Source organism: Sorangium sp. So ce1504 (assembly GCF_051521635.1).
Classification (GTDB): domain Bacteria; phylum Myxococcota_A; class Polyangia; order Polyangiales; family Polyangiaceae; genus Sorangium; species Sorangium cellulosum_B.
In genome coordinates this window covers 3,810,344-3,868,014 of sequence record NZ_CP150365.1, presented here as the reverse complement: position 1 = coordinate 3,868,014, position 57,671 = coordinate 3,810,344, and the positions used below count along the sequence as shown (strand labels likewise).

The following is a 57,671-nucleotide window of genomic DNA, read 5'->3' as shown; positions in this document are numbered from 1 at the left end:
GTCATGTTCGCTCCCAACGTGGTCGGCACCGCGAACGCCACCAGCGCGGGCTGGGGCAACGCCGGAGGGGGGGTCACGCAGTCGACCATGCCCTGGGTGCTCGCGGCGGTGCTGAGCCTGGGTGTCAGCTCATCGCTCGGCTGGCGCCTCGCGATGGTTGTGCCGGGCGCGCTCATGCTCGTCGTCGCGGTCCTCTACTGGAAGTACACCCAGGACTGCCCGCAAGGGAACTACAAGGACCTTCGCGCGGCGGGCGTCGAGATCGAGGGCGGGAAAAAGGGCGGATGGGCGATCTTCAAGGCGGCGATGGGCAACTACCGGTCCTGGATGTTGTTCATCACGTACGGGGCCTGCTTCGGGATCGAGCTCTTCGTGCACAACGTGGCCGCCAGCTACTTCGTGGACCGCTTCAAGCTGGATCTCCAGACCGCAGGCATGGCCGCGGGTAGCTTCGGGCTCCTGGCGCTGTTCGCCCGCGCCGTGGGCGGCATACTCTCCGATCGGCTGGCACACCGGAAGGGCCTGGACGCCCGCACGACCCTCCTGTTCGCGCTGATGGTCGGCGAGGGGCTCGGCCTGCTCTGGTTCTCCCGCATGCAGACGGCGGGGATGGCGGTGCTCGCGATGATCGTCTTCGGGCTCTTCACGCACATGGCTTGCGGCGCCACCTACGCGCTCGTGCCCTTCATCGATCGCAAGGCGCTCGGCGGCGTCGCAGGTATCGTGGGCGCGGGCGGCAACGTCGGCGCGGTCGCGGCGGGTTTCCTGCTCAAGGCGGTCGGCGACACCCAGGATTGCTTTGCGGTGCTGGGCTTCGCCGCGCTCGTCTCGTCGGTGTGCGCGATCCTTGTGCGCTTCACGGCCGCCCACAAGGCCAGCGAACAGGCCCTCTACGACAAGGCCCTCGCCGAGCGCCTCGCCCAGAGCGGCGCCCCGGCCACGGTCGGCCTCGCGCGCGCGAGCTGAGCACTCTCGAGGCGACCGCCGCGAACCATCGAGGGTCTCGCGGCGTCGCCCGTCGGCGGGAGCGCAGGGCGCCTCGTAATCGGCCTCCGCAACCCCCAGTCGAGCGCCCAGACGATCCTCGTCACGCGGCTCAACCCCGACGCGGCCCCGGAGAAACTACCACTGATCCATCTGAAAGTGATCGCGCACGATCCACTGAGGCGTTCCGCAGTCGTGAACACTGCCCAGCGTGAACCGCTGACCAAAGCCGCGCAGCGCCGCCATCTGCTCGGGCGTCGCGGAGGTGATGTTCGCCAGCAGCCGCAAGCTCGGCAGCCCATCGCCGCGCAGAAGCGACAGCGCCGCGTCCGCGCCGAGCGGCGTGAAGAATGACATGAGCAGCTCGAGCGACCGATCTCGAGCGTGACTCAACGCGTACGCGGCCGCGTCATCGAAGTCACTCTCCTCCACGTTCAGCCGCTGCAGCGAGGCCCAGCTCGCGCTCTCCGCCAGGTCACGCCAGAACGCCGGGCCCGCCGGAGTTCCCCACAAGCTCAGCGAGCGCAGCCGTGCCGCCAGCGGCAGACCCGACAGACGCGGCATCATGCTGGCATCCACCTCGCCGCAGCCGAGCGCCAACCGCTCCAACCGGGGCCAGCATGCGCCCTCGAACAGCGTGCGCAGCGATCCACTCAACAGCCGCTCGTTGAAGCCGAGCGACAGGTGCCGCAATTGCGGCCAGGCAGCCGCGCCGTGCAAACCCTCCAGCCCGGCGTCCCCGATCCGCAGATTCCACAGCCCCAGTTGCTCGAGCTCCTCCTTCGGCAGCACGCGAGCAAACTCCGCCATCACGGCGTCCCCCTCGAAGCTCGCGCCGCTCGCTTCCAGCACGAGCTGCCGCAGCATCGTCGCCGCGGGGGCTCGCGCCAGCGTCAACGCATCCCCTGCGTCGAGCAAGGCATCGGACAGCAGCAGCCGTCGCGGCTTCAACGACTCGAGCGCAGCCAGGCACTCCTCGAGCTCGGCGCGCGGCAATTGCTCGAGCTCCAGCGAGCTCGCGTCCAGCAGCCGTACTCGAGTCAGACGCCACAGGCACGCCGCATGATGTTTCCTCACCCGACGCACCTTGAACAACCCCCACGCGAACTCGCCGTCGACCCCATCCTTGTCGCCCAGCCCCCACGCCCCGCGCAGCTCGTCCCGCGCCCTCCGCCGCGCTTGCCACGCTCCCGCCTCGTCGGCTCTCACGCGCCGCTCCCATTCGATCAGCTCAGCCAGCGGATCACCCGCCGCCGTCAACGTCTCAGCGTACGCGAGCCAGGCCTGCGCATCGGACGGATCACGCCGCAGCGCGGCCTCGAGCTCTCTATCGTTCATCGTTCGCCCTCAGCGTCGCTGTGCCTACAATGCCACCTTCACGCAGTCGACGCCAAACCCAGGCGCCCTCGCAACCGGGGGCGCGAGCGCGGGCCGCAGGTCAGCGCGAGAGCGGGCTCGCCGAGCTGCGCAGCTCGCGGCGCCCCGCCGACAGGGCCTCCATCAGCGCGGTGTCCTCGGCTGGCTTGACGAGGTGCCTGTCGAAGCCCGCCTCTCGCGATCTCCTCCGGTCCTCGTCCTGACCGTAGCCGCTCAGGGCGACGAGGCGCGTCGACGCGAGCGACGGCTCGGCGCGGATGGCGCGGGCCACGTCGTACCCATCCATCCCGCCCGGCAACCCGAGGTCGCACAGGACCACATCCGGAGGGCGCGTCCGGGCCGCCGTCAGGCCGGTCGGGCCGTCGAACGCCGTCTCCACGTCGTAGCCGCTCAGGGTCAAGAGCATCTGGAGGCTCTCGGCCGCGTCGTGGTTGTCCTCGATCACGAGGACGCGAACCCCCTGGCGAGTGGCCTCCTCCCTGTCGGAGGCGGGCGACACGTCCCGGGCGACCGGCGCCGCGAGCGGCAGCCGCAGCGTGAACACCGAGCCGCGGCCGGGCCCCTCGCTGTGAGCCGCCACCGTCCCGCCGTGGAGCTCGACGAGCCCCTTCACCAGCGCAAGGCCGAGCCCGAGCCCCCCCTTGCTCCGGGCCAGCCCCTGCTCCGCCTGGCTGAACGGATCGAAGATGCGCGATAGCAGCGCCGGCTCCATCCCGACGCCGTTGTCCTCGACCGTGATGACGGCCTGTCCAGACACGCCCCCGTCGCGCCCGGGCGCCCGAGGACGAGGGCCCGCCTCGACGCGCACGCCCACGCGCCCGCCCTCGCGCGCGCCCGCGTCGGTGAACTTGCCGGCGTTCTGCAGCAGATTGCCCAGCATCTGCGCCAGCCGGGTGTCGTCGCCCTCGACCCAGAGCGGCTCGTCCGGCGCGCTCACACGGAGCGCCACGCCGTCGGCCTCGAGGTTCGCCCGGTAATCCTCGGCGGTCTGGCGGACGATGCTGACGAGATCGCAGCGCGCCTTGCGGAGCTGGATCCGGCCGCGGGCGATGCGAGAGATGTCGAGCAGGTCGTCGATCAACCGGACCATGTGCGTGACCTGGCGATCGATCACGTCCCGGGCTCGCCGCTGCACGGGATCCGCGGCTCCGACCCTCCGGAGCATCGCGACGGCCGTGCGGACGGGCGCGAGGGGGTTGCGCAGCTCGTGGGCGAGCATGGCCAGGAACTCGTCTTTCCGTCGGTCCGCGTCCCGCAGCGCCTGCTCTGCCAGCTTGAGATCGTGGATGTTGATCGCGATCCCGAACCAGCGGACGATCCGGCCCGAGGCGCCGCGGATGGGCCGCCCGCGCACCTTGAACCACTGGTATCCGCCGTCGCGCCACCGGATACGGTACTCCAGGTCATACGGGGCGAGCCCCCCAACCGCGGCGCGCCAGGCGGCGAAGACCCGCTCCCGATCGTCCGGGTGGAGGACCTCGAGCCACCGGTCGCCGAACTGCCGCTCGGCGGGCACGCCGGTGAACTCGACCCATTGCTCGCTGAGGAACTCGCAGTAGCCGTCGGGCCGGGTCGCCCACACCATGCCCGGGATCGATTCGAGGGTCTGACGGTGAAAGAGCTCGCTCTCGCGCAGCGCCGCCTCGGCCCGGTGGCGCTCGGTCAGATCCAGCATCGAGCCGATCATGCGGGTGGGCACGCCGCTCGCGCTCCGGCCGATGTAGCCGCGGTCGAGGAAGGGCGCGTACGAGCCGTCGCCCTTGCGAAAGCGGTACTCGTCGGTCCAGCTCTCCCCGTTGCCGTCGATCGCCGCGCGGACCCCCTCGGCCACCCGCGCCTTGTCCTCGGGGTGGATGCGGTCGTACCAGCCCTCGGGGCCGTCGCCGAGCTCCTCCGGCGTGCAGCCGAAGTGCTGGACGACCGCTCCGTTCCAGTGGACCCGGTTCGTCTCCAGATCCCAGTCCCAGATCACGTCGTTCGTGGCGCGGTTGACGAGGCGATACTGCTCCTCGCTCCGCCGGACGGCCGCCTCGGCCTCCAGCCGGGCGGCTTCTGCGCTGGCCGCGCGATCGCGGGCCTCGCTCTCCCGCAGCGCCACCTCGGCCTGCCCGGCCGCGGCGGCGCCCTCGGCGCGCCGGCAGCCAGCCCCGTCCACCCGTGTGCTCCGCATCGTCGTCGTCGCCCGGAGGTTTGCGTAGTGGCGCGCTCGGCATTTGGCCACCCGCCGGCGCGCTCGTCGCGCCAAGAAACGATGCCGGAGACCGTGGCGATGCGGGCCCCGCGCGGGCCCCGTCAGCCGACGCGAGTTCGCCTGCGCGGTTGCGGCCGCGACCTCTGGTAACAATGCATAGCGCGTGGCCGCGCTGGGGAAATCCGCGGAAGAAGGCGCCGCCGACGCGCTCAAGCGACAGCTGGCCGAGCTCGGCGGCGCCGAGGCGTTGCTGCAGGCGATCCTGGACAGCGCATCCGATTGCATCCTGGTGCTCTCCCCGGAGGGCACGATCCTGCTCTCCGGCCGCGCGCTGCCGAGGGCGAGCTCGACGAGCCTCCTGCGGACGAGCGTCTACGAGCACATCGCGCCGGAGACGCGAGAGGCGGCCCGCTCCTGCGTCGAGCGCGTGGTGCGGTCGGAGGCGTCCGACAGCTGCGAGTGCACGATCCGCGGCGAGCACGGCCAGGTAGCGCTCTACGAGGTGAGGGTCAGCCCCATCCTGCGCGGCGGCCGCGTCGCCACCCTGCTCATGATCTGCGCCGACGTCACGGAGCGGAGGGCGACGGAAGCGGCGCTCCGGAGGAGCGAGGAGCGCTATCGTTCGGTGATCGCCGCCCTCGACGAGGGGATCGTCCTCCAGGACGCGAGCGGCTCGATCGAGGCGTGCAACGCGAGCGCCGAGCGCATCCTCGGGCTCACGTCCGCGGAGATGGCGGGCCGGGAGAGCCGCGATCCCCGCTGGAGGGCCGTCCACGAGGACGGCGCTCCGTTCAACGGCGACCTGCACCCGGCCATCGTGACGCTCCGCACGGGGGCGCCGCAGAAGAACGTGATCATGGGGGTCCACCGGCCGGAGGGCGAGATGGCGTGGATCTCCATCAACTCGCAGCCGTTGCTCCGCCCGAGCGAGTCCATCCCGTACGCGGTGGTCACGTCGTTCCACGACATCACGGAGCGCAAGCGCTCCGAGGAGGAGCTGAGGAGGAGCGAGGAGCGCTTTCGCGCCACATTCAACCAGGCCGCGGTCGGCATCGGCCAGGCGTCGGTCGAGGGCCGGTGGCTCCGGCTGAACGAGAAATTCTGCGATCTCGTGGGCTACTCCCATGCAGAGATGACCGATCTCACGTTCCAGCAGATCACCTATCCGCCGGATCTGCCCACCGATATCGAGAACGTGCGCCGCATCTTGTCGGGGGAGGTCCAGACGGTCTCGCGGGAGAAGCGTTATGTCCGGAAGGGCGGCGAGCCGGTCTGGGCGAAGGTCACGGTCTCCCTGGTCCGCCACGCCTCCGGGGCGCCCGCCTACTTCATCGTCATCGCGGAGGACATCACGGACCGGAAGCACGTCGAGGAGACGCGCCAGGAGTTCTTGACCATCGCGTCGCACGAGCTGAAGACGCCCCTCACCCCGGTGATGCTCCGGGTGCAGGCGCTCCTTCGCATGTACCGGAGGGCCGGCGGGCCGCCGCCGGCCGCCGAGGAGGTGATCCCGAAGCTCGAGGCCGTGGAGGCGCTGCTCGGCAGGCTGCACCGGCTCGTCGAGGAGCTCCTCGACATCTCGCAGATCACGGCGGCGCCGATGACGGTGGCGCCAGAGGAGGTCGACCTCAGCGCGCTCCTCCGAGACCTCCTGGACGGACACGCGGCGCTGCTCCGGCGCGCGGCGTGCCCGGTCACCGTCGACGCGCCGAGCGCCCTCCGCGGCCACTGGGACCCGGTGCGGCTCGAGCAGATCATCACCAACCTGCTCTCCAACGCGTCCAAGTACGGCGGCGGCAAGCCCGTCGACGTGGCGCTCGAGGCGTCCGGCGACATGGCGCGCCTCACCGTCCGCGACCGCGGGATCGGCATCGCGGCGGCCGATCACGAGCGGATCTTCCGCTGCTTTCAGCGGGCGACGACGTCCCGCCATTACAGCGGGTTCGGGCTCGGGCTGTGGATCGTGCGCGAGGCGGCGGAGGCGATGGGCGGGGCGGTCCGCGTGGAGAGCCGCCTGGGCGAGGGCGCGAGGTTCACGGTCGAGCTGCCGCGCGCGCGGCGGCACGCGAGCGACTGATCAGCTCGCGTCCGGGGGCATGATCCCGCGCACGAGCCTCTGCGCGCTCGCCATGCTGGAGACCAGGCTGTGATGCTGGACGGCCTTCTCGACGGCCGCGATGAGCCCCGACACGTCGCCATTCTTGTCGAAATAGCCGAACGCCTTGTGGGTCGAGAGCAGGTCTTGCTTCTCCAGGATGTCCTGGAACGCGGTGTAGAAGATGATCGGCACCTTCGGGAACAGCGCCTTGATCTTCAGGTAGGCAGTGAGCCCGTCGATGCCCGGCATGCGGATATCCAGGATGACCAGGCTGACCATCTCCGTCATGGCGGCGATGCCCTCCTGCGCGCTCGCGTACAGGCGCACGTCGTAATCACGCCGCAGCGTGAACTCGAGCGCAGACCGCATCCGCGGGTCGTCGTCGATCACGACCACGATCGCCCGCTCTTTGTCGGGCTCCTCCGGCGCCTCGCCCGAAGCTTCGCGGAAGCGCCTGGTGAATTTCGCCGATGTCATCTTGGCGCCTCCTTTCAATTCCCGGAGAGGTTGAGATCGATCCGGCCGGCGGGCGCGCCGGCCGGTTGCGGCTGTTGGTGGAGCGCCGCGCGCGGAAGCCGGACGACGAACGTCGTTCCGCGCTCCGCGGCGCTCTCGACGTCGATCGTCCCGCGGTACATCGCGACGAGGCGGGAGACGAAGCTGAGCCCCAGGCCCACGCCGGTCGTCGGCTTCGTCGAGAAGAACGGCTGGAAGATCTTCGAGAGGTCGTCGGACGAGATCCCGTCGGCGTTATCGCTGATGGTGAGGACCTGGAGCTCCCCCTCGTCGACCGTCTCGACCCGCATCCGCCGGCCGCGGCCGTCGCCGACCAGGAGCAGCGCGTCGCGCGCGTTCAGGACGATGTTGCTCACGATGGAGTCGAAGTGCGACTCGTACCCGACGACCGCCGAGCCGCCCCGGAGATCGAGCTCGACCGACACGCCCTGACGCGCGAACTCGTCGCGGTGCCGCGCCGCGACGGACTCGATGACGCGGCGGAGGCTCACGACCTCGTTGCCGGCGAGCGCGACGCCGAGCTTCGAGTACTCCAGGATCCTGTTCGTGACGCTCAGCGCGCGCTCCGTGCAGTCGCCCACCATCCGGAGCACGCTGTCGAGCGTCTCCTCGGCCTCCTCGATGTCGCCCAGATGGGCGATGGCCGCCTTGATCTTGCCCTCCGGGATATCGCCCTTGAGCAAGTCGAACAGCTCGCCGAGCCGGGCCGCGTTCTTCGCGCACAGCGTCTCGCCGCCCTGGGTCACCGACTCGAGCACCATGGCGGCCCCCGAGAGGGCGTTGCGCATCTCGTGCGCGAAGCCGCCCGCCATCTGGTTCTCGACCGCCTCCCGCTCCAGGCGGACGATCGTCGCGTGGGCCTGCTCGAGCTCCGCCGTGCGCTCGCGGACCTTCTGCTCCACGCCCGTGTAGAGCTTCGCGTTCTCGATGGAGATCGCCATCTGCGAGGACAGCATCGAGAGGAGCTCCAGCCGCTCCTGGGTGAACGTCCCCGCCGCCGTGTTGTTCTCGAGGTAGATGGCCCCGTAAAGGCCGTTATGGTGGGTGATGGGCGTGCACAGGACCGACCTCGGGCAGCGCTGAGCGACGTAGTCGTCGCGCTGGAACTGCCGATCTGTCGATGCGTCGGAGAGGACGACGCACTGTCCCGTGCGCGCGACGTACTGCACGATCGCGGCCCAGAGGAGCGGGCGTTCGTGCGCCGCGGCCTGGTCGAGCGGCAGCCCCGGGAAGCGCGGTTCGTCGCGGCCGTCCGTCCAGTCGACCTCGGCCTCGATCCGCAGGCCGTCGCTGTCCCGGAGGACGAGGCAGCCGCGCTGGGCGCCGGCGTTCTCCATGGCGACCGACATGAGCTTGGCGAGGAGCCTGTCGAGCACGATCTCCCCGGAGATCGCCTGCGCCGCCTTCAGGACCGTCCTGAGGTCGAGGCGTGATGCGCCGAGCGAGGTCGTCGTGACGAACGTCCGTGAGGGCGCGATCTCCGAGGATCGCGGAGGGTGCGCCTCGCGCGCGGCGAGCTGTGGATACCGCTCCTCCAGGTCCTGCGCCTTGCGGACGGCGCCCCAGAGGTCGTAGTGGTAACTCGCGTCCGCGAGGTACACGCGCGCGAGCTTCTCTTTCCCCTGCGCGAGCCAGAACCGCCCCGCCAGCTCGCAGGCCACCGCGGCCTCGTTCACATAGTCGTGCTCCGAGGCGGACGCGATGGCGCGGTCGTACAGGTCCAGCGCCTCGGCCGCGCGGCCGTCGATCCGCGCGAGCTCGGCCTCCACGAGCAGGTACCGGTGCAGGAAGTTGCTGGCGCACGTCCCGGACAGCGCCTTGAGCTTCGCCTGGTTCTCCGACAGCTTCGCGCGGTAGCGCGCCTTGTCCTCCGGCGAGGCCGCCGGGTAGAGCGCGGTCATGGCGAGGGAGTAATAGAAGGTGTGCAGCGGCGTGAACACCTTGCCCGTGCTCGCGCCGAGGGTCGGCTCCGTCTCGGCGGCGTGCTTGTAGGCGAGCTCGTATTCGCCGAACACGAAATAGAGCATGGCCTGCGCCGTATGGATATAATTGACGGTGTTGAAGTTCTTCGTCGCGTAGAGGCCGGGGAGCGCCTGCTCGGCGTCGAAGAACTCTCCCTTGATCTTCGCCGCGTGCTCGGACCTGCCGGTGAGGTTCCGGATGGCCTGCCGCCACACGCTGAGCTGGTTGATGACCTGCTCCTGCTTGAACCTGAACACCTCCTCGATGTGCCTGTCGAACATCGCCTCGAGGTCGAGGAGGTTCTGCCCGGAGACGGCGCCGCAGACGAAGGCGTTGATCAGGCAGTACGCGGCGCTCTCGGCGTCGCCGTTCTCGGCGTAGCTCAGGTACCCTTCGAGGAGCGGCGACTGGCTCTCGCGGGCCGGACGGTAGAAGTGCCGGGAGAGCCCGTAATAGAAGTTGTAGACGCTCGCCTTGTAGAACGGCTCGTCCCGGCGCCGGTGCACCGCGATCGAAAGCTCGCCGAACCGGGATCCCGTCGCGATGTCGCCCACGCCGGCGTTGACGAGCACGCTGAACGCCGCGAACGCATAGGACGAGAGCGGCGACTCGCCGTGATCCATCGTCAGGTCGAGCGCGCGGCAGATGAAGAGCCCGAGCATCTCCGGCGCGGCGAAATACGACGCATGGATCGCGCGCCGGAGGATCACGAGCGCGGCTTGCTTCGGGGCCTCCGTCATCGGGGCGAGCCGGCCGAGGCGCTCGAGGCCGATCTCGGCGACCTGCCCCGTCGTCTTCGTGTAGGCGTCGAGGAAATCCTGCATGCCGGGGCTCGCCGGGAACGTCTCGCCGAGCTGCGCGAGCGCCTCCACGGCGATGTCCACGGCCTTCCGGAACTCCGCCTGGGTGTGGTGATAGAGGATCAGGAGCTCGTAGAGCTTGCTCCTGTTCATGACGTCGTGGATCTCGCACAGGGCGGCGTCGACGAGCTCCTTCATCGCGCCCCAGTCGGCGTTCATGCACGCCGCCTCGGCCGCGCCGACGTGGAGCGCGCTCATCAGCGCAGGATCGCTCTGCCAGGCGCTCGCGGGCAGCAGCGAGAGGCCTCGGGCGAAGTAGCCGCGCGCCGCGTCGAAGGCGGCGGAGAGCAGCGCGCGCCGGCCCGCGAGGAGGTTCAGCTCCGCGAGGCGCCGCTGCTCCGCGGCGTCGCTCAGCAGGTCGGCGCCGCGGTTCAGGTGGTAGACGACGTCGAAGACCTTCTCCTCGGGGGCGCGCCCGCCCAGGCTCTGCAGGAGCAGCCGGCCGATGTCGGCGTGGAGGCCGCTGCGCTCGCCGTCCTCGATCATGGCGTACGCGGCCTGCTGGACCCGATCGTGGAGGAACCTGTAGTCCGGGAAGACGAGCGGCGCGGCGAGATCGTCGGGCGCCGCGGGCTCCATCGGGGAGAGAGGGACGATGAGGCCCTCCTGCAGCGCGGGCGCGAGGTGCCGGTAGGCATCGGCGCGGGTCTCCTCGCGGATGACCGCGAGCCTGCCCAGGTCGAAGCGGTTGCCGAGGCAGGACGCCGACATGAGCGCTCGCTGCGTGTCCGCGGGGAGCTCCCGCAGCTTGCCGATCATCAGATCGACGACGTTGTCCGTGATGTTCCTGGACTCGATGTGCTCGACGTCCCACGTCCACGCCGCGAGCCCGGCGTCGTACCGCAAACACCCGGTGTGGTGCAGCGTGCGGAGGAACTCGTTGACGAAGAACGGGTTACCGCCCGTCTTCCGCGTGACCAGCGCGGCGAGCGGCATGACCGCCGCGGCGTCCGCGCGCAGCGCGTCGGCGAGCATCCGGCAGACCATCTCGGCGCCGAGCGGCCCCGGGGAGATCTCGCGCACCCGGCCGACCGCCCCTTCCCGTCGCAGCGCGGCGATCGCGGCCGAGAGCGGGTGCGCGGCCCCCACCTCGTTGTCGCGGTAGGCGCCGATCACGAGCAGGCCGCGCAGCTTCGCGTCGGTCATCAAGAGCTCGATGACCCTGAGGGACGCCGCGTCGGCCCACTGCAGATCGTCGAGGAAGATGGCCAGCGGGCGCTCGGCGTCGCAGAACACGCGGACGAAGTTCTGGAGGACGCGCACGAAGCGGTTCTGGGACTCGGCGGGCCCCAGCGCCTGGACGGGCGGCTGGTCGCCCACGATGCGCTCGATCTCCGGGATCACGTCGACGAGGACCTGCCCGTTCGCCCCGAGCGCGGCCTTGATCTTCGAGCGCCAGAGCGCGAACTGCGCCTCGGGCTCGGCGACGATCTGCCGCACCAGGTCGCGGAACGCGCTGGTGATCGCGGTGTACGGGGTGCTTCGCTGGAGCTGGTCGTACTTGCCCGCGACGAAGTACCCGCGCGCCTCGGTGATGGGCTTGTACAGCTCGTGCGCCAGCGCGGACTTGCCGATCCCCGAGTACCCGGCGATGAGCATCAGCTCGGCGCCGCCCCGCGCCGCGCGCTCGAACGCCTCGAGCAGCGCCTGCACCTCGCGCTCGCGCCCGTAGAGCTGCTGCGGGATGCGGAGCTCGCCGGAGGCGTCGGCGCGGCCGAGCGGGAACGGGGTGATCTCGCCCGTGGCCGCGAGGCGCCGCTCGCACTCCTCCAGGTCGTGAAGGAGGCCCGCCGCGCTCTGGTAACGGCCCTCGGCCGCCTTCGCCATGAGCTTCATCACGAGGTCCGACAGGACCTCCGGCACGCCCGGACAGCGCGCGCGCGGCGGGGCGGGATCGCGCGCGACGTGGCAGTGAACGAGCTCCATGGCGTCCGTCGCGCTGAAGGGCGGCGCGCCCGTGAGGAGCTCGTAGAAGGTGGCGCCGAGCGAGTAGAAATCGGTGCGATGGTCGAGCGACCGGTTCATGCGGCCGGTCTGCTCGGGAGAGATGTAGGCGAGGGTCCCCTCGAGCACCGCGGGGCTCTTGATCGAGAGCTCTTCCCGTGAAAGCCGCGTCGAGATGCCAAAGTCGATGATCTTGGCAACACCCGTCTCGCGGTTGACTACGATATTGGACGGATTGATATCCTTGTGTATAATTCCGCTTTCGTGGACTTCGCGAAGGGCGCGCGTGATCTGGATCGCAAGCCGGACGAAGTCCGCGGCGTCGAGCGGGCGGCGCTGGAGGTGGTGGAGGTGGTGCGCCAGCGAGCGGCCGCCGAAATCCTCGAGGACGAGGAGGAGCCCGTTCTCGTGCCTGCACAGGTCGAGCGCCCGGACGACGCCCGGCGCATCCAGGTTGCGGAGCACCGCGTATTCATGCCGGTAGCGCGTGAGCTCCGTCTGGCTGGGATAGTCCGAGCGCAGCAGCTTGAGGATCACGGCGCGCCCGTCTCCGGCGCGCTGGCCCCGGTAGACGCGCGAGCTGCCGCTCTCGTAGATCTTGTCGGTCGCTTGATACCCCGAGATCGTCAGCATCACTCCCCTTGACGTCGGACGTGCTCTGGCGCTGTCAGGCGCGGCCCACAGCCCACGGCGTGGCATGCCCCCGCCACGAATGTGTCCTGGATGGTACCACGAAGACGCTTCGCGGCTGGACGAATCTCGCCGGACGGCGTGGGTGGATATCCGCCGTTGATACCTGTTCTGGTTCAAGGTGCCACTTCGGGAGTCGGGCCTGCGAGGTCTCCGGACAGGCAGCAGGGAACAGAGGGCGATGGCCCGCACGGAGCCGAGATGCTGCCCGACCGCTCGCTCGCCCGGGTGTGAAGTCCGGAGAAGCGAGAGGGGGCACGACCTGCGTCAGGACATCAGGCCAAGCACGCAGAGGGCGTCGGACCAGAGCGGCCAGAGCGTGCGGAAGGGGTGGGTGGCCAGCAGCAGGCCGCCGTTCGGAAGGCGGCGGACGTAGTAGGGCGAGTGGCGCTCGATGAACCGGACGTGTCTCCCCGTGTCGACGTTCACCTCGTAGGAGGGCTCGTCCTCCCTGGGCTCTTCGATGATCTCCTGGACGAGCTCGCGCGCGCGAGGCTCGACGGAGCGCCACGCCTCGTCCGGCACCGCCGAGGCTTCGAGCGCGCCGACCAGCGTGGCCGGCGGCATGGAGAGCGCCGCGAGCACCTGTTCGCGCGTGAGATCCTCGTCGCCTACGAGGCGGGCACGTGGGACGCGCCGAATGGCGTCCGGGCGGGTCGGGCGCTCGGCCCGCGATCGGGACGCATCGCGGTCGAGGTCCCAGTGCTCGTCGACGCGCTCGACGGCGCTGGCGACCCCGACGCGGGCCCCTCTGGGAGCGGCTTCGACGCGCGCACGCAGCGCGTCCATGGACAACCCCGCGGCGCGCTCCACGATGTCGCCGTCGTGGATGTGCACCCACGACAGGGCGAGATCCCGCGCGACCGTTGCGGCGTCGGCGTGGTAGGTCGCGCACGCCTCGACGGGCGCGGACCAGCCGAAAGCGGCCGAGCACGAGCCGGTCGTCACGCGGGGACGCGCGTCCGGCGCGCACAGGCCGAGCAGGATCTCCTCCATGTCCTGCTCGAACTGCATCGAGATCATCGCCGCCTCGGCCTCCACGGAGCGCACACCGGTGCCGATGGCGATCTCGAGGCAATACGGGTAGAGCCCCTTCCACTCGTAGGTGTGTACGCGCAGAGGGCCGCTGGCCCACCGGCGTTCGTGTTCTTCACCATAGCAGTCCACGCTCAGGCCATACCTGGCCAGCCATCTCCACTTCGTACCGAAATTCACATGTATCTCCGAGCGTGCCTTGAAGGCGGGACGTGTCACCGCGATGACCTCGTCGAGGGGGACCTCGCTGCGCCACAGGTGTTCGGAGGATCCGGGAGTGGAGAGGCTGACATCGCAAAGTCCCCCCGGGTAGACGAGCGCGGAGAGGGCCGCCGCGAAGGCGTCGAACCGGTCCGCCTCGTCACACCACGCATGGAAATTGGGGCTCCGTTCACTCCGCGCTTGATTCATGGGTCGACGACCTCGAGGACGCCTGGCTCACTGCCAGGGCTCCGACCACCGCTCTTCACGCGCCGCAGGCGGCGCCTCGCGTCCCTGTCATGACGTGATACCCAGTGAGAAGAGCGCATCCGACCAGAGCGGCCAGAGCGTGCGGTACGGGTGGGTCGCCAGCACCACGCCGCCGCTCGGCAGGCGGCGGACGTAGAACCGGGCGTGGTCGACCAGGAACTCGAAGTGGTCGAGGGTGATCTCGACCTGCGAGAGGGGCGAGCCGTCGCCTGTCTCCGTGCCCCGCTCGCCGCGCCCCCTGAATGGGAGCGTCCGCTCGTAGATCTCGCGCGCGCGCGGCTCTGCCGCGCGCCACGCGCCGTCGGGCGCCTCCGCCGCCGCTTCGAGCGCCGCGAGCAGGGCGGACGGCGGCGTTTCCAGCGCCTCGAGGACGGCCTCACGGAAGAGCGATCTCGAATGCGCGCTGACATGTCTCAATGTGACGCACGCGCCAGGCGGCGCGGCTTCCACACGCGCCCGGAGCGCTTCCAGCGACAGCCCGGCGGTGCGCGACACCCTGTCCTTGTCGTGGAGGCAGATCCACGAGAGGGCGAGATCGCGCGCGATGTCGCGGGCGTCCGCGTTGTACGTCGCGCACATGGCGACCGGCGCGAGCCAGGTCCGCGCCGTCGTGCAGCCGCCGGTCGGGACGCGCCCGCTCGCGTCCGGCGCGCAGAGGCGGAGCAGGACGTCGTCGATGTCTTCCAGCGCCATGTGCCACGCGAGCACGGCCTCGGCCTGCACGGAGCGCGGGCCCCTCCCCAGGGCGAGATCCATGTGCATGGGGGAAAAGGCCTCGATCTGGCGGGCGTGCATGTGGATCGGGCCCATCGGCCTGAGACGTTCGCTCCTGTCGGTGAAGCAGCGAAGGATGCAATGGACGAAGTGTTCGTAGCTCAGCGACGCGACGAAGTAGGCTTCGGCGTCGGTGCGCCCGAAGTGGGCGCGGAGCATGCTGACCACCTCGCCCACGGAGGTCGTGTTGCATTCCGTGTCGCGATCCATGATCGCGCGGATAAAATACTGCGGCTCCTTGACGAGGGCCGACAGCGCCGCGCCGAACGCATCGACCCGCTGTGCCTCGTCACACCAGGCGAAGAAAAACGGCCCTTCTCTCATCGCTTGATCATCCTCATGGGGTAGCCTGTGTCAGGACATGAGGCCGAGCACGAAGAGCGCGTCGGCCCAGAGCGGCCAGAGCGTGCGGTAGGGGTGGGTGGCCAGCACCACGCCGCCTCTCGGGAGGCGGCGAACGTGGAAGGGGGCGTGCTCTTCGAGAAAGCGGGTGTGCTCGCGCGTCGCGATCTTTACCCAGAAGGCGGGCGGGACCTCCCCCGCGGCTTCGTCCTCGAGCTGACGGCGTAGCTCGATGAGCTCGCGCGCCTTTGGCTCGGCCACGCACCACGCGTCGTCGGGCACCGCCGCGGCCTCGAGCGCTTCGAGCAGCGCGGCCGACGGCGTCGCGAGCGCCTTGAGCACGGACTCGCGCGAGAGCGAGACCGTGAGTTCGCTCGTGCCTTTCATGGGCACGCGCGCGCCGCGCGGCGCGGCTTCTACCCGCGCGCGGAGCGCCTCCAGCGTCGTGCCCGCGATGCGCGAGACGCTCTCCTTGCTGTGAAGGCTCACCCACGACAGGGCGAGGTCGCGCGCGAGCTCCGCGGCGTTCGCGTTGTAGGTCGCGCACATCTCGACCGGGGCGCTCCAGTCCTCCTCGCCCGTGCAGGCGCCGGTCGCGACGCGCCCGCTCGCGTCCGGCGCGCAGAGGCGGAGCAGGAGGTCCTCAATGTCGCCCTGAACCAGATGGTAGGCGACCGCGGCCTCGGCCTCCACGGAGCGGGGGCCCTTGCCCACGGGAATCTCATAGGGGTAAAAGTCCCGCTTGCGTTCGCCCGCATCCACCCTGAGGGGGCCGTAAGGATGGCGGCGTTCGCTTTCTTCGGGGTAGCACGCGAGGTCGAACCTCATGACGCGCTTGGAATCGTTCGGCCTCACGCTTGAGCCCACGTGAGCGCTCTTCAAACCTCCGAAGTGGGCGCGCACCATGGCGAGCACCTCGTCGATGGAGCACGTCTTGCACGTTAGGCTCGCACTCATCCCCAAGCTGATCATATACCCTGGGATGACCAGCGCGGACAGCGCCGCCGCGAACGCATCGATCCGTTCTGGCTCGTCGCACCAGGCGACGAATTGAGGTCCTGAATAGCTCATAGCCGGATCACCATGATGGGTTTGTTGAAACCCTCGAGGGTAACGGTCTCGCCAGCATCCCAATCGAACAGGTAGCCGTCCTTCACGGTAAACTTGTTCGGATCGAACTTCGCCCCCTGCTCGATGATGATCTCGACCCGCGCCACGTCGCCATCGAGCCTCCTCTTCTTCAACGCCTCCATCGCGTTCAAAAGCTGATCGCGCACCTTGAAGAAGGGGATTTTTTCGCCGCCTTTTGCCTCGCTCACGATCAGCTTGTGCCCTCTGGATATCGACAAGAAGTCGGGCGCTGCCCCCTCGCTACCCCCATGGCTCGATTCCCTCGGAATCTTGAGCACGTCGCGCACGCCGTCGTCGCCGACCCCGATGAGCGATCTTCCGTCATCCACCAGGAACTTGGCCGCCTTCTTCTCGAAGATGTCCACCTCGAACTTGGTGATCGCCCCAGTGAGCCCCTTGTACCCTCTGACGCGGTTCGTCCTCACGATCTTGGCGAACGCCTCCTCGATCTCGGCGATCTCCCCCGCCACCCGGATCGCGGCCGGCCTGAGCCCGCTGCTGGTCTTGACCGCGCGCCACATCGGTCCGATCGCCCCGAGCCCGAAGCCCAGCCCCGAGAAGATCCGCTCCTCGTCGCTGAGCTCCTGCCCCGACGGCAGGCACCACGCTTTGCCCGTCACGGCCTCGCACAGGTCGAGCGCCGGCCCGACCACCGGCACGAACCCCACGCCGATGCGCGTCGTCGCGTGCACCAGCGTCTGCATCACCCCCGCGTACGCCTCGAAGCCCTCGCCCACCGTCGACATCGCCCCCGCGAACGCGCTGATCGTCTGGTAGAGCTGCGTCTGCTCCAGGTCGAGCCCGTCCCCCGTCCACTGGTTCAGGCTGTCCTTCATCTGGTCCGCCAGTGCATCGAACCGCGGCTTGAGCACCGTGTCCACCTGCACCCGCAGGTCGGCCGGGATGCGCGTGTCCACGAACCAATCCGACGCATCCATGAACTTCCGCACGAACCCGGTGATCCGGTTCTGCGCCTTCAGGAACGCGTTCGTCTCCGCCAGTGACACCCCCATCCGGTCGCGCAGCGCGATCTCCAGCGCCGCGCTGTTCGCCCGCCACGCCCTCACGTTCGCCACGAAGTCCGCCCGCGCGACCACCACGTCGCCGCTCACGTCGGCCTCCAGCGCCGCGATCACGCCGTCCGCATACGCCGCGTACGGGTCCCTCCCCTCCTCGAACGCTCCCTCTACCTCTGAGATGTCCGGCACCTCGACCCATGGCACCTCGTTCTCCCCGAGCGCGTACGCCCACGGATCGTCCGGGTTCCATCCCTCGGCGCGCGCGTCCTGCGTTGCGAGGTCCGCCACCTCGTCGGCCTGCGCGCCGAACTCGTCGATCAGCCGCCCGAGCTCGTCCTCCAGGTCGCTGACGCTCTTCTTCAGGTCGTCGACGAGCTGCTCCATCGCCGCCCGCGTCGCCGGGTCGACAACGTCCTCGTACCGGTCGAGGATGGCGTCGAGGTCGGTCCGCGAGATCTCGTCGAGCGGCCGGCTCGCCAGGTCGTGCAGCTCGGTATCGAGCTGCCGCAGCAGATCCATTCTCGCCCGGAGGTCCGCGACCCTGGCGGCGTTCCGGAGGATCGCCCCCATCAGCTTGCCGAGCGCGACCTCCAGCTCCGCGATGTCGCGCGCAAGCGCCGGGTTGATCTCCGCGAGGCCGAGGTCGGCCACGGTGCTGCCCTCGAAGCCGGTCCCATCGCGGCGGACGTCGAAGAGCGGCTTGTTCAGCCCGAGCGGCTCCGAGACGAGGTGCACCACGTCGTGCGCGTGGGTACACCAGTCGGAGCCGTTCGCGGTGTGGACCCCGAAGTCGAACTGGTTGGCCCCCGTGAGGAGCAGCACCGAGTCGAACCCCGCCTCGAGCATGTTGCTCCGAGAGCCATCGCCTTCGAGCTGCAGCGCGCCCGGGATCCCGTAGGTGGGCAGGGGCGTCTGGTTCACCTCAAAGATGGCGTCACCCTCCGTCTCCAGCTCGCCGCTCGCGCACGAGTCGACGTCCTGGCGGCTGCTCCAGAGGATGGTGTACGGCGTGCCGGCCTGCGCGAACGACGGCGCCAGCACCGCCAGAGCCGTGACAAGCGCGACGAGCTTCTGGACCACCACGGAGCTCCCGCCGCGCAGCGCGACGTCCTTCGAGCTTCTCATGTCCCCTCCGCGCCGCGCACGGCGGCGTCATACGCCATCGCGGCGCCCTTCACGTCGCCCGCGTCGAGCCTCGCCTGCGCTGCGTCGAGCTCCGCCGCGCCCATCCCCTGCTCCCGCAGCGCCGCGAGGCCCGCCGCGATCTTCTGCGGCAAGCCCGTCCTGAGCTCGGCCTCCGCGGCGTCGAACCGCCCTCGGAGCGCCGCGCATCCGGCCTCTCGCCACAAGGACGAAGCCGCCTCGCAGAGCGGTCGCATCTGCACCAGCGCCACGAGCTCCCCGCACCGCTCGGCCAAGAGCGGCAGCCCCAGCCGCTCGCTCACCGGCGGCGCCGCGGAGAGCGCCGCGACCCGCGCGCGCGCTCCCTCGCTGAACACCTCTGAGGCCCGGCGGATCCGCGACCGCGCGCTCGCCTCGCGCGCTCCGTCGTCTGCCTCCAGCGCGACGAGCGCCTGCCGGCGCAGCGCGATGCCGCCGAGCAGCGCCGTCGCGGTCGCGTCGCTCCGGGCGACCCGCCGCTGCGCGTAGCCCAGCATCGCGCTCAGCGAGCGCAGCGCCCCCGACGTCATGTCGGGCACCACCGCGCCATGGGTCGCGAGGACTTCCTTGTGCGGCGCGATCGCCTCCTCGAACGAGACCGCGAACGCCTGGAGCTCCGCCGACAGCGTCATCACCTCCGCGGCGAGTTCGTTCGGCGCCCGGCTCGCGTCGCGCGCCGCCGCGAGCACCGCCTGCTCCACGCCGTCGAGCCCTTCTATCGCCGATCGCGACGCCTGCGCCGAGAGCGCCGCGTACGCCGTCGTCTCCGCCGCCTCGGTCGCGCGATATGCGGCGAAGCTCGCCGCCGCGCCCGCGTACCTGGATTGTAGCGGCGCGCCCTCGTCCCTGGCGCGATCGAAGATGGCCTGCACGGCAGCCATCGCCTGCTTGTCCGCCGCGATCGCGGCGACGAGAGGCTCCCTCTCGGCGCTCGCCTTGCCGGTCATCGCCTCGTTGAAGTTGTCGGGCGCATGGATCGGCTCTGCTTGGAGGGCCTCCTCCTGGCTATCCCTGATCAGCCGGAGCAGCTTACCGAGCTCGCCGTGCAGGGTCGCCCGGAGCGACTCGGCGTGCTTCTGCTCGTCGCGCACATAGGACACGACACGATCGATGGTGTCGAACCAGGCCGTGAGCTCCGCCTCGCTCGCGATAAGCTCGTCGGGCGTCACGCGCCCCGACCACCTCGCCCACATGAATATCGGGAGCTCGCCGTCCGCCTCGGCATTGCTCCACGCGCTGGCCGGGCCCTCGCTCGCATCGACGCAGTGCTCGACAACGCCGGTATTCGGTATCGCGCAGATCCTCCCGCTCAGGGGCTCGTCGTCGCGATCCCACAAGCACCCGGGCGCCGTCGCACCAAGCACCAGGGCGGTAAGGGCCGCCGCAACGATCGTCGCCAATCGCACCGTTTTCATCTCATTGCCTCCACCCCGCGAATTTTCTCGCCCAAGCACGCTCGCCCGCCCGTTCTCCAGATGCAAGCGTCCTCACGAAATAGGTAGGACATTGCTCGGCCGAGGCGCACGCTGGCTCGCCACCCAGATCCACGGGAATCCACGGGAAATGGATGCGAGCTGGCCGCGGGCGACGAGCTGGCCGCCGGCGAGGGTCCACCCGTGAAGTCGCCGGCGAGGGTGTGACAGAAGGAAGAGGGCCCAGGTTGCAGCCTGGGCCCTCCGTCGATGCTCGGGTCCGATGCGTGCCTGTGAATGGCGACAGCGCGACGGGCGACGCGCAAGCGCGCGGCGCGGGATCGTCGGCACCGCGGCGGAGGGCGTCGTCATTCCGAAAGGGGGCCATCGTCATCCGAGGTGGATGTCGTCGTCATCCGCCCGGGAGCCATCGTCATCTGGCCCGGAGACATCGGCACCAGGGCTGGGGCCCGCCGGCATGGGGCCGGAGCCCATCGGCATCCGGCCGGCCCCCATCGGCATCGGGCGGCGAGCCATCGTCATCCGGTCCGGAGACGTTGTCATCGAGGCGGGGACCCGTCGTCATCCACGGGGGGCTCATCGTCATCCGAGGTGGAACCTGTCATCATCCGGCGGAGACCCGTCGGCATCCGCTCGCCGGACAGGCTGGGCTACCGCTCCTGCCCGCCGGCTGCCGCGTCCTGAACGAGCCCGACGGGCGCGACGCCGGCCGCGCTCACGGCGAGAAGCGGTACTTCTCGGAGGCGAAGCCGTCATCACCCTTGTTGCCGTCGGGGTTGTCGGTTGGCCCGCCCCTGCCCGGCGCGCCGACCGTGATGGTGGCATCCTCCAGGAGAAGCCCTCAAGGCATGAGAAAACACATCGAGATGAGGCAATGGCCACCTAGTGGCATCGCCTGGACGAACGGCACCGCCACGGACGGCACCGAGCGCGCCGCTCGCATCGATCAACCGAGAAATGAACCAGCAAGCACGCCAGGATCTTGTCCTCTTCTTGGCGGCCTTGGCGCACTTGGCGGTTCGAAATCCTGTTCTTTTCAGGAGGTTTCAATCCGTTGGTCGCTCCAGCGTCGCGTCTGCTCGCGGCGGTCAAGCCGAAGAGCGCGGCCGCGTCGAACGCGGTCGGCCTCGCGCAGGCGCGGGCGCGCGAGGCGACGCGGGGAATGGAGTCGCACTACGGCGCCGCGCGCTCGATGCGGGCTCGCACCCTGACCACGCCGCTCTCGCCGACATCATGGCGGGCGTTCGCGCCGCCCTCGGCGCAGGCTCGCGCATCCTCGGCCGATGGGCCGAGAAGTCGTCTCGCGGCGCCGTCGTCGCCCGCGCGCTTCACGAAGGCGCCCGGCGTGAGCCCGACGAGCTCCCGGAAGTCGGCGATGAGGTGCGCCTGGTCATAATAGCCCGCGTCTCTCGCGATGCGCGCCCAGTCCTTCGAGGTCGCTGCCATCCGCACGGCCCGCTGCAGGCGAACGGTGCGCGCGAAATCCTTCGGCGAGACGCCGACGCTCTCGGTGAAGGCACGGCGGAGATGCCGCGCCGTGACGCCCAGCCGCTCCGCCACGCTCTCCACCCGAACCTCGCCTCCTTCGAGCAAGCGAACCGCGCGGCGCGCGAGCCGCGCCGATGCCGATTCGAACGTCTGGCGGGTACGAAGGGCGATGGCGCGGGACACTCGGTCGAGGAGCTCCGGCAGGCTGCGCGCCGCGAGCAGCTCGTCGCAGAGATCGCCGCCCGGGCGGCCCCAGATGTCTTCCAGCGGGACGATCCGATCCGTCAGCACGTTCGCGGCCACGCCGAGGAGCGGCGCCGACCAGCCTGGCTTGAGCTGGATGCTGATCGCCCGCGCCACGCCGCCGGCGTTCTTGAACAGCGCGCGCGTGCGCGGCCCCGCGACGCACACGTCGCCTCTCCGGCCTTCCTCGAGCACGCGGAAGACGAGCATCGTTCGTCCGTCGGGCAGCCGTTCATGACGTGTGTGCCCACCCACCGGCAGGAGCGAGTGAACGCCCTCGACGAAGCGCGAGAGCGAGAACGTCGCCGCGGTGTCCGTCGTGTGCAGCACCGTCGCAGTGTCGCGCGCCGGCTGCGAGCGTTCAAGCCGACGCGGAGCGAGCGCTCCGGAAATGTCCGGTTCGTCCAATTAGAGAGCGGTGGCGGGAGCTACCAAGGCGATGAGCGGGCCGAGCCCCCGAAAGGAACTCCACATCATGAGCCAACCGACTCCCGCAGCGAACGCCTCCAGCGCCCCCGCGCAGGTCTTCTCGATCCACCCCGTCGTGCTGCCCGCTCCCGGCCGCCCCGTCGATCTCCAGGTGCGCGTCTCCGCGCCCGTGACCGGAAGCGAGCTGCCCATCCTGCTGCTCTCGCACGGCCACGGCCCCTCCAACTTCGTCTCGTCGCTCCACGGCTACGCCCCGCTCGCCAACTACTTCGCGGCGCACGGCTTCGTCGTGATCCAGCCCACGCATCTCGACTCGAAGACGCTGCCCTTCAGAGGCTCGGACCACCCCGATGCGCCTCTCTTCTGGCGCGCGCGCGCCGAGGACATGAGCCGCATCCTTGGCCAGCTCGACGCGATCGAGCGCGCCGTCCCTGCGATCGCCGGGCGTGTGGATCGAAGCAAGGTGGCCGTCCTCGGCCACTCGATGGGCGGGCACACCGCGAGCGTGCTGCTCGGCGCGCGCCACGTGGATCCCCACGACGGAAGCGAGGTGAGCGTCGCCGAGCCGCGGATCAAGGCGGGCGTGCTGCTCGCCGCGCCCGGCCGAGGCGACGCCCTCAGCAAGTACGCAGCAGAGAACTACCCATTCTTCGCGAACATCGATTTTTCCACCATGACGACGCCCGCGCTCGTGGTCGCCGGCGACAAAGACGGCTCTCCCCACCTGACGACCGCAGGCGCCGCCTGGCACGCTGATCCCTACTTCCTCTCCCCAGGCCCCAAGTCGCTGCTCATGCTGGTCGACGCAGGGCACGGGCTGGGGGGCGTGGCGGGCTACGACCTCGCCGAGACCACCGACGAGAACCCCGAGCGCGTGGCCTCCGTCCAGCTGCTCACTCGGGCCTACCTCCGCACCGCGCTCTACCCCGGAGACCCCGCCTGGCAGGACGCACGAAGCGCGCTGGCGGGCGCTGCCAAGCCGCTCGGACGAGTCGAGTCCAAGTCGTGATGATCGAGCGCTCGCGGACGAGGCCTGCCGAGCACCTGGCAGGCGAGTGAGGCGTACGAAAGTACCCCGCAGCGAGCCGAACGACGCGGCGGAGCTCGCAGCGCACGAAGATGCGCCCCGCGTTCACCCCGTGAGCGCGTCGAAAGCCGCGAGCAGCGGCGCGGCCCTCTCGCGGTCGATCATCTGCACATAGGCGATCCTGCCGCGCAGGTGCGCCTCGAAGTCCGGCACGCCCCGGCGGTTCTGGGCGGCGAGGCCGGTCTTCTTCGCCGCGTGGAGGATCGCGCGCAGGCGGCGCACCTCCTCGCGCGGCGCCGAGGGCTTGTCGTTGACCACGACGCCCGTCACCACCTGACGACCGCCGGCGCGCTGGATACGACCCTTCGCCGGATTGATGGCGAAGCCCTCCTCCTCGACGATGTGGCGGACGCGGGCGAGCAGCATTGCAATATCGCCGCGCTTGCCCGGGGGCGCCGAGAAGGTGAGGTCGTCCGCGTACCGTGTGTAGGTGAAGCCCGCGCGGGCGCACATGCCGGCGAGGCGGCGATCGAGCTTCCGCGCGACCTGGTTCGAGATCGCCGGGCTCGTGCAGGCGCCCTGCGGCAGCGCGCGATCGCCGACCGCGACCCAGTAGCGCTGCCCGTCGTACTCGACAGGACGCCGCGGCGGCTCGGTGCAGAGCAGGGCGAGGAGCGTGGCCACCGCCGGGGAGTAGCCGAGCCGATGGAAGACGCCGCGCACCCGCGGGAACGTGATGGTCGGGAAGAACTCGGACAGGTCGAGGTTCACGACCACGTCGCGGCGCGTGTGCGGGCTCGCGTTGGTGACCGTGGAGCGGCCCTTCACGAAGCCGTGCGCGGGCGCCTCGACGGGCAGCTTCTCCAGGATCTCGCGCAGGACCCACGCCTGCGCCGCGGCCAGGGATGCGTGGGGCGCCGCGAGCTGCCTCGTCCCGCCCGAGCGCTTCGGGACGTCGAAGTACACGTAGTGAGGGCGCTCGACGGCCTCGCCGTGAAAGCAGAGCCAGCGCAGGCGCGGGACGGCGACGCCGAGGGCCGCGGCCAGGTCGGCCGGGGTGGACAGCACGGGCAGCCCGCGCTGGGCGAGCGACTCGACGTGCGAGCGCCGGTCCGCGAGGCCCGCCGAGACGTCGGGGCCCACGAAAATGATGTCCTCGGCCCGGCGGCGCGCAACGGCCTCGGCGCGCTGGCGCTTGCGCTCGGCGCTCTGGCGCCGCTTCTCCTCCTTGCGGGCGAGCTTCTCGCGCTTGAGCCGCTCGATCGCCTCGTCGGCCGAGCGCGCCGCGACGGTGCCGGCGAGCGCCGCGGCGTCCTTGTGCCTGAGCCAGAGATCGCCGACGCGGTGGATCTCGGCGAGCTGCGCCTCGGTGAGCAGGCCGCGCAGGACGAGGCCCCGATCGATGAGGGCGGTGCGCTCGTCGCTCTGCGGCGGGATCGTGTCCACGCGGCCGATCCAGGCGGTCAGGCGCGGGTTGATCTTGAGCGCGCGCCTGCGCAGCTCGTCCGCGGAGAGGCCGAGGATCCCGCCGGCGTCGTAGGGGTCCGCGGGGCGCGGCTTCGCGCCCGCCGCCGCGGCGCGGGGCTGCCCCGCGCGGGCGGCCGGCTTCGCCGCCCGGGCCACCTGGACCTGCGCAGGCGCGGCCCCGGCGCCTCCGCCGCCCGCCAGCTCGGCCTCGGTCCCGTCCGGCGCTCGCTCCCCCTGCTCGGCCCCGCCAAGGCCGAGCATCGACTTCAGCTTGTCCCAGAAGCCCATTCGACAGTTCCTCTGGACAGCATCCGGTCCAGCCCTCCAAGGAAGCCCGCCCGCCCGACTACTTGCTCGTGACCACGCCCGATCACCCAGGCGCCGGGCAGCTGTGCGGTTCCAGGACCGCAGGTCCCTCTGAGTGGAACCGCACAGCTGCTAAAGGCGCCCAAAGAACATCGGGGGTGGGGATGCATGGAAGAACAACCTCCACCGCGGCGGAGCGCCGCAGCATGTTGGGCTCGAGCGGACGGACCTCCTTGCAGGGCTGGACTCTCGGATCTTGGGTGAACCTCACTTCGTCGATCGCCTGGCGACGAGCCACGCGAGGCCCACCACCGCGGCGGGGCTCGCCTTGAACTGGTCAGCGACACGCCGGATCTCGGCCAGCACGTCCGCGTGGACCGGGAGCGTCCTGACGACCGGCGCGCGGAGCTCGCGCGCGCGGAGCGCCCGCTCCGCCTCCGGACCGCCGAGCGCGAGGGCCTCGACCCAGGAGCGGCAGCCCTGGATGCGCTCGAACGCGAGATCCCACGACCCCTCGACGACCTCCGCGAGCCCCGCCCGCTGGGCCGCCGCGGCGCGCTCGATCTCGGCGAGGAGCTCCGCGGGGAACGGCACGGCCTCGCCTCGCGGGGCGGCCGTCGTCGCCCGCGGGCCGCGCGCGCCGGCCTCCGCCTGCTGCGACGGCTCTGGAGACGGCAGCGAGGGCGCCGCGTCACCGCGGCCGGACAGGTGGAGCTTGACCGCGAGCAGGTGCCGGCACGGGCCCGCGCGCAGCCGGTTCTTGTAGAAGTACGAGCAGCTGCACTTCGCCTTCTTGATCGCGCCGTCGGTGTCGAGGAGCAGCTCGCAGCTCGTCGCCTTGGCCCTGGCCATGACGACGCGGCGGCCGCCGGAGAGGGTCTCTTCCCGAGCGATCTCCACCCCGCCCCGGGCGATGCGCCGGCCCTCCGCGAGCTCCGGGGGCTCGGGGCCGAGCAGCGCGTCGGAGAGGGCGACCGGCATCACCGGGCGGCAGCGATAACACTCCGCGGCGTGGTCGTAAACCACCTGCCCCTGCTTCGCGGCGAGGTGCAGCGCGCCGCGGAGCGCGCCGTCCGGCGCGCCCATCGACACGGCGAGCTCGCCGTAGGACGCGCGCCGGACCATCTCGAGGTGGCGCGCGACGCGGTCCGCCAGCTGCACGTCCGGGGTGACGGCGTCCGCCATGACGTCGAGGTGAGAGCCCGAGGTCCAGTCGTTCGCCGTCCAGCCCGAGAGCGCGAGGGTGAAGCGCATCTCGCCCATGAAGACGATCCACAGGCTCGGCAGCCCGGAGCCGAGCAGCCGCACCTCGATGCGATCGGCGAGCGGCAGGAGCCGCGCGAGCACCGAGAGGCGGCGCCTCCCCCACACCTTGATCTCCTCGGTCGCCTCCGCCGCCGGCGCGCCGCTCGGCGCTCCGGAGCGGTACGGGCCGAGCCCACCCGCGCCCGCCGCGGGCCCCACGGCCACGGGGATGTCGTCGCAGGTGACGCCGCGGCACGGGATGGAGACGCCCCAGGGGTCGAGCACCAGGATCGGCGCCTTGCCCGGCGTGAGCTGGAAGCGCAGGCTGCGCGGGCCGGTGCGCTCGCGGTGCCGATCGAGGTGCGCGAGCAGCGAGTAGACCGCCTCCACGGGGACGTCGACCCTCCGGCACGGCAGGCACATCGCCGCCTGGAGCTGGCCGAAGCCGCGCAGCCACGAGGGCGGGAGATCGATCTTCTCCTCGCGGTAGTCGCCGCGGCCCTCCACGGCGACCTCGAAGCCGGTCGGATCGACGAGGAGCCGCGTCGGCCGGTAGCTGCGGAGCGTCTGGAAGTGTTCGTAGAGCGCGAGCGAGTAGTCGACGTTCGTCGTGCCGAGGCCGGCGTCCTGCGCGCCCCGGAAGGCGTCGCGATCGACCGAGAGGCAGCCGTAGCTCGACTCGTCCTTGGAGAAGCACTCGAAGAAGACGACATCGGGCGCGACGGTCACGACCGGATCGCAGGGGACGAGGTGGCGGAAGAGCTGCGGATCGCTCCGCGCGAGCTCGCTCGCCCAGCGGACGCGCGCGCCCCAGTAGAGCTTGTGCATCTTCCGGAAGTCGGCCTCGAGGTTCGGCGGCAGCGGCGCGCTTCCGAAGCGCGCGAGCTCGGCCTTCATGGCCTCGCCGTGGAGCTCTCTTCGGAGCCGGGCCTCGCGCTCGGCCTCCTGCTGCTTCCACGCCTCGTGGGCGGAGCGATCCTTCGGCAGGCGCCGCAGGTCGCCCACGACGACGTCGTGGAGCGCGCTGATCGCCTCGCGGAAGCGCGCCGGCCGCGCGAGCTCGCCGTCGAAGAAGACCCTGGGGCGCGCGAGGTTGGGCGCGAAGCTGAGGGCGGCGCCGCCGCCGAGCTCCTTGACGCCGCTCGTGCCGAGGTAGCGGAGATCGAAGCTCACGCCGCGTCCTCCCCCTCGAACAGCCGGAGCTCCGGGAGCCTGCGCGCGATGGCGTCGCGCAGCGCGGGGGCGCGGAACGCGGCGCGGGCGAGGGCGCCGAGGGCGGCGCGCCGCTCGGGCGCGCGCACGCTGCGGAGCGCGACGCCGAGCAGCGGCAGGAGCGCGTCGGCCTCGCCGGGCCGGGCGACCACGCGGTCCGCGATCTGCCGGACGACCGCGCGCTTGTCGCGCGCGCCGCCGTGGACGGCGAGCAGCGCCGCCGCCCAGACGTGCCGCAGCGCCTCGGGCGAGAAGGCCGCCTTGCGCGCTGCGAGGTGCCGGATCAGGAACGCGCGGGCATCGGCGTGGGGCGTCTCGGCCAGGGCGGCCCACAGGCCGGTGTCGTCGCGGAAGCGGGCGTCGGCCTCGAAGAGCTCGAGCGCGCGGGCGCGGACGTCCTCGTGGCGGGAGTCCAGGAGATCGCGCACGTGCTCGGCCCGGCTGTGGGGTGAGCGCCCGAGCACCTCGACGAGCCACGCGACCGCCTCCTCCCGGACCCGGGGGGCGATCGCGGTCGCGAGGCGCGCGAGGGTGTCGAGATCCGCGGCGGTCTCGACGGGCTTCGTCCTCGCCCAGCGGAGGCCGAGCTCCGCGACCGGCGCGGCGCGCGCGCAGGCGAGGGCCACGCACTCGGCGAGCGAGAGCCGCGCCGGCGAGACGTGCTCGACCACCGCCTCGCAGACGAAGGCGAGCGCCGCGGCGTTCTCGGTCTGGAGCAGCGAGAGCCAGTCCGCGATCGGCAGGCTCCCGAGGCCCGGGATCTGCCGGAGCAGGCCGGCGGCGAGGGTCTGCACCTCGTCGTGCGGGCTCTCGAGGAGCGCGCGCACGCGGGCGAGCGGCAGGCCGCGGAGCTCGGCGGCGTAGCCGCGCTCGAGCAGCCCCACGGCGAACGCCCGGACGGTGCGGCTCCTCGCGGCCGTGACCAGGCCGAGCACCTCGTCGAAGGCGCCCTGCCACGCCTCGGGGTAGATCGGCGCGGGCTCGAGCTCGGCGAGGGCGGCGCCCTCCGCGAGGCGCACGCCGCGCGGGAGGCGCTCGAGGGCGGGCGAGCCCCAGTAGAGCGCGTGGAGCAGCCCCCAGGCGTCGAGGAGCCGCTCGGGCCTGTCGAGGTGCTCGTCGCGGTAGAGCGCGAGCGCGGCGCGGATCGCGCGGCCGTAGCGGGCGGCGTCGCGCCGGCCGAGCCGCCGGAAGTAGCGGAACGCGCGGCGCCGCAGGTAGTGGCGCGTCCGCATCGAGAAGCGCGGCGACGCGACGTCGCCCTGCGGGAGGCTGACCGGCACGCCGGTGTCGCTGACGAGGCAGGGCTCGTCGCTGGAGGTCCTTGTCACCCAGTCGTAGCGGGTCACCTTGACGAGCTTGCGGCGGACGAGGCGATCGAAGGCGACCATGAAGCGGCCGACGACCTCGTCGTCTCCCGCCTGCTCGGCGAGTTTGTAGAGGACCTTGACGAGGCCGCGGTGGTGCGGCCGGTCGCAGCCGTCGTCGATGTAGCGGAGCAGCGCGCGGCGCGCGAACGGGCGCCCGTCCGCGTACCAGCGCGGGGCGAGCGCCTTCAGCTTCCGGCCCGCCTCCGAGGTGAGCACCTCGTCCACGAACCGGTCGTCGCCGGCCTCGAAGTGCTCGTCGAGGAGGAGCGTCGACGCTGTCTGGGATCGAGCGGCGCTCATGCGCGGCAGGATGCTACGGAACCGGCGCGGAGCCGGTCAAGGGCGGCGCCGCCGCGCCGCGCGTCGCGCGAGGGGGGGTCACGCGGCGCGCGGCGCGGACGGCGCCCTCGGTGTCCCCTTACAACCGGCGCTCAGCGCACTCGCCGCGCGACACGACCGACACGCCCGCCGCGTGCGCGAAGCACTCGTTGGGGTACGTCTTGTCGTCGCAGCCGCAGACCGGGTCGTACTGCTCCGTGCACGCCTCCGGGATGGTCTCGCAGGTGCCCGTCTGATCGGCCGCGCCGCACATGGCCTCGATGCTGTAGTTGCAGAACTCGCCCTTGTCGCACGCGAAGCCCGCGATGCCGCCGCAGATCGTCCCGGGAGCAGGCGCGCACTCGCCCTTCGACGCGACCGACACGCCCGCCGAGGCGGCGGCGCAGGCGTTGCCGTACGTCTGGCCGTCGCAGCCGCAGACCGGGTTGTACTCGAACGTGCACGCCTCCGGGATGGGCGTGCAGGTCCCCGGCCCGTCCCACGCGCCGCACTCGACCTCGGGCGGGAAATTGCAGAACTCGCCCTTCTCGCACGTCCAGCCGCCGCGGGTGCCGCACGCCTTGCCTTCCGAAGGCGGCGCGCACTCGCCCTCCGACGCGACCGAGACGCCCGCCGCGTTCGCCGTGCACGCGTTGCCGTACGTGTTCCCGTCACAGCCGCAGACGGGGTCGTACTCCCTGGTGCACCCGCCCGGCGTGGGCAGGCAGGTGCCCGTCATGTCGCCCGCGCCGCACTGGGCGTCCGGCGCGAAGTCGCAGAACTCACCCTCCTTGCAGGAGAGGCCGAGGAGGCCGCCGCAGATGTCGCCCGGAGGAGGCGCGCACTGGCCGATCGACGACACCGACGTGCCCGCCGCGTTCGCCATGCACTCGTTGCTGTACGTGTTGCCGTCACAGCCGCAGACCTCCCTGAGCTCCTTCGTGCACACCTCGGGGATGGGCTGGCAGGTGCCCGTCTGATCGGCCGCGCCGCACATGGCGTCGAGCTCGTAGTCGCAGAAAAGGCCCTTCTTGCAGGAGAGGCCGAGGAGGCCGCCGCAGGCCTTGCCCTGCCCGCCGCCGCCCCTCACCTCCTCCGAGTTGGACGCGGTGTCGTCGTCGGCGATCTCCACCTGACAGCCCACGGCGAGCGGGAGCATCGACAGCGCGAGCCAGAGAAAGGATCCGATACGGCTGCTCTTGATACGATTCTGGACGTTCATGGGTTCCTCCAAAAGAGCCCCGCCGTCACCGGCGAGGCGATAGACATCCACGAGCCCCTCCCCTCCAGGGGAAGGGCGCCTCGCGCCGCGCGCAGTACGGCGAGCGCGGCGCGCGAGTTCGATGTTCGTCTCCCCGACCGCTCAGTCGGGGAGCGTCAGTGTCAGGACGCGGCGCCCGGGCTCGGGCGCCGTGACCTCGAGGAAGAGCACGTCCTCGCGCTCGACCCCTTCACCGTCCGCGCGCACCGTGACGACGGCGGACTCGCCCGCCGGCACCACGAACGCCTCCGCCGGGCTGACCCCGAACGGCCCCGCGCCGCGGCGCAAGCGCGGCGCGCCGATGGACACGTCCTCGGCGCACGTGTTGCCGACGACAACGTCGCTCTCGCCGGCCTCGAGCGAGACCCACGAAGCGGGCTCGATCGTGAGGCAAGGCAGGTGCGCCAGCATCGTCTGCGTCGCGCTGATGGGCTCCCCCGTGAGCTGCAGATCCACCGGCTCCGACCGGCGCTCGCCCTGCTTCACCTGGATCCGCAGGACCTGATCCGTCGACGCGTCCACCGCGGCCACGAAGCTGCCGTCGCGGCTGATCTCCGCGATGACGGGCGCGTCCGCGCTGTCGAGGTTCGTCACCACGACCACGCCCTCCGCCGGCTCGACCGCGCCAGGCTCGCCCTTGAGGAAGACCTGTTGCCGCAAGACCTGGGGGTCGCCCGACACGCCGACGAGCCCAGTGTCCAGGATCGGCTCGTGGACCGGCGGGCTCGGCTGCGGGCTCACGACACAGCCGCCAACGAGCGCTCCGAGGAGCGTCGCGACGCGCGCGCCCCGCCGTCCTCGGTGTCCGTATGTCGTCCGCATCGCCATGCCGGCCATTAGAGCAAACCTGGTGCCGAATGAAAAAGGACGGAAATCGTCGTGAAATGCGAGGCACAAGTGTCTCATCGAGTGTCTCACTGTCTCAGATGGCACATTCATGAGACACTATGCGGGTGAGCCAAGCCGAAGGGACCCTGCTCGCCCGCCGCTACCGCCTGATCCGTCCCCTGGGGCGGGGGGGCCTGGCCACGGCGTGGCTCGCGCGCGACGAGGCGCTCGGGCGGGACCTGTGCCTCAAGCTGCTCGGCCACGCGCGCACGGCGGAGCGGGCGGCGTTCCGCGGCGAGTTCAGGATGCTGGCGGGGCTCTTCCATCCGCACCTCGTCCGGGTCCTCGACTTCGGCATGCTCCGGGAGACCGGCGAGCCGCGCTTCTACTTCACGTCGGAGGCGGTGCTGGGCGCGCCGCTCGACGAGTACGTGACAGGCCGGCGCTTCGAAGAGGCGCGGGCCGCGATCGTGGACGTGCTCGACGCGCTGCGGTTCCTCCACCGCGCGCGCATCCGCCACGGCGACGTGAAGCCGGCCAACATCCTCGTCGGGGCCTCGGGGCGCGCGGTCCTGATCGACCTGTCCTGCGCGGCGCGGCTCGGGGGGAGGCCCGACGACGGCGTCTCCGGCACCCGGGGCTACCTGGCGCCCGAGGTGATCCGCGGCGAGCCGGCCGACGGGCGCGCGGACCTGTTCTCGCTCGGCCGCACGCTCGAGGCGATCGCGCCGCTGCTCGCGGAGCCGCTGCCGGAGGCGATCGGCGCGCTCGTCGAGCGGCTCGTGCGGTCCGAGCCGCGCGACCGCCCGGCCGACGCGGGCGAGGTGCTCGACTGGGTGGGCGCCGCGCCGCGCGCCGTGGCCCCGCCGCCGCCGGAGCCGCCCCACCTCGTCGGGCGCGATGCGGAGATGCGCGCGGTCGCCGAGGCGCTCGCCGCGCTCGAGCGAGGCGAGCGCGGCCCGCGCGTCTGCGTGATCGCCGGGGAGCCGGGCTGCGGGAAGAGCCGCCTCCTGCGCGAGGCGACGTGGAGCGCCGAGCTCCGGCTGGAGGCCGTGGAGGGCTTCGCCAGGGCCAGCGCGCCGGTGGCCTCGATGCTGCGCCGCGCGACCGGCGAGGAGGCGCTCCCCGCCGGCGCGCTGGGCGCCCTGCGCGCGCACGAGCGCCTGACGCGGGCGCGGGGAGGCCACGCGGGGGCGGGGGCCGGGCCGCTGGTGCTCGTGCTCGACGACGCCGACGAGGTGAGCGGGGCGGACCGGGAGATGCTCGAGGCGCTCGCCCGCCTGCTCGGCCCCGAGGATCCGGTCCTGCTCCTCGCCGCCGAGCGCGTCCCGCACGGCGGCGGCCGGGCGCCGCTCGCCGCGGTGGCCGCCGAGGCGGGGCGGAGCGCGCGCGAGGTCGCGCTGCCGCCGCTCGGGCGCGAGGCGGTGCAGCGCTGGATGGACGACATCGGCCTGGGCGACGCGACGGAGGTCGTGCTGCGCGCGAGCGCGGGGTGGCCCGCCGATCTCGTGGTGATCGCGGGGCGGCTGGCCGAGAGCGGGGACGTGGCCGGGCTCGACGCGACGACGCCCGGGGCGAGCGCGCGCTACGCGCTGCGGCTGCGGGGCCTCGGGCGGCCGCTGCGGGACGCGGTGGCGACGCTGGCCGTGCAGGGGGGCGCGGTCGCCGACGAGGAGCTGCCGCCGCTCGGGCTCCCGGTCGCGCACCTGGCCGAGCTCGCCGCCCGCGGCGTCGTCGCGCGCACCGCAGGGGGGTGGACGCTGACGCGCGCCGGGCCGATCGCCGCCCTCCTCTGCGCCCTCGGCGGCGAGGCGGTGCGCGCGGCGCACGCGCGGGCGGCCGCCGCCCTGCCGGCGCACGCCGAGCAGCGGGTGCTGCACCTCGCGCTGTCGGGCGACGCGGCGGCCGCCGAGCGCCTGTTCCTCGAGCGCCGCGCGGAGCGCGAGGCGGATCCGAGGCCGTGGGGCGCGACAGCGGAGGCGCTGCTCGAGGTGGCGACGTCGGCGGAGGCCCGGCTCGAGATCGCGTCCACCCTCCAGCGCGTCGGCCGCGCGGCGCGGGCGCGCGAGGTGCTGGAGCACCTGCTCGCGAGCGACGAGGCCGGAGAGCTCGGCGCGCGGCGCGCGCAGGCCCTCGTCCGGCTCGGCGCGTGCCTGCTGGAGCTGGGCGACCCCACGGCGGCGCTCGCGCGGCTCGACGAGGCCGAGCGGAGCGAGCAGGCCGGCGGGGAGGGCTCGGCGTCATCGTCCACGCCGCGCGAGCGCGCGGGGCTCGCCGATCTGGCGAGCCGGGCGCTGCTGCGGCTCGGATCCCACGCGGAGGCGCGGGCCCGCGCCGAGCCGGCGCTCGCGTGGTGCGACGAGCCGGAGGTGCTGGCGAGCCTCCACGAGGACGTCGGCGTCGCGGCGAGCTACCTCGGGGAGCGCCGGCTCGCGGGGCTGCACCTCGGGCTCGCCGCCGGGCTGCACCGCGATCGGCGGGCGCCGAGGGCGCTGGTGCGGGCGCTGTCGTACCAGGCGATCGACGCCTTCCGGGCCGGGGAGGTCGAGGCGGCGCTCGTCGGGTACCGGCAGGCGCTGGCGACGGCGGAGGAGCACGGGCTCGGCGACCTGGTGGCGCGCTGCAGCCTCAACGTGGGTACGGCGTGCCACCAGTCGGGCGAGCTCGGGGAAGCGCTCGCCGCCTACGAGCGCGGGGCGCGGCTCGCCTCCGCCCTGGGCCAGGCGGACCTGGTCCTCGTCCTCGATTTCGATCTGGCGAAGCTCTGGGCGGACGTGGGGGCGTTCGAGCGGGCCGCCCGCGTGGCCTCCCGGGTGGAGGCGGAGGCCGCGCGGCGGGGCGCGCCGTTCTTCGCGGCGGCGGCGGCCTCGGTCCTCGGGGACTGCGCGCTCGCGGGCGGCGACGCCGAGGAGGCGGCGCGCTGCTTCGAGCGGTCGCGGCGCGGCTTCGAGGCGCAGGGGGCGCAGCGGGAGGTGGTGGAGGAGGAGCTGGAGCTCTGCCGGGCGCACCTCGCGCGGGGCGCGGTGGGAGACGCGCGGGCCGCGCTGGGCCGGGCGCGGGCGCACGGCGCCGCCCGGGAGGCGCCCGACCTCGGAGCGCGCGCGGCGCTGCTGGAGGGGCGGCTCGCGCTGCTCGACGGCGAGGGCGACGGCAACCTCGGTCAGGTCGGTTCCGACCAGGGCGGTTTCAGCCGTCAGCCCAACCTCGGTCAGGGCGCCCCCAACCTCGGTCAGCCCAACCTCGGTCAGGGTGACCTCAACCTCGGTCAGCCCAACCTCGGTCAGGGCGCCCCCAACCTCGGTCAGCCCAACCTCGGTCAGGACCTCACCGCCGCCCGGGAGCGCCTCGAGCGCGCCCTGGGCCTCGCCGAGCGCGCGGCGCAGCCCGACCTCGCCGCGGACGTCCGCCTGGCGCTGGCCGAAGCCCACGAGCTCGCAGGCGAGCCGGAGGCCGCCGCGGCGCAGCGGGAGCGCGCGGCCGCCGCCTGGACCGCCATGGCGCGCTCGCTGCCGGAGGCGCTGCAGCACGCCTTCTGGACCCACCCCCGGCGCCGCGCGGCGCAGCCGGCGCGCACACCCGCGGCGGCCGAGGCCGCGGCGCCGCCGGCGGCGGAGCGCACGGCTAAGCTCGAGCGGCTCCTCGCGGTGTTCCGCAGGCTCAACTCCTCCGTCGAGATCGCCGACATCCTCGCGATGGCCATGGACGCCGCGATCGACCTCACGGCCGCGGAGCGCGGGTTCCTGCTGATCGAGCAGCCGGGCGGCGAGCTGCGCGTCGCGGTCGCGCGCAACGTCGACCGGGAGAAGGTCGGCAGGAGCCACCTCAAGTTCAGCTACGGCATCGCCGAGCGCGCGATCGCGACGCAGGAGCCCGTGGTCACCGTGGACGCCCAGGAGGACCCGCGCTTCCACGAGCACGCGTCGGTGCACGCGATGCGGCTCAGGTCCGTGATCGCCGTGCCGATCCGCTCGCCGGACGGCGTGCTCGGCGCGCTCTACCTCGACAACCGCTTCCGGCGCGCGCGGTTCGCGCCGGAGGACGTCGACCTGCTCCTCGCCTTCGCCGACCAGGTCGCGCTCGCGCTGCGCAACGCGCGGCTCGTCGACGACCTGCGCCGCCGCACCGTGGAGCTCGAGGCCGAGCGGCGCCGCGTCGAGGAGCTCCTGCGCGGCCAGGCCGCGGAGATCGACCGGCTTCAGGAGCAGGTGCTCGTCCGCCAGCAGGCCCTGGAGCACCGCTACGATTACGGCGCCATCGTGGGGCGCGGCCCCGCGCTCCGCGCGGTGTTCGCGACGCTCGACCGCGTGGTCGACGCGCCGGTCAACGTGCTCGTGACGGGCGAGAGCGGCACCGGCAAGGAGCTCGTCGCGCGCGCCATCCACTTCGCCGGCCCGCGGAAGAGCGGCCCGTTCATGGGGATCAACTGCGCCGCGCTCCCCGCCGCGCTGCTCGAGTCGGAGCTCTTCGGGCACGTCCGCGGCGCGTTCACGGGGGCCGACCGGGACCGGACCGGCCTCGTGGTCGCGGCGCGCGGCGGCACGCTCTTCCTCGACGAGCTGGGCGAGATGCCGCTCGAGGTGCAGGCGAAGCTGCTCCGGGTGCTCCAGGAGCGGGAGGTGCGCCCGGTGGGCAGCGCCGAGGCCGTGCGCGTGGACTTCCGCCTCGTCTGCGCGACGAACCGCGATCTCCTGGCCGAGGCCGCGCGCGGGCGCTTCCGGGAGGACCTCTACTACCGCGTCGCTGTGGTCCAGATCCGGCTGCCGGCGCTGCGCGATCGCCTGGAGGACCTGCCGGAGCTCGCGCTCCACTTCGTGCGCCGCGCCGCCGAGCAGCTGGGCCGCCCGGCGCCGCAGCTGTCCCACGAGGCGCTGCGGCGGCTCGGCCAGCACGGCTGGCCCGGCAACGTGCGCGAGCTGGAGAACGTGATCACGAAGGCGGTCGTGCTGTGCGACGGCCGCAGGATCGGCCCCGACGACGTGGACCTGCCCCGCGCGCAGGAAGGCGGCGGCCGCGGCGCGCCGCGACCGCCGCGCGACGAGCGCGCCGCGCTGCTCGCCGCGCTCGAGCGGACCGGCTGGAACGCGCTCCAGGCCGCGCGCGAGGCGGGCATGTCGAGGGCGACGTTCTACCGGAAGCTGCGGCGGCTCGGAATCGAACGGCCGATCGAGCCGCCCATCCCACGCACGACCGAACGGCCGAAAGGCTCCCGCGACGACTGAGCCCTTCCTCCAGCGCCCCGAGCGCGAGCGCGGGCCCGATCGGACGCTGGCGACTGGCGCTCTGGACGGCGTCCGTCACAGGCGTACACACGCACCGTCCTCCGCCCGATAGCATTAGTTCTCCTCTTCTGACCATCGCCGGCACGGGGCAGTTCGCCCCACTTGGGGCAGTCCGGCCTCTATCCAGCCATGAGCCTGCCAGCCGCGCGGCGCCGCGCACCCCGACGCGATGGAAGAGCCGCCCACGACACGGCGTGGAGAAAGGCATCTCATCCATCGGCGTGACGGGGATCATGCTCCACCCTGACCACGACCGCGCACCGACAGGCGCTCTCCGCCAGGGATGGCCCGGGCCTTGCGAGGGTGCCGGGCATGAACACAGCAAAATTCGTCCTGCTGCTGCCTCTCTCGCTTGCCGCTGCGGCCGGCTGCGATCGAGCGGAAGGCACGACTCGCTCGGACGGCAGTCCCATGGTGCCGGGCGAGGTCGCCCAGCGGGCGAACAACCCCACGCCGACGGCCGCCGACAACACAGGCAAGAACGATCGCGATCGCGATCCCGCCGCGCTGACCCCCGGGGACCAGGGCGAGAACGAGGCCGATCGCACGATCACCCAGAAGATCCGGCAGGCGGTGGTCGCGAACGACACGCTCTCGATGAGCGCGAAGAACGTCAAGATCATCACGACGGGGCAGGTGGTGACGCTGCGCGGCCCGGTGAAGAGCGACAAGGAGAAGGCCGACATCGCCGCCATCGCCCTCGGGATCCCGGGTGTGCAGAGGGTCGATAACCAGCTCGAAGTCGACGTTGACTGACCGACACGAACGGTCCGAAAGGAAGACACCATGGCAACGAAGAAAGCGGTCCTTGGCCTCGTGAGCACGCTCGCTCAGGCAGACATCATCGTCGGCGATCTCCAGCGCGCCGGCTTCATGACCGGCGACATCTCGGCGCTCTTCCCCGACAAGCACGGGACGCGGGACTTCGCGCACGAGAAGCACACGAAGGCGCCCGAGGGCGCGACGGCGGGCGTCAGCGCGGGCGGCGCGGTCGGCGGGACCATCGGGCTGCTCGCCGGCATCGGCGCCCTCGCCATCCCGGGGCTCGGGCCGTTCATCGCGGCCGGCCCCATCATGGCCGCGCTGAGCGGCGCCGCGGCCGGCGCCGCGCTCGGCGGCGTGACCGGCGCCCTGATCGGGCTCGGCATCCCCGAGGTCGAGGCCAAGCAGTACGAGGGCAAGATCAAGGGCGGCAACATCCTCATCTCCGTCCACGTCGAGGACAGCAACGAGCGCGCGCTCGCCAAGCAGATCCTCGAGCGCGGCGGCGCGACCGACGTCGCGGTCCTCACCGAAGAGGGGATCTCGTCGAAGCACAGGGCCGTCGCCTGAGCGTGACGCGCTGTCATCCCACGTGATCTCGGGAAGCTGCCCGCCTGACGCCGCGCATCGGCCGGTGTCAGGCGGGCAGCCGCTCGAGGTCGAGCTCGTCCGACGGCGTGATGTCGGCCTTGAGGAAGCGCTGCATCTGCCGGAGCGCGTGGCCGTTGTCCTCCTCGGTCTCGGAGGCCACACAGTCCGACGGGACGAGCAGCCGGTAATCGCGCATGTAGGCGTCGTTCGCCGTGAACAGGACGCAGATGTTCCCCGCCATGCCGGTGAGGAGGAGCGTCTGCGCGCCGAGCGACTCGAGCAGGATCTCCAGCGTGGTGCCGTAGAAGCCGGAGTGCTTGGGCTTGAGCACGAAATAATCGTCCTCTCCAGGCCGCAGCAGCGCCGCGATCTCGCGGCCGCACACGCCCTCTTCCAGGCAGTGCTCGATCTGACGGTGGAAGTTGGATTGCCAGCGGCCGAAGTTGTCGTTCACGTAGACCGCCGGAATGCCGGCGTCGCGACACCGCTGCTTCAGCGCCCGGATGCGGTGCGCCATCGGGAGCGCATGGGCGAGCAGCCGGTCGCCTCCCGGGAAGTCCAGATCGTTGATCACGTCGATGAGGAGCAGCGCTGTCCGGCTCTCGTCCGGCGCGGCGCCGTGAAGGTCGTGGGAACGCCGAGGCATGTCGTGCGCGGGTTATACTGCAGGCGAGGGCGCGCGGGGCAGCGATCACCGCCGATCACCGCCGCGCCCGGTCCGCCGTGGCGAAACGCGACCTCGGCTGTGGCAGCGCGCGGCAGGAGGCGCAGGATCCACGATGGCCCCCGGGCGGCAGGACGGGCGCGCGGCGCAGGATGCGCGAGGACGCGTCGTCGGCCGCCGGCTTGCATTGCTCGCCATGACGGACCTGGCGCGGGCCCCCCCGGGTCGCCTTCCGGGTCGAAGGAGCGCACATGCCTCGCAGCATCTGGAAAGGGAGTATCAGCTTCGGGCTCGTGCAGATCCCGGTGGCCCTCTACCCCGCCGAGGAGCCCGACGAGCTCCACTTCACGCAGCTCGACAGGCGCACCATGGCGCCGATCCGCTACGAGCGCGTGAACCGGGAGACGGGCGAGCCGGTGAGCTGGGACGATATCGTCCGCGGCTATCCCTACGAGAAGGGCGAGTATGTCGTCCTGTCCGACGAGGACCTGCGCCGCGCGAACGTGGAGGCGACGCAGACCGTGGACATCCTCGACTTCGTCGACGCCTCGGAGATCGACCCGATCTACTACGACAAACCGTATTTCCTCGCTCCCGCGTCTCAGAACGGCAAGAAGCGATCGCCGGTGACGGCGTATGTCCTCCTGCGCGAGGCGCTGCGGAAGACGGGCAAGGTCGGTATCGCGAAGGTCGTGATCCGGACGCGCGAGCACATCGCCGCGGTGAGGCCTCACGGCAGAGGGCTCGTGCTGAACCTGCTCCGGTTCGCGCACGAGCTCCGCTCCGATGAGGAGCTCGACCTGCCCGAGATGGACGCCCAGGGAAAGGGGCTCGGGAAGCGGGAGCTGGAGATGGCGGAGCGGCTGGTGGCCGAGATGGCCACCGCGTGGGAGCCGGAGAAATACAAGGACGAGTACCGCGACGACGTGATGAAGCTCATCGAGAAGAAGGTGAAATCCGGCCGCACGACGGCGCCCGCGGAGCCTGTCGAGGAAGAGCGCCATCGCCGCGCCACCGGCACGGTGGACCTCATCGCGCTTCTCAAGAAGAGCCTCGGACAGAAGGGCGAGAAGGCCGCGAACGACGAAGCGAACAACGGCGCGAAAGACGGGAGAAGAGCGCCGGAAGAAGGCGGCAAATCCAGGGTGCGAAAGGCGGAGGCCCCGAAGCGGAAGGGCCGCAGCTCGCGTCGGGCCGCGTAGCCCGCACGGAGAAGTGGCCTGCACGCCGCCCGCCGGTCTCACCGGGGGCGCAGAGGAGGGTAGAGCGAGCTCATGCGCCCCAAGTATCCGGCGGACGTCACGGCGGCTTTTCTCGAGCTGCAGGGGCAGCCCCCGCTCGCGGCGCAGAAGCTGGCTCCGGGCGCCCGCGTCGCCCCCGACGAGGCGCCGCCCTCCTTCGCCGCGATCCTGACGCAGCTGATCGAGACGCTGTTCTTCGCGTCCATGGCGACGGAGGAGGGGCGGCTCAACCCGATCGGCGTCGTGTTCGCCGAGCGCCTCGCCGAGTTCGACTCCGGAGAGCCCGCGTGGGATCTCGTGCGGTTCGCGTCTCCGGTGGCGTTCGACGCGGAGCACCTGGCCAACCTGGGCCCGGCGAGCGCGTGGCCGCGCGCCTTCTTGGCCGTGGTGCCGCTCGATGGGTCGCTCGCCGTCGCCGGCATCGCGGTGCCGCACGGCCGGCCGTCGTTCGCGCTCGATCAGCTCGTGCGCGTCGTCGCCCCGAAGCCCGGCGTCGTGGCCGTGTACCGCGGCGAATGGGAGGTCGTCCGTTACGAGCGCGGCGCCGTGCGGACGTGGATGCCCAAGAACCGGCCGCTGCTCGACTCCATCGAGCGGACCGTCGCGCGGGACCAGGCGAGCGCGCTCGCCCGCAACGTGCGCGGCTATCTGCTGCGCATCGTCGAGGGAATGGTCGAGCTCGGTCGCGGCGGGCTCCTCGTCGTCCTGGGGCCCGGCGAGGGCCTGCCGCAGCTCTTCGGGGAAGAGGGCAATCAGCTCGACACCGAGGTCAAGCGGCTGGCCCCTGCTCTGTGCCTCGGCTCGGCCATCCTCGACCTCGCCGGCGCGCACGAGACTCACCTGCCGGACGGGCCATGCCAGCCGTCCGGGGGGAGGCCAGCGCCGCGCGACTCGGAAGACGCGCTGCAGAGATCCGAGCGCGTCAGCCGGCTGCTCGAGCTCATCGTGCGGCTCACGACCGTCGACGGCGCGGTCGTGATGAGCCACGCCCTCGACGTGCTCGCGTTCGGCGCGAAGCTGCCGCCTCCGAGGGCGATCATCTCCGAGGTCTTCGCCGCCACCCCCGACCAGCGGATGGACGCGAGCTTGAGCCTCGACGCGCGCGGCACCCGCCACCGCGCGGCCGCGGCGTTCGTCGCAGGGTACCCGGAGAGGATCGCCTTCATCGTCTCCCAGGACGGCAACGCGGCGACGTTCCAGGAGATCGAGGGGAAGGTCGTCTACTGGCCGCTTTGACGAGGCGCGGCGCGCGAGGCGCGACCTGCGAACTCAAAGATGCCGCAGGATGGCCGCAGGCATCTGATCGAGCGGCGCCGCGGCCGCGGCGAGCCCGGCCTCCAGCACGCGGCGGGGCATGCCGTAAACGATGCAGGACGACTCGGCCTCCGCGAGGACCCTCCCGCCCGCCGCGCGGATCGCCCGGGAGCCCTCCAGACCGTCGTCCCCCATGCCCGTCAGCACGACCCCGAGGACGCCGGGCCCGAACTCGGCCGCGGCGCTCGCGAAGAGCCGATCCACCGACGGGCAATAGAGAGACGCGCCGGCCGTCGCCGGGAAGCAGACGGTGGCGCGCGTCAGGTTGCGCCGGACCTCGATGTGCGTCCCCCCGCGCGCGAGGACCACGAGCCCGGGCCGGAGCTGGAGATCGTCCGACGCCTCGACGATCGAGAGCGCGCTCCCGTCGTCGAGGCGGCGCGCCAGCGATTCCGTGTAGCCAGCAGGGATGTGCAGCGCGACGACGATGGGGGCCGGGAACCCGGCGGGCATCGCCGCGAGGAGCCGCGTCAGCGCCAGCGGGCCGCCGGTCGACGCGCCGATCACGACGAGCCGCGTGCGCGAGAGCGCCGGGATCGCGCCGACCACGGGCGGCGGCGCGGGCGGCGGCTCCACGCGGTGGACCTTCGCCTCGGCGGCGGCGAGCACCTTGCGGACCAGCTCGTCCGCGAGGCCGAAGAGGCGATCGGTCGCGAGCGCCGTCGGCTTCTCGACGAGATCGGTCGCGCCTTGCTGGAGCGCCCTGACGCCGAGATCGCTGTCCGCCTCGGCGCTGCTGACGACGATCACCCGCGGCGCGCCCTCGCGCGGCAACGACGCGAGCACACCGAGGCCGTCGAGGTTCGGCATCACGAGATCCAGCGTGACGACATCCGGCTTGTAGCGCGCGATCTTCTCCAGCGCGTCGAGGCCGTCCATGGCCGTGTCGACGACCTCGATCGAGGAGCTCGCGCCGAGGACCTGCCGCAGCACCTTGCGCACGAAGGCCGAGTCGTCGACCACGAGCACGCGGACCGCACGGCGCCTCATGGCTCCGCGTTCCGGTACAGGAACACGCCGCCCCGCTCCTCGCAGGCGAGCGCGGTGCCGAGCCTGAAGAGCGACTCGGAGACCCCGACCAGGAGGATCCCGCCCGGGGAGAGCGCCCCCGAGAGGTTCTTGACCACCCACCGCGCCGTGTTGTCGTGGAAGTAGATGAGCACGTTGCGGCAGATCACGACGTCGAGCCGCCCCAGCGACGCGACCTGGGACGCGTCGAGCAGGTTGATCCGCCGCCAGTCGATCGCCCGCCTCAGCTCGGCGCTCACGACGACGCGATCGGGCGTCACCTGCAGCCACCGCTCGGCGAACGGAGGCGGCGGGGCGTTGCTCCGGAGCGAGCGCGGCCCGAGAACGCCGGCCTGAGCCCGCGAGAGCGCCCGCGCGCTGATGTCGCTCGCGATGAGCTCGACCTTGTCGAGCAGGCCCCGCTCGGCCAGGAGCATCGCGAGCGTGAACGGCTCCTCGCCGCTCGAGCAGGCCGCCGACCAGAGCCGCGGCCGGCCGCCCGCCGCCACGCGCGGCGCGACGAACTCCGAGACCGCGAGCTCGAGCTGCGCGAGCTCGCGGAAGAAGTACGTCTCGCCCACGACCAGCCCGTCGATCAGCGCGTCCATCTCGGCCGCGCCCGCCGGGTCGTAGCGGAGGAAGTAGTAGTAATCGAGCAGCGAGTCGAAGCCGGCGTCGAGGGCGCGCGCCGACAGCTTGTCGCCGAGCAGCTCGCGATCGGCCGCGTCGTAGTGGAAGCCGATCTTCTCGGCGACGAGCGCGCTGAAGATCGCGAAGACCTGCGGAGAGATGGGGAGGCGGCTCGTCATGCCCAAAGGATCAGGCCCACTGCGCGAGGACGGACGCGGACACGCGCCGCACCTCGGGATCTGGATCGGTCCGCGCGGCGCGCTCGACCGCCGCGAAGCCCTCGCGGGTGGCCACCGCGGCGAGCGTCGTGGCGGCCGCCTTCCGCGCCGGCGCGCGCGGCAGCCGGAGCGCCTCGAGGAGCGCGGCGTGCGCCCCGGGGAGCCGCATCCGCGCGAGCGCCGCGGTCAGGAGCGGCGAGAGCTCGTCGTCCGCCGTCCCCAGCGCGTCGAGGATGCCCTCGATGCGGCCCGGTACGGGCGTCGAGAGCGCGGCGAGCAGAGGGCCCTGCGCCCGCGACGTGACGAGCAGCGCGACCAGGGTCCTCGTCGCCTCGGCGCCGGGCCGCCCCGCGATGAAGCTGGTCGCTGCCGCCCGCACGCTCTCGTCGGGGTCGCCCGCCGCACGCACGAGCGCGGGCAGGACCTCGGGCGACGAGAAGCCGGAGATGGCCGAGACCGCGACCAGCCGGGTCGCCACGTCCGGGGACGAGAGCGCGTCGAGCAACGTCGGCAGCGACGCCTCCCGCCCGGCGATGCCGAGCCCGATCAGCGCCGACCGCCGCATGTCCGTGTCGCCGTCCCGGGCCGCCTGCTCCAGCGCCGCGAGCGCGAGATCACCCTTGATCCCCGACAGCGCCTCGATCGCCGCCACGCGCACCTGGCCGCTCTCGTCCCGGAGCCGCTCGGCGATGACCCCTGCCGCCGCCTCCCACCCGAGCTTCCCCAGCGACTGGCAGGCGTAGTACCGGACCCACGCGTCGCCGTCGCGGAGCCCCGCGAGGAGCGCGCCGATCACGCGAGGGTCCCGGCGCGACTGCCCGAGCGCCCGCATCGCCACGGCCCGGATCCGCGCCGTGGGATCGGCCGCGACCGCGACGAGCGCGTCGAGCGCCGCCGGCGCCGCGAGGGACGCGAGGCCATGGATCGCCTGCTCGCGCGCCCGCACGTCGGGGTCGCAGAGGCCGTCGAGGAAGACCGGCAGCGCCGACGCAGGCGCGAGGTGCCCGAGGATCCGCAGGGCCGTCCGCCGCGCGGCCGGGGCCCCGTCGCGGGCCGCGGCGAGCGCGAGCCCCTCGACGTCCGGACCGCCGAGGCCCTGGATCGCGGTCATCGCGGCGTGGACCACGCGGGGGCTCGGGTCGTCGAGGACCTGGAACAGCGCGCGCGCCGAGCCGGGCTCCGCGATGCGCGCGAGCGCGTCGCACGCCGCCGCGCGGACCTCCGCGTCCGGATCGGCGAGGCAGCGCTCCACGTCGCCCGCGGCCGCGACGCCCCGGACGAGCGGCAGGAGCAGGAGCCTGCGCGTGCTGTCGCCGTCGCGCAGCGCCGCGAGCACACGGGGGTCCGCGCTCCGCGAGAGCTGGCCGAGCGCCTCCGCGGCGGCGCCCGCGACGGGAGGATCGGCGTCGAGCAGGCGCGTCAGCTCGAGCAGGGCCTCGTCGCCCCCGATCGCGCCGAGCACGCTGCAGAGGGCGGCCTGCTCGGCCGGATCCGCGCCCGCGAGGCTCTGGGAGAGCCGCCGCGCCACGCCGGGCGCCGGCGCCTCGCTCCGGAGCGCCTCGTCGATCGGCGCGACCGTCCCGTAGCGCTCGCGGTACCGCTCGCGCAGCTCGGCGAGCGCCGCCGCGGCGACACGCACGACGCCGTCGCTGGGCCGCCCGAGGAGGCGCACCAGCGGCGCCACGGCGCCGCGGCTGCCGGTGCGGCCGAGCGCCCGCGCCGCCTCGAGCAGGTAGCGCGGATCCTCGAGGAGGACCGCCAGCGGGCCGGTCGCGCGCGGGTCGCCGCTCCGGCCCAGCACGTCGATCGCCGGGAACACACGGAAGAAATTTCCGCTCGAGACGGCATCCACGAGCGAGTCGACCGCGGACCTGCCGCCGACCCGGCCGAGCGCCTCGATCGCGGCGACCGCGACGTTGTCGTCGGGGTGCGATGTGAGCTCCGCGAGCCGGGAGACGGCCTTCGCGCTGCCGCGGCGGCCGAGGATCTGCGCCGCGTCGGCGACGAGCGCGGGGCGAGGATCCAGGGTCAGCGCGAGCACGGCGGCGTCGACGTCGCCCAGCGACGCGACGAGCGCGTCGACCGCGGCGGCGATGCGCGCCTCGCTGTCGCGCCGGGTGGAGAGGCACGCGCAGAGCGGGTGGACCGCCGCATCGCCGAGCGCGGCGAGCGACGCGACGACGGCCCGCCGCACGGTCCAGCTCGGATCCGCGAGCATCTCGATGAGCTCAGGCACCCCCGGGGGCCCCGAGGCGGCGAGCCGCTCGACCCGCTCGACGCGCAGCCGCTCCGCGTCCGAGATGGCGAGCGCGGGCGCGGGTCGACGAGCGATCATGCTGTCTCCGGCGGCGTGGGGTGCGGCGTCCCGTTCGCCTTGATGTGGGCGACGGCGTGGGCGACCGTGGCGACGACGCCCGCGACCGCGTCCGCGTGCTCCGCGCTCGCCTGCCGGATCCTGCCGAGCTGCTCGAGCACCTGGCCAGCGTCGCTCGCGATCGCGCCGGTGTCCCTCGCGTGCCTGGCCGTGGAGGCGAGTAGCTCCCGGACCGGGTCGCGCAGCCGCGAGAGCGAGGCGGCGTGCTGCTCGCTCCGGGTCGAGAGCTCGCCGATCCCCTTCTCGGCGGCCTGGAGCGACGACGTGTGCCGGTTCGCGCCCGACGCGAGGGCCATGCTCGCCTCCGCCTGATCGGCCACGGCCCGGGCCGCCTGCCTGGCGATCCGGCGCACGGACTCCCCCTCTTTCGCGAGGGCCGCCGTCGCCTTGCCCTGGTCCGCCGTGGCGGCGGTCACCGCCGCCGCGAGCCGCGCGACCTGGCGGGCGGACGCCTCCAGCTGCTTCGCGGCCCGCGCCTGCTCGCCGATGCTACGCGCCGACTGGACCGATACCCGCCGGATGTCGTCCATCGCGCGCGCGATCTCGGTCGCGCCGCCCGCCTGCTCCGCGAGGCCGGCGACCATGCGCTGCGACGCGCCCGTGACGTCCTGCGTGAGCGCCGTGATCCCGGCCAGGGTGCGGGTCTGCTCGACCATGGCGGCGTTGGTCTGCTGGGTCAGCGCGCGCATCTGCGCGGCGACCTTGGCCAGCTGCAACGCCCCCGTCGCCTGCTCGTCCATCGCCCGCGACACGCGCTCGGCGGTGGACGTGAGCTGCGCGTTCGCCTTCACGGATTCCCGCAGCGCGCGCGCCTGCTCGGCGGTCGCGTCCTTCGTCTGCCGGGCCATGCGCCGCATCTCCGCGCTGCCCTGCGCGAGCGCCTGGATCGCCTTGGTCTGCTCGGCCGCGGAGCGCGCGACCGCCCTGCCCTCGTCGCTCATGCGCGACGCGGTCTGGGTCAGGGAGGCCACCGCCTGCACCTGCTCCGCGTTCGCCCGGTCGATGTCGCGGATCGAGCGGCCGAGCTCCTCGACCCCCTGCAGGATGGACGCGAGCGCCCGATCGGCGTCGCTCGCGAGCCGGGTCCCCTCGTCCGCGACCTTCACGCCCTCGCTCGAGGCGGCCACCGCCTCCCGGGCGCTCGCCTGGAGCGCGCGGACGATCTTGGCGATCTCGGCGCTCGAGACGGCGGCCCGATCGGCGAGGTTGCGGATCTCCTCGGCGACGACGGCGAAGCCGCGGCCGTGCTCCCCCGCGCGCGCGGCCTCGATGCTGGCGTTGAGCGAGAGGAGGTTCGTGCGGTCGGCGATCAGGTTGATCGTCTGGACGATGTCGCCGATCTCCTCCGCCCGCTTGCCCATCTCCTTCATGACCGACGCGGAGTCGGCCATCGCCTGCCGGATGCTCCCGAGCCCGGCGATGGACCGGCCGACCGTCGCGGCGCCCTGGCGCGCGGTCGCGACCCCCTGCTCGGCGGTCGTGCGCGCGGTCTCGACGATGGCGACGATCCGCCGCGTCGAGGCCTCGACCTGCGACGACGTGGCGGCGTTGCCGGCCGCGAGCCCGCTGATCTGCTCGGCGCTCTGCGCGACCTGCTGCGCGGCCCGCGCGAGCTGCTCGGCGGCGACCGCGTTTGCCTCGATGGTCGCCGCGTTCTTCTCGGCGGTGGCCGCGACCTCCTCGACCGAGCTCGCGATCTCCGTGATCGTGCTCGCGGTCGTCGACGCGCTCGCGTCGAGCGCCTTCGCGCTCTCGGCCACCCCGCGGATCGACCGCGCCATCTGCTCGGCGGTCGCCGCGGTCTCCTCGACCGCGCTCGCCATCTCGGTCGCGTCCTTCGCGACGCGATCGAGGGAGCCGCTCACGCCCACGACGGCCCCGGCCATGCTCGAGATCTGCGCCCCGACCCCCTTGGCGTCGGCCGAGAGGCGCGCGACGCCCTTCGACATCTCCTCGATGGTGGCCCCGATCTGCTCGATGGCCGCGGCGCTGCTCTCGCCGCGGACCGCCGCCTCGTCGGCCGATCCGCTCGTCACGGAGACCGCGCTGAGGAGCTCCTCGCTGGAGGACGCGAGCTCCTCGGCGCTGGCGCTCACCGCCTTCACCGAGCGGGCGATCTCCTCGAGCGCGACCGCGGTCGTGTCCGCCGAGGCGGCGAGCGCGTCGGCGTCGCCCTTCACGCTGGCGAGCGCGGGGGCGAGCGCGCCGATGCCGCCCGCCATTCCCTCGGTCCCCCTCACGACCTCGATGACGGCGTCGCCCACCCGCTGCCCGGAGCGGGCGAGCGCCTGCGCGGCCGCCCCAGCCTCCTCGATCTCGCCCGCGAGCGCCCCCGCCATGGCTCCCTGCTCCCTGCCGGAGGCGGCCCGCTCGGCGCCGAGGGCGGCGAGCCGCGCGGCCGCCTGCTCGACGCCGGCGACGGTCGCGACCGCCTGACGGAGCGCGCGCTCGGTCTGCTCCGCCCGCGCGAGCGCGCCGTCGATGTCCGCGATTGCATCAGATGCCATGATCCTGCTCCTCACCGATGATCCTGCCGACGTCGACGAGCATGACGAGGCGCTCCCCGAGCTTCGCGACGGCCCTGACGAACCCGGCGCTCTCCTCCGCCATGACCTCGGGGGGCGGCCTCAGCTCGCCCTCGGCGATGTTGACGACCTCGCGCGCGCTGTCCACCAGGAGGCCCACGGTGCGGCCGCCGCGCTGGACGACGATGACGCGCGAGTCCAGCGTCGGCTCCGCGCTCGGGAGCCCGAAGCGGACGCGCAGATCCACGACAGGGACCACGCGACCCCGGATCTGCACCAGGCCGCCGACGTACGATCGCGCCCCCGGCACCCGGGTCGCCCCGGCGAACGACTCCATGTGGAGCACGTCCGCCGCCGAGATGATGTACTCGGTGTCCGCCACCTTCAGGACCACGTGCAGATCGCTCACGAGGCCCCCCGGACGAGCGCGCCGCGGCCGCCGCGGCCAGCGGAGAGCCTGCCGCTGAGGGTGACGAGGTCGAGGACGAGCGTGGGGCGCCCGTCGCCGAGATCCGTCGAGCCAGACACGCCCGGCACCCGGACGAGCGGGTCCTCGAGCGGCCGCACGACCACCTCCTGCTGGCCGATCACGCGGGTCACGCCGAACGCGAAGGGCGCGCCGTGGCGACGGACGACGAGCGCCCTGCGCGCCGGCGAGGCCCCGAGCTCGAAGAGGGCGCCGAGGTCGACCAGGGGCACGACCTCGCCGCGGCGCTCGATCAACAGGGTCCCGCCGCGCGCTTCGCCCACGGCTGGCAGCATCGTCCCGCCCCGCGCTTCGCCAGGCGCTGGCACCATCGTCCCGCCCCGTGCTTCGCCCAGGGCTGGCAACATCGTCCCGCCCCGCGCTTGGCCAGGCGCTGGGCCGCGGAGGATGCGCGCGGCGTCGATCTCCATGACCTCCTCGACGCTCGCGACGGGCGTCACGAACAGCTGGTCACCGCACAGGAAGGAGAAGGCGTCCACGATGGTCAACGTGAGCGGGATCCGGAGGGTGAAGGTGGTGCCGGCGCCGGGCGACGTGCTCACCGAGAGCTCGCCGCTGAGCTGCTCCACCGCGATGCGGCGCACGATGTCCATCCCGAGCCCGCGGCCGCTGGTCTTCGTCGCCTGATCGAGCGTCGACAGCCCGGGGAGCGTGATGAGGTCGAGCAGCGCCGCGTCGCTCTCGGGCGCGGGGCGGCCGGCCCGCCTCGCGACCAGCGCGCGATCGATGCCGCGGCCGTCGTCGGCGACGCTGAGCTCGAGCTGATTGCTGGAGCGCTCGAAGCAGGAGACCCGGACGACGCCCTCCTCGGGCTTGCCGAGGCGCCGCCGCTCGGCGGGCGGCTCGACCGCGTGATCGACGGCGTTGCGGAGCAGGTGCACGATCGCGGGGAAGACGCGCTCCGCGACCGCCTTGTCGAGCTCGGCCTTGCCGGCGTCGATCTCGAGCCGGACCTGCTTGCCGGTCGCGCGTCCGAGGCCGCGGACGACGAGCGGCACGCGCTCGAGGAGCTCCGCCACGGAGATCATGCGCGCGCGCATGATGGCGCCGCGGAGGTCGCGCAACGTCCGGTCGTGCTCGCGCAGGATCTCCGACAGATCGCGGGTGTCGACCCCCCGGGCGCGCAGCTCGGCGGCCGCCCGAGCGAGCCGGAACCGCGTCACGACCAGCGCCGAGAGCTTGTCGAGCGCGTCGTCGAGGCGCGCCACCTCGACGCGGACGACGCCTCGGAGCTGGGGCTCCCGGTCCGCCGGCTCGTCCGGCTCGCGCTCCGCCAGCGCCGCGACGGCCGGCGGGACGGGGGGCTCCACGGTGAGCGCGCGGACGCCATCCGCCGCCGCCGCGCGCGCGACCTCCTCGTCGGGCGCGCTCGTGAGGACGAGGAGCGCGAAGACGATGCCGCCCGGCGCCCCATCGCCGGCCGGCACCGAGAGCGGGACGACCTTGACGATCTCGGCGAGCTTGCCGACGCGCTCGCGGACGGTCGTGATGTTCACCCCCTCGGCGGTGCGCGCCGGCGAGGGGACGAAGTCGACCCGCAGCGCGCGCCGCCCGCCGGCCACGCCCTGCGCGAGCTGCACCCGCTCGCCAGGCCCGAGCTTCGCGAGGATCTCGGGATCGGCGCCGATGGTCGGCACGGGCGGCGACGGCGCGGCGGCGAGATCGAGCGCGGTGAGCGCGGCGAGGAGCTCGGGCGCCGCCGGCAGCACCGGCTTGCCCTCGGCGAGGGCCCGCGCCCGCTCCTCGATGGACCGGAGCCCGCGGAGCAGGACCTCGATCGACGAGGCGGAGAGGCTCCCGGCCGCCCGGTCCGCCGCCCGGAGCACGGTCTCCATCGCGTGGGCGAGATCCACGATCGGCTCCACGCCGACCATGGCGGAGAGGCCCTTGATGGTGTGAAGGGCGCGGAAGAGCTCCCGGATCGCCCTGGGGCTCGACTCGCCGGCGCGGAGGGCCGCCTCGACGGCGAGGAGGTTGGCCATCGACGCGGAGAGGTGCTCTTCCACCTCGACGAGGTAGCCGGCCACGAACTCGTTCACATCGAGCGCGCCGCCCATCCGGTCATCCGGCGCTGGCGCCGTTGTCCTGCAGGAGCGCGCGCACGCTGGCCAGGATGGCGTCGGGAGTGAAGGGCTTCGTCATGAACTCGGACGCCCCCGCGGCGAGCGTGCGGACGCGGGACTCCTCATCACCCCGGGTCGTCACCACCAGGATCGGCAGGCTCCGCAGCCTGTCTTGACCCCGGATGAACTCGATCACCTCGAGTCCCCCGATATCGGGCATATTCAGGTCGAGCACCACGAGATCGAACGGCCTGAGCGAGAGCGTCTCAATCGCCTCAAGCCCGCTCGCCGCGTGCGCGAACCCGTGCTGCTCTGCCCGGAGGCAGGCCACCACCATCTCACGCATCACCCGGCTGTCATCGACGACGAGGATCTCTGCCACAGCGGTGCTCGATCGAGGGAATAGCCTTTCCGAATCCTGGGTGTCAATCGCGCTTGTGCGTCCGTGGGAGAATCAGGGAACTCCCGTCAGACACGTCCCGAGCTGCGGATGCCACGCTCGGGTGAGCAGCGGGCAGCGGCCATGCGCTGCCCGCGCGTAGAGGACCCGGTGCGCCGGCGAACGTCGGCGGGCGCGAACGCCACGACAGACGTCGATGGAACCCGGCGAGCGTTGCGTGATGCGTGGCGCAATGACCAGAAGCAACCTGACGCAACCTGACGCAACCAGAGGCAACCAGAGGCAACCAGAGGCGACCAGAGGCGACCAGAGGCGACCAGAGGCGACCAGAGGCGACCAGAGGCAACCGACGCAGGCAGGCAGAAGAGGGCGACAGGGCGCCTTTCATCGTATTAGGCTTGCATCGTCGCGGGCTCTCCCTCAGATGAGACTGGGCGGTAAAGATGCTTGCGGAACCAACGCGTCTCCGCGTCCCGTCCCGTCCCGAGAGGCGCCGCCCTGTGGCGATATGCCTCACGGCCCCTGCTGCTCCTGGAGAACCATGAATCGGCCAATGACGATGGACTTCGTGCTCGCCGACGCCGCGCGCGATGCGAACGGCCCGCCCCGGCGCCCGGCGCCGGCCGCGGGGCGAGGCGTCCGGGAGGGGGGCATGGAGCCGCCGCCGAGCGAGCACGCGCAGCGCGGGGTGGTGTGGATCCTCGACGATTCGTTGCTGGAGGCCGAGATGGCCGCGCGCGCCCTCGCGCGAGGGTACGAGGTCCAGATCTTCACGGACGCTGCCGCGATGCTCGAGCGCGTGGCGGGGGGCGATCTGCCGGATGTCCTCGTGCTCGACCAGGTGATGCCGAGCATGTCCGGCACCGAGATCTGTGGCCTCTTGCGGTCGCGCGCGGCCACGGTCGGGCTCCCGATCCTCATCCTGACCGTGGCCGGGCAGGAGGAGGACCTCGTCGAGGGGCTCACCGCGGGCGCCGACGACTACGTGGTCAAGCCCTGCCCGGCGGCCGCGCTGTCGGCGCGCGTCGGCGCGCTCCTTCGCTCGAAGCGGCTCCGCGAGCGGGCCGAGCGGGCCGAGCGGATCGCGGCGGTGGAGCGCGATCTGCTGCGGGCGCTCATCGAGCAGAGCGGCGACGGCATCATGGCCGCGGACGCGCGCGGGGCGCTCCGCATCTGCAACGGCGAGGCCCAGCGGCAGCACGGGGTGTACGAGCGCGACGCGAGCGACGCGCTCGAGTCGCTCCGGGCCCGCGGGCTGCTCGCGCTGGACGGCCGGCCGCTGCGCCCCGACGAGGACCCGCTCCACCGCGCGCTCCGGGGCGAGAAGGTCGAGAACGCGCGCTGGCTCGTCACGCGCCCGGACGGCTCGATCCGCGCCCTCGCCGGGACGGCATCGCCGCTCAGGCACGCCGATGGCTCGCCCGCGGGCGCCGTGCTGATCACGCGCGACGAGACCGACGCCATCGAGGCGGAGCGGGCGCTCCGGGACAGCGAGGAGCGCTATCGCGTGATCATCAGCGCGCTCGAGGAGGGCATCACGCTCGAGGACGAGCGCGGCGTCATCCGCACCGCGAACGCGAGCGCCGAGCGGATCCTGGGCCTGCCCATGGCCCAGCTCGTCGGGTCCACGATGCTGGACCCGTCGTGCCGGCTCGTCCGCGAGGACGGCTCGCCGTTCCCTTTCGAGATGTATCCCTCGCAGATCGCGCTCCGGACCGGCGCGCCCCAGTCGGGCGTCCTCCTCGGGCTGGAGCGGCAGGGCGGCTCGGTCCTGTGGCTCTCGGTGAACGCGCAGCCGCTCCGCGGCGCGGACGGCTCGGTGGCCGGCGTCGTCTCCTCGTTCTTCGACATCACGGCGCGGAAGCGGGCGGAGGAGGAGCGGCAAGACCTGCTCGCCGCGGCGCAGTCCGCCCGGCGGGAGGCCGAGGCCGCGAGCCACCTGAAGGACGAGTTCCTGGCGACGATGAGCCACGAGCTCCGCACGCCGCTCACGGCGGTCCTCGGCTGGGTCCGGATGCTGCGCACCGGCAAGCTCCCCGAGCAGCGCCGCGACAAGGCGCTGGAGACGGTGGAGCGCAACGCCCAGGCGCAGGCGCAGCTCATCGACGATCTGCTCGACATCTCGCGCATCATGGCCGGCAAGCTCCGGCTGGACGTCCATCCGATCGAGCTCGTGCCCGTGATCGACGCCGCCATCGAGGTCGTGCGGCCTGCCGCCGACGCCAAGGGGGTGCGGCTCCTGTCGCTCCTCGAGCCCGGCGTGGGGGCCGTCGCGGGCGACGCGGGCCGGCTGCAGCAGGTCGTCTGGAACCTGCTCAACAACGCGGTGAAGTTCACGCCGCGGGGCGGCGTGGTGCGTATCCAGCTCGATCGCGCCGACGGGTCCGCCGAGATCACCGTGTCCGACACCGGCCAGGGCATCGAGCCCGCGTTCTTGCCTTACGTGTTCGAGCAGTTCCGGCAGGCCGAGAGCGGCACGACCCGCAGGCACGGCGGCCTGGGCCTCGGGCTCACGATCGTGAAGAGCCTCGTGGAGATGCACGGCGGCACGGCCCACGCGCTGAGCGACGGGGAGGGTCGGGGCGCCACGTTCGTCGTCCAGCTGCCGCTCGCGGCGCCGCCGAGCCACGACCGGGGGCGCCGGCTGGCGCCGCTGCCGTCCGCCTCCGCCGGGAGCGACCGCCCGCCGGAGCTCGCGGCGCTGAACGTGCTCGTGGTCGAGGACGAGGACGACACGCGCGAGCTCCTCGTCACGATGCTCGAGCAGTGCGGCGCGCGCGTGACGGCCGTGTCGTCCGCGGCCGAGGCGCTGCTCGCCGTGAAGGCGCTGCAGCCCGACGTGCTCGTGTCCGACGTCGCGATGCCCGGCGAGGACGGCTACGTGCTGATCCGCAAGATCCGCGCGCTCCCGGCGGCGAGCGGGGGGCGGACCCCGGCGATCGCGCTCACCGCCTATGCGCGCACCGAGGATCGCATGCGCGCCTTGCGAGCAGGGTTCAACACCCATGTCCCGAAGCCCATCGAGCCGGCGGAGCTGCTCGCGGTGCTCACGACCATGTGCGGCTCGAGGGCGGGCTCCTAGGTCGCCTGCGGCGCGTCATCGCGCCATCGCGCCGCTCGCACGATCGGCTCGGCGCGGCGCGCTGCCGGCTCACCCCCTCCGGCAGCTCCGCTCGATGGTGTCCATCAGCTTCAGCACGTCGAACGGCTTGCTGAGGATCGCGTCCGCGTCGATGCCGGCGCGCTCCGTCGCGCCGCGCGCGGTCATCACCACGGTGGGCGTAGCGGCGAGCGTCGGGTCGCGCTTCTGCTCGGCGCGAAACTGGAACCCATCCATGACCGGCATCATCAGGTCGAGCAGGACGAGCGCGATGGACGAGGGGTCGTCGCGCAGGCATGCGAGGGCCTCGCGCCCGTTCGCGGCGCAGGCGACCGCATACCCCTCCTCTTCCAGGAGCTCGCTCAACGTCCGGCGGATCGCGGCGTCGTCATCGACGATCAGGATGCGCTTGCTGGGACGGCTCATCGTCATGCGCACTCGCTCCCTCCGCAGGGTGACAGCGACCAGAGCGCCACGACCTCGGGCCAGCCCGCGGGGCCCCCTCGCGCCGGGCGCCTCAGGCGCCCTCGAATCCCGGCAGACCCTGCCGGCCCGAGGCCCGAGGGCCGGCGAGCGGCAGGGTCACCTTGAAGGTCGAGCCCTCTCCCAGGACAGAGCTCACCTCGATCGAACCATCCAGCGCTTCGACCACCTGCATCGTGATGTAGAGCCCCATGCCCAGACCGCCATAGTGCCGCGCCGACACGGCGCGCTCGAACCGCCCGAAGATCCGGCCGATGTGCTCCTGCGCGATCCCGATGCCGTGGTCCGCGATCGTCAACGTGGCCATCGAGCCCACCGAGGCGACGGTGATCTCTATCGGGTTTCCCTGACCATACTTGAGCGCGTTCGAGACGAGGTTTTCGACGACCTGCTCGAGCCGCACCCGATCCCAGCTCCCTGCGGCGTCGTCCGCCGCGCTCACGGTGACCCGCGAGCCCGCCTCCGCGATCTCGCCGCCCTCCTGGAAGCGAGACACCACCTGCCGGACGATGTCCGACAGCCGGACTTGCTCGAGCTCCAGGGCGAGGCGCCCCGCGGAAATGCGGGAGATGTCGAGGAGGTTCTCGACGAGCCGCCTCAGCCGCTCGCTCTGCCGGCGAACGAGCCCGAGCCGGTCCATGAGCCAGGGGAGGCGCTCCCTGTCGGGGCACAGCTCGGGCGCGCGGCGCATCAGGGTCTGGATCTGCAGCGCGAGCGGGGTGAGCGGCGTCTTCAGCTCGTGGGAGGCGATCGAGAGGAACTCGTCCCGCAGCGCGATCGCGCTCTGCGCGTCCCTGTACAGGCGCGCGTTGTCCACCGCGAGCGCGCAGCGGCGCCCGAGCTCCTCCGCTGCCGCGAGGTCCGCCCGGCTGTACCGGCGCTCGGATCGCACGACGATGAAGGTCAGCGTCCCGAAGAGCCGCCCGCGCCGCGCCAGCGGGACGCACATGAACGAGTGCCCCCCGATGGCCCGGATCACCCGGAGGTGCTCGTCGTTCTGCGCGATGGCGCACATCTGCTCGTCCGTGAAGTGCTCGACGAGCACCGACCTCTGCTCGAGGAGCACCTTGGTCGGCGGGTGCTCCGGGTTGCCGTCGAGCTTGGGCGCGAAGCGCTTCGCCTCCTCGGCCACGGCGGCGAGCGAAGGGTCCGAGTGCGCCACGCCCACCCGCCGGAAGGTGCCGTCCTCCTCGTCTTGCAGGTCGACGATGCAGAAGTCGGCGAGGACGGGCACCGCGAGCTGCGCCACCCGCGCGAGCGTCGTGGAATAGTCGAGAGACTCGGCCAGCACCACGCTCGCCGCGTCGAGGAAGCGGGGCAGCTCCTGCGCGCGCTCCCGCTCCGCGGCCTCGACGGCGCGCCGGCGCATCCGCGCCATCTCGATCTGCGTCCGGACGCGGGCGAGGAGCTCGCGCGGCGAGAACGGCTTCACCAGGTAATCGTCCGCCCCCGTGTCGAGGCCCTCGACGACGGCGTCCTCCCCCGCCCGGGCGGACACGAGCACCACAGGGACGCTGCTCGTCCTCGGGTCCGCGCGGAGCTCCCGGAGGAGCGCGACGCCGTCGAGCTCGGGCATCATCACGTCGCTCACCACGAGGTCGGGCGGGCGCGCGAGCGCGGCCTCGAGGGCCGCCCGCCCGTCCGAGGCCGCCTCCACGCTCCACCTCGGCGTGAGCAGGTGGACGAGGTACTCGCGCATGTCCGCGTTGTCGTCGGCGACGAGGATCCGGCCCTCTCCGCCGCTCGGGGCGACCTGCACGGGCGCGGCGTCGGCGCGCGGCTCCGGGCCCGCTGGCGTCGCTCCTTCGGGCCCGGGTGAGGACCACTGGGACGCCTCGACCACGTGGAGGCTCGCGCTCGCCGCCGAGGGCGCCGGCTCCCCGGCGGCGACCACGCGCTCCGGCGAAAGGTGCGCGCGGCCCCTCGGAATCGCCACGGTGAACGCGCTCCCCTGCCCCACCGCGCTCGAGGCGCGCAGCGAGCCCCCGTGCGCCTTGATGAGCTCCTGGACGAGGGAGAGCCCGATCCCGGTGCCCTCGATGCTCCGGCTGCGCGCGCCGTGCACGCGGTGGAACCGCTCGAAGATGCGCGGGAGCTCCTCCGCCGGGATCCCGGTGCCGGTGTCGCGCACGGTCAGCTCGACGTGGTCCGGGTGAGCGCGCAGCGAGACCGCGATCTCCCCCTCGAACGTGAACTTGAAGGCGTTCGAGAGGAGGTTCATGACGACCTTCTCCCATTGCGCCGCGTCGACGTAGACGGGCTCGGGCAGCGGCGGGCAGTCCACGACGAGCGACAGGCCCGCGCCCTCGATCAGCGAGCGGAAGGAGCTCGCGAGCTCCGCCGTGAGCCGCGCGAGATCGGTGGGCGCGAACGACGTCTGGAGGCGCCCCGCCTCGATGCGGGAGAAATCGAGCAGCGTGTTCACGAGCCGGAGGAGCCGGAGCGTGCTCCGGCGGGCCGCTGCGAGGCCGTCGCCCGCGAGCGACCCCGCCGGGCTCGACAGCGCGTCCTCGACGCGCCCGAGGATGAGCGTGAGCGGGGTGCGGAACTCGTGGCTCACGTTGGCCACGAACTCCGTTTTGAGGCGGTCGAGCGTCGCGAGCTCGTCCCGGTGCTGCGCGACCTCGCGCTCGAGCCGCCGCTGCTCGGTGACGTCCCGCCCCTCGGCGATCATGAAGACGACCTTGCCCTGCCGATCCTTCACGGGGTTCAGGTTGAAATCGATCGTGATGCTCTTCTCACCTTCGTTCCCCCCGAGGACCTCCACGTCGTACCTGACGAACTCGCCGCGCGCCGCGCGCCGCACAGCGTCCTTCAGCCGCTCCTGGATCTCCGGCGAGCCCTGCCACCAGCGGCACTCCCAGAAGGGCACGCCGTGCACCTCCCGCCGCTCCACGCCGGCGCCGCGGGTCGAGGTGTGGTTCGACTCCCAGCTCGTACCGTGGGCGTCGAGAAGGCCGAAGAACTGGAAAGAGCTGTTCATCGCGACCCGCGCCGCGAGGAGCCGCATCAGCCCCGACTCGCGGCCAGGGCTCGCGCGGGCGAGCTCCTGCTTCAGGAGCTCGGTGTCCCAGAGGAGATGTTCTTCGGAGTCGTCCACAGGTCGCACGATCGCGAGGTCTTCCAGGCATTCGATGAAGTCGCGCCCTTCTGCGCGTTCCTCGCTCGACCGCTGTTTCATCCCTTCTCGCATCACGCCCGCGGCTGCTCGAGGCAGAGAACAGCTCATCCTGAAGCGCTTAGTGGAGATCGCCGACCACGCAAGGGCCGAGCGGCAACCCCCCTTGAACTTCCACGGGGGGCCCGCGCGTGGATCCGGATCGTTCGAGCGCGCGACCACCCCTGCGTGCGCC

General features: G+C 72.4%; 34 protein-coding genes (1 of these 34 cut by a window edge). 9 read left to right on the top strand and 25 right to left on the bottom strand.

All coding sequences use genetic code 11. From position 1 onward, the window contains the following. Nucleotides 1-966: the 3' portion of an MFS transporter gene (locus WMF39_RS14655; RefSeq protein ID WP_437746122.1), read on the top strand. 393 nt of this gene lie to the left of the window's left edge; 966 of the gene's 1,359 nt are visible here — the last part of the coding sequence; its start codon lies beyond the left edge, outside the window; it ends in the stop codon at nucleotides 964-966. A gap of 156 nt (nucleotides 967-1,122) precedes the next feature. Here WMF39_RS14655 and WMF39_RS14650 read toward each other — a convergent pair whose 3' ends face one another. Next, nucleotides 1,123-2,322: a hypothetical protein gene (locus tag WMF39_RS14650; RefSeq protein ID WP_437746121.1), complete on the bottom strand. Its 1,200-nt coding sequence runs from the start codon at nucleotides 2,320-2,322 to the stop codon at nucleotides 1,123-1,125. 100 nt (nucleotides 2,323-2,422) lie between these two features. Then, nucleotides 2,423-4,531, bottom strand: a complete 2,109-nt coding sequence (locus WMF39_RS14645; protein WP_437746120.1) for a hybrid sensor histidine kinase/response regulator — start codon at nucleotides 4,529-4,531, stop codon at nucleotides 2,423-2,425. A gap of 184 nt (nucleotides 4,532-4,715) precedes the next feature. Between WMF39_RS14645 and WMF39_RS14640 the strand changes: the two genes are divergently transcribed. Next, nucleotides 4,716-6,629 carry a PAS domain S-box protein gene (locus WMF39_RS14640; RefSeq protein ID WP_437746119.1) on the top strand — a complete coding sequence of 638 codons (1,914 nt, stop codon included), beginning with the start codon at nucleotides 4,716-4,718 and terminating at the stop codon, nucleotides 6,627-6,629. On the opposite strand, the gene WMF39_RS14635 is transcribed toward WMF39_RS14640, so the two are convergent. The 8 genes from WMF39_RS14635 to WMF39_RS14600 all read right to left on the bottom strand — a co-directional run bounded on the left by WMF39_RS14635 (nucleotide 6,630) and on the right by WMF39_RS14600 (nucleotide 22,049). Then, complete coding sequence (locus WMF39_RS14635; protein ID WP_437746118.1) at nucleotides 6,630-7,127, bottom strand: response regulator; 498 nt, start codon at nucleotides 7,125-7,127, stop codon at nucleotides 6,630-6,632. A 14-nt stretch (nucleotides 7,128-7,141) separates the two neighbouring features. Continuing rightward, complete coding sequence (locus WMF39_RS14630) at nucleotides 7,142-12,565, bottom strand: trifunctional serine/threonine-protein kinase/ATP-binding protein/sensor histidine kinase (RefSeq protein ID WP_437746117.1); 5,424 nt, start codon at nucleotides 12,563-12,565, stop codon at nucleotides 7,142-7,144. Nucleotides 12,566-12,889: 324 nt separating this feature from the next. Continuing rightward, on the bottom strand, nucleotides 12,890-14,068 hold the full coding sequence (locus WMF39_RS14625; RefSeq protein WP_437746116.1) for a hypothetical protein: 1,179 nt from the start codon (nucleotides 14,066-14,068) through the stop codon (nucleotides 12,890-12,892). Between the two features lie 87 nt (nucleotides 14,069-14,155). Then, nucleotides 14,156-15,226, bottom strand: a complete 1,071-nt coding sequence (locus tag WMF39_RS14620) for a hypothetical protein (protein ID WP_437746115.1) — start codon at nucleotides 15,224-15,226, stop codon at nucleotides 14,156-14,158. 30 nt (nucleotides 15,227-15,256) lie between these two features. Next, nucleotides 15,257-15,958: a hypothetical protein gene (locus WMF39_RS14615; protein ID WP_437746114.1), complete on the bottom strand. Its 702-nt coding sequence runs from the start codon at nucleotides 15,956-15,958 to the stop codon at nucleotides 15,257-15,259. A 353-nt stretch (nucleotides 15,959-16,311) separates the two neighbouring features. After that, nucleotides 16,312-18,519 (bottom strand): hypothetical protein, encoded by a 2,208-nt coding sequence (locus WMF39_RS14610; protein WP_437746113.1) that lies wholly within the window; start codon nucleotides 18,517-18,519, stop codon nucleotides 16,312-16,314. After that, nucleotides 18,516-19,970 carry a hypothetical protein gene (locus WMF39_RS14605; RefSeq protein WP_437746112.1) on the bottom strand — a complete coding sequence of 485 codons (1,455 nt, stop codon included), beginning with the start codon at nucleotides 19,968-19,970 and terminating at the stop codon, nucleotides 18,516-18,518. The genes WMF39_RS14610 and WMF39_RS14605 overlap by 4 nt, the downstream gene beginning before the upstream one ends. 1,191 nt (nucleotides 19,971-21,161) lie before the next feature. Next, nucleotides 21,162-22,049, bottom strand: a complete 888-nt coding sequence (locus WMF39_RS14600) for a helix-turn-helix domain-containing protein (RefSeq protein WP_437746111.1) — start codon at nucleotides 22,047-22,049, stop codon at nucleotides 21,162-21,164. A 145-nt stretch (nucleotides 22,050-22,194) separates the two neighbouring features. Here WMF39_RS14600 and WMF39_RS14595 point away from each other — a divergent pair, with 145 nt between their 5' ends. Continuing rightward, nucleotides 22,195-23,157: an alpha/beta hydrolase family protein gene (locus WMF39_RS14595; protein WP_437746110.1), complete on the top strand. Its 963-nt coding sequence runs from the start codon at nucleotides 22,195-22,197 to the stop codon at nucleotides 23,155-23,157. 123 nt (nucleotides 23,158-23,280) lie between these two features. Here the strand turns inward: WMF39_RS14595 and WMF39_RS14590 are convergent, their stop codons facing one another. The 5 genes from WMF39_RS14590 to WMF39_RS14570 form a co-directional block, all read right to left on the bottom strand. Beyond that, the gene (locus WMF39_RS14590) at nucleotides 23,281-24,930 is read right to left on the bottom strand and encodes a reverse transcriptase family protein (RefSeq protein ID WP_437746109.1); all 1,650 of its coding nucleotides are present in this window, start codon (nucleotides 24,928-24,930) and stop codon (nucleotides 23,281-23,283) included. Nucleotides 24,931-25,215: 285 nt separating this feature from the next. Further along, nucleotides 25,216-27,366 (bottom strand): SWIM zinc finger family protein, encoded by a 2,151-nt coding sequence (locus WMF39_RS14585; protein ID WP_437746108.1) that lies wholly within the window; start codon nucleotides 27,364-27,366, stop codon nucleotides 25,216-25,218. Beyond that, a complete protein-coding gene (locus WMF39_RS14580; RefSeq protein WP_437746107.1) occupies nucleotides 27,363-29,072 on the bottom strand; it encodes a hypothetical protein in 1,710 nt (569 codons plus the stop codon). The genes WMF39_RS14585 and WMF39_RS14580 overlap by 4 nt, the downstream gene beginning before the upstream one ends. Before the next feature lie 118 nt (nucleotides 29,073-29,190). Continuing rightward, nucleotides 29,191-30,312 (bottom strand): Kazal-type serine protease inhibitor domain-containing protein, encoded by a 1,122-nt coding sequence (locus WMF39_RS14575; protein WP_437746106.1) that lies wholly within the window; start codon nucleotides 30,310-30,312, stop codon nucleotides 29,191-29,193. A 141-nt stretch (nucleotides 30,313-30,453) separates the two neighbouring features. Further along, nucleotides 30,454-31,092 carry a hypothetical protein gene (locus WMF39_RS14570; RefSeq protein WP_437746105.1) on the bottom strand — a complete coding sequence of 213 codons (639 nt, stop codon included), beginning with the start codon at nucleotides 31,090-31,092 and terminating at the stop codon, nucleotides 30,454-30,456. 212 nt (nucleotides 31,093-31,304) lie between these two features. Between WMF39_RS14570 and WMF39_RS14565 the strand changes: the two genes are divergently transcribed. From WMF39_RS14565 to WMF39_RS14555, 3 genes are all read left to right on the top strand, one after another. Next, nucleotides 31,305-36,398, top strand: coding sequence for a sigma 54-interacting transcriptional regulator (locus WMF39_RS14565; RefSeq protein WP_437746104.1), 5,094 nt, complete (start codon nucleotides 31,305-31,307; stop codon nucleotides 36,396-36,398). Nucleotides 36,399-36,770: 372 nt separating this feature from the next. Beyond that, nucleotides 36,771-37,214 carry a BON domain-containing protein gene (locus WMF39_RS14560; RefSeq protein ID WP_437746103.1) on the top strand — a complete coding sequence of 148 codons (444 nt, stop codon included), beginning with the start codon at nucleotides 36,771-36,773 and terminating at the stop codon, nucleotides 37,212-37,214. Nucleotides 37,215-37,244: 30 nt separating this feature from the next. Next, nucleotides 37,245-37,790 (top strand): DUF3341 domain-containing protein, encoded by a 546-nt coding sequence (locus WMF39_RS14555; protein WP_437746102.1) that lies wholly within the window; start codon nucleotides 37,245-37,247, stop codon nucleotides 37,788-37,790. A gap of 67 nt (nucleotides 37,791-37,857) precedes the next feature. Here the strand turns inward: WMF39_RS14555 and WMF39_RS14550 are convergent, their stop codons facing one another. Continuing rightward, complete coding sequence (locus tag WMF39_RS14550; RefSeq protein ID WP_437746101.1) at nucleotides 37,858-38,457, bottom strand: cysteine hydrolase family protein; 600 nt, start codon at nucleotides 38,455-38,457, stop codon at nucleotides 37,858-37,860. Between the two features lie 269 nt (nucleotides 38,458-38,726). Here WMF39_RS14550 and WMF39_RS14545 point away from each other — a divergent pair, with 269 nt between their 5' ends. Then, on the top strand, nucleotides 38,727-39,677 hold the full coding sequence (locus WMF39_RS14545) for a Ku protein (RefSeq protein ID WP_437746100.1): 951 nt from the start codon (nucleotides 38,727-38,729) through the stop codon (nucleotides 39,675-39,677). A gap of 72 nt (nucleotides 39,678-39,749) precedes the next feature. Continuing rightward, entirely contained in the window at nucleotides 39,750-40,952 is a 1,203-nt protein-coding gene (locus WMF39_RS14540) for a putative sensor domain DACNV-containing protein (RefSeq protein ID WP_437746099.1), read from the top strand. Nucleotides 40,953-40,985: 33 nt separating this feature from the next. Here the strand turns inward: WMF39_RS14540 and cheB are convergent, their stop codons facing one another. The 7 genes from cheB to WMF39_RS14505 are packed head-to-tail and all read right to left on the bottom strand — an operon-like array spanning nucleotide 40,986 to nucleotide 50,717. Then, nucleotides 40,986-42,020 (bottom strand): chemotaxis-specific protein-glutamate methyltransferase CheB, encoded by a 1,035-nt coding sequence (gene cheB / locus WMF39_RS14535; RefSeq protein ID WP_437746098.1) that lies wholly within the window; start codon nucleotides 42,018-42,020, stop codon nucleotides 40,986-40,988. After that, nucleotides 42,017-42,847 carry a CheR family methyltransferase gene (locus WMF39_RS14530; protein ID WP_437746097.1) on the bottom strand — a complete coding sequence of 277 codons (831 nt, stop codon included), beginning with the start codon at nucleotides 42,845-42,847 and terminating at the stop codon, nucleotides 42,017-42,019. The genes cheB and WMF39_RS14530 overlap by 4 nt, the downstream gene beginning before the upstream one ends. A gap of 10 nt (nucleotides 42,848-42,857) precedes the next feature. Then, a complete protein-coding gene (locus WMF39_RS14525) occupies nucleotides 42,858-45,221 on the bottom strand; it encodes a HEAT repeat domain-containing protein (protein WP_437746096.1) in 2,364 nt (787 codons plus the stop codon). Further along, entirely contained in the window at nucleotides 45,218-47,767 is a 2,550-nt protein-coding gene (locus WMF39_RS14520) for a methyl-accepting chemotaxis protein (RefSeq protein WP_437746095.1), read from the bottom strand. Before WMF39_RS14520 ends, WMF39_RS14525 begins: the two co-directional genes overlap by 4 nt. Then, a complete protein-coding gene (locus WMF39_RS14515; RefSeq protein ID WP_437746094.1) occupies nucleotides 47,757-48,194 on the bottom strand; it encodes a chemotaxis protein CheW in 438 nt (145 codons plus the stop codon). Before WMF39_RS14515 ends, WMF39_RS14520 begins: the two co-directional genes overlap by 11 nt. Further along, nucleotides 48,191-50,329, bottom strand: a complete 2,139-nt coding sequence (locus WMF39_RS14510) for a chemotaxis protein CheA (RefSeq protein ID WP_437746093.1) — start codon at nucleotides 50,327-50,329, stop codon at nucleotides 48,191-48,193. The genes WMF39_RS14515 and WMF39_RS14510 overlap by 4 nt, the downstream gene beginning before the upstream one ends. 4 nt (nucleotides 50,330-50,333) lie before the next feature. Next, on the bottom strand, nucleotides 50,334-50,717 hold the full coding sequence (locus WMF39_RS14505) for a response regulator transcription factor (protein ID WP_437746092.1): 384 nt from the start codon (nucleotides 50,715-50,717) through the stop codon (nucleotides 50,334-50,336). A 571-nt stretch (nucleotides 50,718-51,288) separates the two neighbouring features. Here WMF39_RS14505 and WMF39_RS14500 point away from each other — a divergent pair. Beyond that, nucleotides 51,289-53,817 carry a hybrid sensor histidine kinase/response regulator gene (locus tag WMF39_RS14500; protein WP_437746091.1) on the top strand — a complete coding sequence of 843 codons (2,529 nt, stop codon included), beginning with the start codon at nucleotides 51,289-51,291 and terminating at the stop codon, nucleotides 53,815-53,817. Between the two features lie 69 nt (nucleotides 53,818-53,886). On the opposite strand, the gene WMF39_RS14495 is transcribed toward WMF39_RS14500, so the two are convergent. Together WMF39_RS14495 and WMF39_RS14490 are read right to left on the bottom strand one after the other, a co-directional pair. Further along, nucleotides 53,887-54,267 (bottom strand): response regulator, encoded by a 381-nt coding sequence (locus tag WMF39_RS14495; RefSeq protein ID WP_437299693.1) that lies wholly within the window; start codon nucleotides 54,265-54,267, stop codon nucleotides 53,887-53,889. A gap of 85 nt (nucleotides 54,268-54,352) precedes the next feature. Beyond that, on the bottom strand, nucleotides 54,353-57,427 hold the full coding sequence (locus tag WMF39_RS14490) for an ATP-binding protein (RefSeq protein WP_437746090.1): 3,075 nt from the start codon (nucleotides 57,425-57,427) through the stop codon (nucleotides 54,353-54,355). Nucleotides 57,428-57,671: the final 244 nt, after the last annotated feature.

Excerpts from the sequence above, each read along its gene's own strand:
- WMF39_RS14650 (WP_437746121.1), bottom strand. The coding sequence starts at position 2,322 with ATGAACGATAGAGAGCTCGAGGCCGCGCTGCGGCGTGATCCGTCCGAT.
- WMF39_RS14645 (WP_437746120.1), bottom strand. The coding sequence starts at position 4,531 with ATGCGGAGCACACGGGTGGACGGGGCTGGCTGCCGGCGCGCCGAGGGC.
- WMF39_RS14635 (WP_437746118.1), bottom strand. The coding sequence starts at position 7,127 with ATGACATCGGCGAAATTCACCAGGCGCTTCCGCGAAGCTTCGGGCGAG.
- WMF39_RS14630 (WP_437746117.1), bottom strand. The coding sequence starts at position 12,565 with ATGCTGACGATCTCGGGGTATCAAGCGACCGACAAGATCTACGAGAGC.
- WMF39_RS14625 (WP_437746116.1), bottom strand. The coding sequence starts at position 14,068 with ATGAATCAAGCGCGGAGTGAACGGAGCCCCAATTTCCATGCGTGGTGT.
- WMF39_RS14620 (WP_437746115.1), bottom strand. The coding sequence starts at position 15,226 with ATGAGAGAAGGGCCGTTTTTCTTCGCCTGGTGTGACGAGGCACAGCGG.
- WMF39_RS14610 (WP_437746113.1), bottom strand. The coding sequence starts at position 18,519 with ATGAGAAGCTCGAAGGACGTCGCGCTGCGCGGCGGGAGCTCCGTGGTG.
- WMF39_RS14605 (WP_437746112.1), bottom strand. The coding sequence starts at position 19,970 with ATGAAAACGGTGCGATTGGCGACGATCGTTGCGGCGGCCCTTACCGCC.
- WMF39_RS14595 (WP_437746110.1), top strand. The coding sequence starts at position 22,195 with ATGAGCCAACCGACTCCCGCAGCGAACGCCTCCAGCGCCCCCGCGCAG.
- WMF39_RS14590 (WP_437746109.1), bottom strand. The coding sequence starts at position 24,930 with ATGGGCTTCTGGGACAAGCTGAAGTCGATGCTCGGCCTTGGCGGGGCC.
- WMF39_RS14580 (WP_437746107.1), bottom strand. The coding sequence starts at position 29,072 with ATGAGCGCCGCTCGATCCCAGACAGCGTCGACGCTCCTCCTCGACGAG.
- WMF39_RS14575 (WP_437746106.1), bottom strand. The coding sequence starts at position 30,312 with ATGAACGTCCAGAATCGTATCAAGAGCAGCCGTATCGGATCCTTTCTC.
- WMF39_RS14560 (WP_437746103.1), top strand. The coding sequence starts at position 36,771 with ATGAACACAGCAAAATTCGTCCTGCTGCTGCCTCTCTCGCTTGCCGCT.
- WMF39_RS14555 (WP_437746102.1), top strand. The coding sequence starts at position 37,245 with ATGGCAACGAAGAAAGCGGTCCTTGGCCTCGTGAGCACGCTCGCTCAG.
- WMF39_RS14550 (WP_437746101.1), bottom strand. The coding sequence starts at position 38,457 with ATGCCTCGGCGTTCCCACGACCTTCACGGCGCCGCGCCGGACGAGAGC.
- WMF39_RS14545 (WP_437746100.1), top strand. The coding sequence starts at position 38,727 with ATGCCTCGCAGCATCTGGAAAGGGAGTATCAGCTTCGGGCTCGTGCAG.
- WMF39_RS14540 (WP_437746099.1), top strand. The coding sequence starts at position 39,750 with ATGCGCCCCAAGTATCCGGCGGACGTCACGGCGGCTTTTCTCGAGCTG.
- cheB (WP_437746098.1), bottom strand. The coding sequence starts at position 42,020 with ATGAGGCGCCGTGCGGTCCGCGTGCTCGTGGTCGACGACTCGGCCTTC.
- WMF39_RS14530 (WP_437746097.1), bottom strand. The coding sequence starts at position 42,847 with ATGACGAGCCGCCTCCCCATCTCTCCGCAGGTCTTCGCGATCTTCAGC.
- WMF39_RS14525 (WP_437746096.1), bottom strand. The coding sequence starts at position 45,221 with ATGATCGCTCGTCGACCCGCGCCCGCGCTCGCCATCTCGGACGCGGAG.
- WMF39_RS14520 (WP_437746095.1), bottom strand. The coding sequence starts at position 47,767 with ATGGCATCTGATGCAATCGCGGACATCGACGGCGCGCTCGCGCGGGCG.
- WMF39_RS14510 (WP_437746093.1), bottom strand. The coding sequence starts at position 50,329 with ATGGGCGGCGCGCTCGATGTGAACGAGTTCGTGGCCGGCTACCTCGTC.
- WMF39_RS14500 (WP_437746091.1), top strand. The coding sequence starts at position 51,289 with ATGACGATGGACTTCGTGCTCGCCGACGCCGCGCGCGATGCGAACGGC.
- WMF39_RS14495 (WP_437299693.1), bottom strand. The coding sequence starts at position 54,267 with ATGACGATGAGCCGTCCCAGCAAGCGCATCCTGATCGTCGATGACGAC.